This window comes from Pseudomonas sp. GZJR-8 (genome assembly GCF_002916705.1).
GTDB lineage: Bacteria > Pseudomonadota > Gammaproteobacteria > Pseudomonadales > Pseudomonadaceae > Aquipseudomonas > Aquipseudomonas synxantha_A.
On sequence record NZ_JXSI01000021.1, the window covers coordinates 338 to 53,221 of the forward strand.

Consider the following 52,884-nt stretch of genomic DNA (forward strand, 5'->3'; position numbering starts at 1 on the left):
GGCCATGCCCAGGTACGGCACGTCTTCCATGAAGTTGCCCTTGGCATCGACAAAGCGGTCATCCACGGCCATGACTTTCAGGCCATTGACCTTGGCCTTGGCGACAATGGCCGGGCCCAGGGACACGTCCGGTGGGCAGATCACAAAGCCCTTGGCACCGTTGGCGGCGAGGCTGTCGATGGCCGAGAGGGTTTTCTCGCCATCGGGCACGGCGATCTTGATCACGGTGAAGCCATGCTCCTTGCCGGCTTTTTCGGCGAAGGCCCATTCAGTCTGGAACCACGGCTCTTCGGCCTGCTTGACCAAAAAACCGATCTTCACTTCTTCAGCCGATACAAAGCCGCTGAACACCATCGCCAGCGCCACAGCGCCAAGAGTCTTCTTGAACATGAACCACCTCTTTCTTGTTATTGGAAAACGATTTAGTCGTGGTACATCACCGAACGCCCGCCATCGATCATCAGGCACGTGGCATTGATAAAGGGTGCCTCGTCGGTCGCCAGGAACAGCGCGGTCATCGCCACCTCAATGGGTTGGCCGATGCGCTTGGGCGGGTGCAAGTCAAACGCGCGCTGGCGTTCGGCGTGGGGGTCGGGGAAGCCGTTCCAGTAGTCGACGTTAAGCTGGGTTTCGATATAGCCCGGGGCGATAGCGTTTACGCGGATACCCTTGGGCGCGTATTCGATGCCCAGGGCGCGAGTGAGGCCGAGCAGGCCATGCTTGGCGACAGGATAAGGAAAGCAGCCAGGGATGATGTGGCTGGAATGGGTGGAGGCAATATTGATGATGTTGCCGATGCCCTGCTCGATCATGTGCGGCAGCACCGCACGGCAACCGTACCAGGCGCCATCAAGGTCGATGGCGAAACAGCGGCGCCAATCCTCGTCGGTCATTTCCAGCGGGTCGCGAAACACATTGACCCCGGCGCAGTTGACCAGTACGTCCACCCGGCCAAAACGCTCGATGGCGAGATTGACCAGCGCCTGCCATTGCTCTTTGGAGGTGATATCTACAGGTTGTGCGCAAATCTCGGCGCCACGTTCGCGCCAACAAGCGGCTACTTTCTCGACTTTTTCAGCCTGGATGTCCGCAATAACCAGTCGCGCCTGCTGGGCCTGGAAGCAAGCCACGATCGCCTCGCCAATACCTTGCGCAGCGCCGGTGATGATCACCACCTTGTTCTTCAGCCGCTCGCCGTAAGTCGGCTCGGGCACGGCAGGTAGGGACAACGGTTGTGCCTGCATCGCTTCACCTGTTTTATTTTTGGTAGTGAGTGCTGATGCAGGCGACTATAAACCCAGACCTTGAAATATCTCAATATATAAATTTGCATCCCATATTGTGAGCGAAAGCAAAAAAAACCGGCCATTGATAGCCGGTTTGGAATGTCGGTCAGCCTTGGGCAAAATCCCTCAGCGCCTCGCCTTCCATGCGATAGCGCACCCACTCCTCCTGAGGCTGGGCACCGATGGATTTATAGAAGGCAATCGCTGGTTCATTCCAGTCCAGCACGCTCCACTCGAAACGCCCACAGCCGTTATCGCAGGCGATCTTCGCCAGGTGGCGCAACAGCTTCTTGCCCGCTCCGCCGCCGCGTTGCTCCGGGTTGATATACAAGTCTTCCAGGTACAGGCAGTTGCTGCCCAGCCAGGTGGAGTAGCTGAAAAAGAACACGGCAAAACCAATCGGCAAACCGTCGCGCAGGCAGATCAGGCCATGGGCGGTAGCGCCCTCGCTGAACAGGCTGCGCTCGATATCCACCACGCTGGCGATCACTTCGTGCCGGGCTTTCTCATATTCGGCAAGCTCGGTGATGAAACTCAGGATCTGCGCAGCATCGCTGGGTACGGCGGGGCGAATCTCGATGGTCATGGGCGCGCCTTGGGCAATTTCAAAGCCCACATACTAAGGCGGTTTGATGACCGATTGCAGCGCAATTTCATGCCGACCGAAGTGTTTTTACTCCGCCCCAGAGTAATGCCAGCACCAGTAATCACAGAACAATCCCCATGAGCGCCCATGGTAAACAAGCGGCATAATTCCAACATTCAGGTCCTGCTCATGCCCGCCACGTCTGCAGTTGGCGCGAAGACATTCGCGCTGTTCTGCCTCGCCAGTTTCTTATTGTCGCTGTCCTACGGCTCGACCTTTTTGCTGTCGCTGCTGATTCATTCACGCGGCGGCAACGAGCACGACGCCGGCAGTATCATTGCCACGGCAATGCTCAGCACTTTTGTGGCGGTGGTCGTTTCCGGGCACCTGGCGGATGCGCTGGGCGCAGCGCGAGCGATTGCGGGCACGGGTGTAATGCTGGTGGTGGCCTGCCTCGGGTTTGCCCTGTCCCCCGGGTTTGGCCAGGGCCTGATGCTGTTCGGGTTGTCCCTGGGCTTGGGCTGGGGCGTGTTCTATACCCTGGGGCCGATCATCGTGACCCTACTGGTGCAACCCCAGCAGCGCGCCAAGTATTTTGCCCTGCTGTCCGGCAGCATGTTGAGCGGGATCGGTTCCAGCCCGTTGCTGGGGCGCGCCGCCACCGCGCTGGGCTTGCCCCTGACGACAGCGTTCTACATTGCCGGGTTGGCCAGCCTTGCCGGGGTTGTGATGTTCTGGCGCATGGGCGCGCAGTTCAAACAGCACGCAAACGTGCCAGCGTCGAAGATTACCTGGACAGCAAGCCGCCGCGTGCTGACGTCCAAGGCAGCGTTCGCCATCTTGATGGTCGGCCTGGGTGGCTGCGTGTTTGGTGGGTTGTCGTCATTCCAGACCAGCTATGCGCTGGCCCATCAGCTGGATTATTCACTGTTCTTCGCAGGTTTCCTGACTGCTGCGATTACCAGCCGGCTGTTGATCGCCGGCTTTGTGGTCAAGCGTGATGCCTATCAGGCTGCGTGCGTATTGTCCGGCGTCATGTTTGGCGCGGTTGCGCTATTCGCGTTCGGGGTGAGCGGTAACTTCAGCTATCTGGTGGCTGCCGCCACGCTGGGGGTCGGGTATGGCCTGACGTACTCGGTGATCAATGGGCTGGTGGCCAATGAAGCACCCTGCGGCACCATGTCCCAGGCGTTATTGCTGTTCAGCCTGGCGTACTTTATCGGCGTCTTCGGGTTTCCATGGCTCGCGGGCAAAATGATTGTCGAATTCGGCCTGTCGACGATGCTGTTGAGCGTACTGGTCATCGCCGCACTGAACTGGTCGATCACCGTGGCGCGCTTGATCGTGCGGCGAGTATCGATACATAAAGTGATACAGGTGAACTGATACCGTTCGTCGCCATCAAGGCACGAACAGCAAAGGGTGGCTGACCAATAAAGGGTAAGGACATTAATCATATGGAGACACCCTCATGAAAAACTCCAAATTTGCTGCCCTCGCCCTCACCGGCCTCCTGTCCGCTGCGTCCCTGAGCGCCTTTGCGGCGACTTCGTCGACCGGCCCCACCGACCCAACGCCCGACGCGACGACTGAATCGCAGAAATCCATGGGCACTGGCCTGGATACCAACGGCGGCGCGATCATCGACAACACCAACGGCGCCGACCCTCACACCCAGGGCCATGATACCCAGCGCCAGGCCCCGGCTGCGGTCGGCAACGGCAAAATGGGCCCTTCGGTCAATGAGCCGAAGATCAATAAAGGCGACGACTCGAATCTGCCAGGTGCACCGAAACAACCAGCGCCTTGATACATCCTTGGCAACACAAACACCCGATCATTTCCCAGTGAAGAGGTACACATGAACGTCGATAGAAACCTTGAAAAAGAAGTCCTCACCCGCCTGCTGCACGCTCACCCCCAGGGCTTGGGCAAGGAGGTACTGGACAACTACCGCGGTGAGAAAGAAGTCGCCAGTGTCTTGGCGTTTCTGCAAGACCGCGGGCTGATCAAGGATGGGCATGTGACCACCGACGACGCCGGTGAATACTCGTTGAACCTGCCGATCAAGCTCACCGCCTCGGGTGTGGATGAGGCCCGCAAGCTCGACGGTGCAGGCCCTCGGTAAGTCATTTCTGGTCTGGCCCTGCGACCGGGGCCAGAAGGAGTTTTAGCGATGCCTCGTGGAAGCAAAGCCAAATACACCGCCGAACAGAAACGCAAGGCCGCTCATATCGAAGACAGTTATGAGCACAAGGGATTGTCCAAGGAAGAAGCCGAAGCCCGGGCCTGGGCCACCGTCAACAAGCAGTCCGGCGGCGGTGAAAAGGCCGGCGGCTCGGGCCAGCATAAAGCGCCGGCGAAGAAATCCCAGGATCGGCAGGAGTCGGCCAAGCGTGCGGCAGCTAGCCGTGAGGGGCACCCGCGCAGCAGTGGGGCTTCGTTGGGTACGCAAACCAAGGAGGGCCTGATGAAGGAGGCGCGAGCCAAGAACATTCCGGGCCGCTCGACCATGCGTAAACATGAATTGATCCAGGCGTTGAAAAAAGCAGGCTAAACATAGATTCAAAATATGGGAGGGGGCTTGCCCCCTCCCACATTTTGACGTGTGTTTATTCCCTGAGTAGTGCATCGACCTCGGCAGTGGCAGGTGATGTGGCCGGCCCCCAACGCGTCACCGCCAACGCCGCCGCAGCATTCGCTCGACGCGCCGCCTCGACAGGTTTCAAGCCCTGCGCCAAGCCGGCAATAAACACCCCTGCGTGCGCATCCCCCGCACCGTTGCTGTCGACCGCTTGCACCTTGAAACCGGGTACATGTTCAATTTCAGCCGTGCGCCCTACCCAGCAACCATTGGGCCCATCACGTACGACCAGCAAGGTTTGCGCAGGCAGATGTCGACTCAACGCAGGCAACGCCGCGGCGATCTCAGGGGCACCGGTAAACGCCAGAGCTTCCGGGCCATTGCTGGTCCAGATATCGATACGTGGCAACAACGCACGCATCAAGACTGAATCCGGCGCCTTGACCAGCGGTCCCGGATCGAACACCACCACGATCTCTCGCGGCAGCGCCAGCAGCCAGTCGATCAACGGCTGCGCCTTGCCCTCAAGGAGCAGGCTGTAGCCACTGACGTACACGTAGTCATCGGCGAGCGGGACGATCCTGGCCAAATCTTCGGCACTCAATTCGCCTTCGGCGCCGATATGGGAAATGAACGTACGCTCAGTGGTGGCCTCGGTCAGGGACACACACAAACCAGTGTCCTTCTCGTTGCTCGCAGTCAATGCCATTTCAATCTTTTCAGCCTGCATCGCGGCGCGAGCCAAGTCACCAAACCGGCCATTGCCGTGGCGCCCAAGGTAGACCACCGACATCCCATTGCGCCGCGCCGCCGCCATGACGTTGAAGCCACCGCCCGCTTCGAAACTGGCAGATTTGGCCAGTACGTCACCGCCAGTTGCCGGCAGGGTGTCGAGGGCCATGACCAGGTCGACAATGACCTGGCCGGTATGCAGCAATCTAGGCATGGGTACCCTCTACCAAAGCCGGGCGACGATCAGACGCGCCGCCCAGTACCGCATAAAGGCCGCCTGCGACCAGGAAGGTAACGACCCAGCCCAGGCCGTTGTGGCCCAACCAGGAGTCGGACAGCGGCCCGGCGAACCAGATATTTTGCGCGGTGGTGCCGATGGTGGTGAAGCAGAACCCCAGCACGATAGCCACGGCCCAGGCGCCGAAGGCACGCCACTCCACACCGCCGCGATACCAGTAAGCGCTGCTCGGACTGACATCCAGCAAGTCCTTGGGGCTGTAGTAATGCCGGTGTATCAGGTCGACCACGAAGATCCCGACCCACGCCGTAATCGGCACCGCCAGCAACGAAATGAAGGTGATGAACGGGCCATAGAAGCTGTCGGCGATCAGCATGAAATAGATGGAACCGGCGAAGATCGCCACGATATCGACAATCACCGCGTGCACGCGCTTGACCTTCAGACCCAGGGTCAGGGTGGTAAGGCCGGCCGAATATACCGACAGATTGTTCGACAGCAACAGCCCGCCGAATGCGGTGATCAGGTAAGGCACCGCCATCCAGGTGGGCAGCATGTCGCGGATCGCGATGATGGGGTCGGTGGCCGACGCCAGGTCGTCGTTACCCACCGACAGCAGGCCACCAAGGGTAATCAGCAACACCAGCGGGATGCCCGCGCCAAAGGCGGCGCTGGCCACCAGGCGCACAGCCTTGACGCTGCGGTGCTGGTAGCGCGACATATCGGCACCGGCGTTGGCCCACCCAATGCCGGTGCCGGCGGCCATGGTGCCGACGCCGATGATCATCGCGCTCAACGGCGCAGGTGTGGCATTGAACACCGCGCTCCAGTCGATAGTGGCACACAGAAAGCCGCCCACCAGGATATTCAAACCGCCAAATACATAGGTGGCCCACTTCTGGATCACCAGCAGCGTGGCGTGGCCGAGGCCGGATACCGCCAGGGTCAGCAGTACAAAGATGGCGATGAAGATCAACGTGAGTACGGGGGCGCTTTTCGCCTCTACCGCCGAACCGAACAGGATCGAACACAAGGACAGCAACACAAAGGCGGCCGTGGTGGTGTTGACGGTTTCCCAACCCAGGCGCGACATCAGCGAGACCACCGTCGGGCCGATATTGCCGCGTACGCCAAAGATAGCGCGGGATAACGTCAGGCTGGGCGCGCGACCACGACGGCCGGCGATGGAGATGATGCCCACTACCGCGAAGGAACCCGCTGCGCCAAGGATTGCGACGATGATCGCCTGCCAGATGGCCAGGCCCCGAAACGCGACCAACGTCGCACCGAGCGGCAAGCCGAGGATGCTGATATTGGCGGCAAACCATACCCAGAACAGTTGCAGCGGATGGCCGTTGCACTCGCCTTCCGGGACCGGCTCGATGCCGCGTGTTTCCAACTGCCCGGCGCTTTGGCCACTAGAGGTGCTGCTCATGAAGGGGTGCTCCTGGTGCCTGTATTGTTGTGGTTGTGGCAACGAGTCGAATCTTTATGCAGTCTTCCTGACTCAACGCTTTTTAATGTGGGAGCTGGCTTGCCTGCGATTGGGGTGTGTCAACCAGCCCAGCAGCCACTGGAAAACCGCTGTCGCAGGCAAGCCAGCTCCCACATTTAGTTCCGTGTTTATCGCAAGGCCAATAACGCTTGGACCAGCGGCTGCAAGTCCAGGCCATTGACCTGCTTGACCTGCTCGATCAGCGCCTCTGGCCAGCACTGCATCCCCAGGCACGCGCCGAGCATGGCCCCCAGGATCGCGGCGATCGTGTCGGTGTCGCCCCCCAGGCTGGCGGCCAGGCACAGTGCTTCGAAGGCATTCATATCGCCGGACGCGACTTGCTGCGCCAGGGCGAACGACACCACCACCGACTCCTGCGAGGCAACAGACGTCCCGATCAATTCGTAGAGCAAATCGGCAAACAGGGCCTTGTCATCGCTGCCGACACTCAGGGTGCGGGCCCAGCTGATGCGGGTGGAAATGCGTCCACCGGCCACCCAGTGGCCATGGCTTTCAGCCTGCTGGGCAATCTGAATGCCGATGTTCAAGGCTTCGCCGAGGTCCACGCCATTGATACCGGCGGAGACCACCGCCGCCACGGCCGCGGCACTGGAGATACCCAGGCTGGTGTTATGGGTGACCTGGCAAGCCTGGATCACCGCCTGGATAAACGAGGCTGTCTCGCTGACATCGACGGCGATGCCCACCGGGGTGATGCGCATGGCCGCACCATTGGTGGTGCCGTAGCGTCCGGACTCTTGCGGCGTATGGCCAGCCAGGATCATATCGATCGCCCGTTTGGTCGACGGCCCGAGCAGGTCCTGGGAACCCTTGGCGCGCATTCCCGCTTCCCAGTCGATCAGGCGCCGGGCAAGCACGGCAGGTTCGATCTGGCCTTGGCCTTGCACCAGCAACTCAGCGACCAGGATGGCCTGCTCGGTGTCATCGGTAATGGAACCGGCGGGCATGTTCGGTGCAATGGGCTGGTCGGCGTCGGCGTCTTCCAGGGCGGTGATGGTTCCGAAGCGCGCTTTCACCTGTTCGCGGCTCAAGGATTGTGTGGGCATACCCAGGGCGTCGCCCAGGGCCAAGCCGTAGAAGGCACCGAGTGCGCGGTCTTCCCGGGTCATTTGGCGGCTCCAAACTGCAGATGCAGGCGAAAGTGCAGCGGGTCGAGCAAACTTTCGACATGCTCCATGAAGCGTTCGCGACGGTCGTAGGTGGTGCGCGAAGCCTTGAGAAATACCGTGCCGGTAGCGCGCCCGAGCAATTGAGCATCTTCATCGCTCAGGGGCTCGGCGCCGATCCACTGGTCGCCTTCGGCGCCCACATAACCGTAGGCCGCCAGGGTGATGGTCAGGGAATCATCGATCAGGCCAATGCGGGGCAGGCTTTCCAGGCCGCCCACTGCTGGCATCAACGAACGCTCCAGAGACACCGCAACGCCATCGGCCGTGTTCCGGCGGCGATCCAGGGCAATAAATTGATCGGTGCCGAAACGGCTGAACAGGTCCGGGCGCGTCACCGCTTCGAAACGCAGCACGTCGGTGCTCACCTGAGCCCCCGTGTCTGCCAGGGCCTGGGCCCAACCGCTGCGTTGGTCGAGGACCATGCCATCAAAGGTGACGATGGAGCCGACGCCACTCTGGGTGGCGATATAGTTACGGCGCTTTAGCTCGGCCAGCGCTTCGCGCAGCGTGCCACGGCTGACCGCAAACTCCTCGGCCAACTGGTGCTCACCTGGCAATAGCAAACCGTCGGCCATGACCCCACCTTCGATACGGCGGATGAGCTCGTCGACGACGCGTTTTTTCTTATCAAATCGAACATGTCTAATCATGTACAAATTGATAACCGAAAGCAGGCATTTACAGCAAGGAGATTATTTCAGGGTGAAGGCAAAATCAGCCTCAGGGTTCCAGGCCGATGGGGAAAAACTCCCCTGCACTCCATACGCCAAGCCAGTTCTGACCGTTTATCGGACGAGTCACCGCCAGCTCCACCAATTGGTAGAACACGTTGCGATGCACGAGGGCTTCAAGGTTGGTACGAACTCGCACGTAGGGTGCAGGTTCCTGGGTGACAGGGTCCGTCACCACCCGCAAGGGGTGTTCGAGGCCGGCCTCGACCTGCTCGTCGACGTTGGTGGTAAAGCGCAATACCTGGCTTTCGCCCAGCCCTTGCACGTCCAGGGTTACCGCCACAAATGGCGCATCATCGACGCTGATGCCGACTTTCTCTACCGGCGTCACCAGGAAATAATCATCGCCGTCTCGGCGCAGGATATTGGAAAACAGTTTGACCATCGGCTTTCGCCCGATAGGCGTGCCCTGGTAAAACCAGGTGCCATCGCGGGCAATGCGCATGTCGATGTTGCCGCAAAAATCCGGATTCCACAGATGCACCGGTGCCGGCCCCTTGCCCTTGGGCAGTTGGGCCAATAGGTCATTGGCCTTGGCGGAATCGGTCATGGGGCTTCTCCTCAGGTCTACTGATTGCTCATGCCCAGCAAGCCTCGGGCGTATTGCGCCAGGGGGCGGGCAATCAGATCTTGTGGCGATGTGTCGTGGAACGTCAGTAAACCGCCACGACTGCGAATACGTGCAGTATCAATCAAATACTGGGTGCTGGTCTCGATCAACATGACCTGGATCACACCGCTGTCCAGCCCCAGGCGGTCCAGAGCTTGCTGGTCGGTCCACTCATCGGCATTGCCGATACGGTCATCGGCTGCCGCAAAACGGCAATACAGCAGGTAGTGAGCCCCCGCCTCGCGGGCTTCGGCCATGGCCTGCTCGAGACCTTCGGGTTGGCGGGCACGACGGACCATGGGGAAATATTCGACGAAACCGTTGAACGCTTCCTCGGCGACCACGTTGGGTCGCGGGTACGCGCTGCCCGGCGGCACGAAGGCGCCCTGGGCGATAAATACAAAGGAATCCGGCTGTATGCGCACCGAGGCCGTACGCCGGGTGTCGCTATGGTCCAGCAGCCCGGCATCGCTCATCTGATAGCGAGTGCCTTCGGCCATATCGCTGACGGTCATACAACCACTCAGGGCCAACGCCGCCAGCAGTAAAACCAGACTACGCATCCTAATCCTCCAGAAGCCGGTGACGGAAAACCGGCGAATGGGCGTGAGATGCAGGTTCTGCGCCAGCTTGAAGGACAACACATTGAGGCATGCGCGACCTTAGCCGCCAATGATCTTCATGATCGTCGCGCCGCCCGAAAACGCCACTTCCTGCTTGTCGCCCAGCGCCTTCATCAACAAGCCCTGCAAGGCCGGCAATGCCTGGTGGCGCGGTTGATCAAGCAAGTCACCGACGTAGTGGCGATTGCTTGAGGACAAGCAACCATGCAGCCAGCCCGTGGAGGACAACCGCAACCGCGAACACGTACGACAGAACGGTACACTTTCGTTGGCGATCACGCCGAAGAAGCCTTTGCCCGGTACTTCGTAGCGTACGGCGGTAGCGTCAACGGGCGCGTTGGCTTGCAGGTATTCGTGGCGCTCACCGATCAGGCTGAGCAATTGCTGCAAGCTGACAAATTGCTGGAGGAACGCGTTGGAGTCTTTCGCCAGGTGCCCCATGCGCATCAATTCGATAAAGCGCAACTCGTAGCCACGCTCCAGGCAGTAATCAAGCAGAGGCATCACCTGATCCAGGTTCTGGCCACGCAATGGCACCATGTTGACCTTGATCTTGATGCCGGCCGCGCTGGCCTGGTCCATGCCATCGAGCACGGTGGCCAGGTCGCCGCCACGAGCGATGCTGCGAAAGGCGTCGGCATCCAGGGTATCGAGGGAGACATTGATACGCCGAATGCCGGCATCCACCAGCAACGGCAGTTTGCGCGCCAGCAATTGGCCGTTGGTCGTGAGGCTGATGTCGCTGAGGCCCATCTGCCCTACCGCGTCCATGAACGCTTCCAGCTTGGGGCTCACCAGCGGTTCGCCGCCAGTGATGCGCAGGCGTTCGATGCCCGCCGCTTCAATCAGGTAAGCCACGCCCCGGGCCATGGCCGCGGCCGAGAGTTCGTCCTGGGCAGCCACCAGCCGCTTGCCGTCAGGCACGCAGTAGGTACACGCGTAATTGCAGGCTGAGGTCAGGCTGATCCGCAAATTGCGAAAACGCCTGCCTTGACGATCAACGATCATGGATCACTCCGGCAGAAGATAATTCGGGCGCACTAAAAACTGACTCATAAATCAGCTTTTAGCAAGGTCCTTGCCTGAGTATATTCCTGGGTTAATACCCCTGGCAGTAAATCATTGCCCCATCACTGCAGCGAATAACTTACGTAGCCGGGGTCTCATCACCTTTTTCAGGGCCAGGCAGTTCAGTGCTGTGCTTGCGCTTGTTGCCCATGCGCACGCCGATGTCCATCAGGAACTGGAAGAAACCTTCCTGGTCCTCCAGCACATTGCTCCAGAACGGCGAGTGATACAGCGCCACGGCGCCATGCACCAGGGCCCAGGCGGCGCAGTAGTGGAAATACGGCGGCACGTCTTCAAGCTTGCCTTCACTGATGCGCCCCTTGATCAGCAGGGTCAGGCGTTCGAAGTTCGAGGCGCGGATCTTGTGCAGCTCCTCGACCATTTCCGGCACCTGGTGCCCCTTGACCACCTTCTCTTCCAGGCGGTCGAACAGGCGGTAGCGCTGCGGGTCACGCATACGGAACTCGAAGTAAGCGCGAGACAGCGCTTCCTTGTCCTTGTCGACATCGGCCGAGTGCAGCAGCTCGTTCAAGTCGCGCTCGTAGTCGAGCATCAGACGCAAGTAGATCTCGGCCTTGGATTTGAAGTGCTTGTAGATGGTGCCCTTGCCGATACCCACGGCATCCGCAATCATCTCTACCGTGACGCTGTCTTCGCCCTGTTCGAGGAATAACTTGAGTGCGGTGTCGAGAATTTCCTGCTCGCGGCGGCGAAACTCACGGACCTTACGGGGTTCTTTGTGCATGAGGAAGAAGTCTGCAAAGGTCGGAATAGGGAGGGTTGCGCAGGGCCACAGATACGTGGCGATACGATTTACCCGATGCGAGGGATTATCCCGACTGAACGGTCGTTGGGCAATGTCTATGTGAACCCGCAATGCACTTAACTTTCAATACGCCAACGTTTTTATCGATATCAGTCAGAAATAGACGCGCCGCCTGAAGCTGCCCACCTGCTCAATGAGAACTCAAGCTAAGCGGGCGTATTCCAAATCTGTTTAAAAAACGATCAGATCTGACTGGACTGAATCGGATACTGATCAATACTTCAACTGTCGCCGCGACATCTCCCCCAAGTGACGCGACGACCTGGGTACCGACGGACTGCGTGCCCTTGTTTTACTCCTAATGGTCTTAGCCCGGATTCACCCCCCAGAACCCGGGTTTTTTTTGCCTGCGATTCAGCCGTACTATCCGGCTACATGAGCCAACGGAAACAGGCGTTTGAAGTTTTCGGTGGTCTGCTCGGCGAAGCGCTCGTACGACTCGCCGCGCAGCATCGCCAAGTAATCGGCCACGTCACGCACATATTCAGGCAGGTTTGGCTTGCCGCGATGGGGAATAGGTGCCAGGTACGGCGAGTCGGTTTCCACCAGCAGGCGGTCGGCTGGCACTTGGCGAGCCACGTCGCGCAGCGCGTCGGCGTTGCGAAAGGTGACGATACCCGACAGGGAAATATAGAACCCCAGGTCCAGAGCAGCCTTGGCCATTTCCCAGTCTTCGGTAAAACAATGCAACACACCGGCCTGCGGCAGCGCGGCTTCGCGCAGCAAGGTCAAGGTATCGGCGCGGGCCCCCCGGGTGTGGACGATCACCGGCTTGCCGGTCTGCCGGGCGGCTTGCAAGTGCAGGCGGAAAGAGGCCTGCTGCAACTCGGCGGCTTCAGGCTCGTAGTGGTAGTCCAGGCCGGTTTCGCCAATGGCCACCACCCGTGGATGGTTGAGTTCGCCCAATAGCCAATCCAGAGCCGGGGCTTCGCCGGGCTTGAGGTCCAGCGGGTGGATGCCCACCGAGCAATCCACATCGGCGTAGCGATCAGCCAGGGCTTTGACGTCGCCGGCGTTTTCAGCGCTGACGCCGATGCACAGAAAGTGCCCTACCCCACGCTGGCGTGCAGCTTCAAGGGCGGCGTCGAGGGAACCGCCGTGCTGGGCAAGGTCAAGGCGATCAAGATGGCAATGGGAATCTACGAGCATAGGAAGTCAGGGCTTAATTCACGAAAAGGGTCTGGCCAACCATACACCTGTCGGCCCCGGAAATTAACGGCGCCCGAGCAGGCCAACCCACTGCACCAGCAGCGCCTCAAGCAACAGCACGCGGTTGAGGTTGGCCTTGCCGAGTACCTTCTGGCGCTGAGCAAGAATCCAGTCCTGGATGTTCAGCACTTTGTCCTGGGCACTTTTCTGCGCGAGGTATTGCACCACCTTGCGCATATCCGCCAGGCCAAGGCCGTTTTCATCCTGGGTCAGTTGGTAGCGCAGGATCAGGCTGGACCAGTCGCAGAACCAGTCGAACAACAGCAGCAGGGGAATATCCTTCCAGGCGCTTTCGGCCAGTTGCGTGGCGGACAGCTCCTGCTTGAGCAGCTTCTTCACACCCTCCACAACCAGTGCTCGTTGCTCACGCACGCCCTGGGCTTGCAGCTTCACGGCTGCCAGGGGTGAACCGGCCGCCAGGGTCAACAACTCGACCCGTTCCTGCTCGGTGCACTCCGGCAACGCCTGCGCCAGCCATTGCAGGCTCATGGCCTCGCTCGGCAACGGGCACGCCTGCTGTACGCAGCGACTGCGAATCGTCGGCAACAAACGGCTGGACTGATGGCTCACCAGCAACAGCACGGTGTCGCCGGACGGTTCTTCAAGGCTTTTGAGCAAGGCGTTGGCGGCGTTGATGTTCATCGCCTCGACTGGCTCGATCAGCACCACTTTGCGCCCGCCCATCTGCGCGGTCTGCACTACGAAGCTGACGAGGTCGCGTACCTGGTCGACCTTGATCGCCTTGTCGGCTTCCTCGGGCTCCAGCACATAGTTGTCCGGGTGACTGCCAGCCTTGAGCAGCAGGCAGGATTTGCACTCGCCACACGCCTGCAGATTGACCGGGCGCTGGCACAACAGGCTAGCCATCAAGCGCTCGGCGAGGTGACGTTTACCGATGCCCACGGGGCCATGCAGCAAATAGGCATGGGCGTGCTGGGCACGACCGGCCAGTTGCTGCCACAGGCTGTCCTGCCACGGGTAGGACTCAGCCACGAGTGCGCTCCAGCAGAGTCGGCAACAGCGCATCGATGGCCTGTTGCACCTGGTTCAACGGCTGCGCCGCATCGAGCAGGTGATAACGCGCCGGCTCAGCCTTGGCGCGCTGCAGGAAAGCGCTGCGCACCGCGTCGAAAAATACCGGGCCTTCCAGTTCGAAACGATCCAGGCGACCGCGAGCGCTGGCGCGGGCCATACCCACTTCCACGGGCAGATCGAACAGCAGGGTCAAATCCGGACGCACATCGCCCTGTACGAAGGTTTCAAGGGTGGCGATACGCTCTACTGACAAGCCTCGGCCACCGCCCTGGTAGGCGTAGGTGGAATCCGTGAACCGATCACAAATCACCACGGCGCCGCGTGCCAGCGCGGGGCGAATCACTTCGGCCAGGTGTTGGGCTCGGGCGGCAAATACCAGCAGCAGCTCGGTGTCCGGGTTCATTGGCTCATCACCCGGGGCCAACAGCACTTCGCGTATACGCTCGGCCAGCGGCGTACCGCCCGGCTCGCGGGTCAGCACCACTTCGACGCCCTGCGCACGCAGGCGCTCGGCCAGGTAGTCGCGGTTCGTGCTTTTACCGGCACCTTCCGGGCCTTCCAGGGTAATAAACAAGCCAGTCACAGGCAGTCCTTAGTCAGAGTCATTGCGGGCTTTGCGGCGCGGTACTGTCCGGCGCGGGCTCAATCGGTGCCTCGGCAGGTGCGGTTGCATCTTCCAGCGGTTTCACCACCGGCGCCGGGCTGGAGCGGTAATCGCCACGCCGCTTGAGCTGGAACTCGCGCACGGCGGCATTATGGGCATCCAGGTTATCCGAGAAAATATGGCTACCGTCGCCACGGGCGACAAAATACAGGCTGCTGCCCGGCACCGGGTTCAGCGCTGCATGGATCGCCTCGCGACCGACCATCGCAATAGGCGTGGGCGGCAGGCCGGCGATCATATAGGTGTTGTAGGGGTTGGCTTCCTTGAGGTGGGCGCGGGTCAACTTGCCGTTGTAGCGCTCACCCAGGCCGTAAATCACGGTGGGATCAGTCTGCAGCATCATGCCGATCTTCATGCGGCGCACGAACACACCGGCAATCTGCCCACGCTCTTGCGGCACGCCGGTCTCCTTTTCCACCAGGGACGCCATGATCAGTGCCTGATAAGGGTCGGTGTACGGCGCATCGTCGGCACGCTTGCTCCACTCCTGGGCGAGCACATCGTCCAGGCGGTTGTAGGCTTTTTTCAGGAATTCGACATCGGTCATGCCGCGTACAAAACGGTAGGTGTCAGGGAAGAAACGCCCTTCCGGAAACTCACCCGCATGGCCGAGCTTGTCCATCACTTCGCTGTCAGTCAGGCCAGGAAGGGTCTGAACGATTTTTTCATGCTTGGCCAGGGCGGTGCGCACCTGGCGGAAATTCCAGCCCTCCACCAGGGTCAGGCTGTATTGCACCACCTCGCCGCGCTGCCACAGGCCGATCAAGCCTTCGGCAGTGAGGCCGGGTGTCATGCGGTATTCGCCGCTGTGCAGTGGCTGGCCTTCAAGGTTGAAGCGCCAGTACAGGCGTAACCAGAATGCATCGTCGAGTACACCGTCGGCTTCCAGACGATTGAAAGTACCCGTCGGGGTAGCGCCAGCCGGCACGTCGAGCAACTGCTCCTGGGGCAGCTTCAGGGGCTGCTTGAGGGCAGAGTCGAGTTTCCAGGCCGAAAAGCCCACGAGCAACGCTGCCGAGACCAGGCTGATCTGCAGCAGTAACACCAGTTTTCGTATCAACTCAAATATCCAATAGCGCGCGAACAGTACCCTGCAGTTTACGGGTGAGCGGCCCAACCGGCCAGCTCATCGCAGCGCATCCACGCACCGGCCAAATGCCATATACGCTGTTGCAGACGAAGACTTCATCGGCCTGCTGCAACTGCTCAATATTGATGTCGGCCACGACCACCGGGACGCCCAGCGCTTGTGCCTGGGCCAGCAGTTCGGCGCGCATCACCCCGGCCACGCCGCAACGGGTCAGATCAGCGGTTAGTAACAAGCCGTTGCGCACCAGGAACAGGTTGCTGAACACGCCTTCGATCACCCGCCCGGACATATCCAGCATCAAGCCTTCGGCATGTTCGGTATCTTGCCATTCGGCACGGGCGATCACTTGCTCCAGGCGGTTGAGGTGCTTGAGACCGGCCAGCAGCGGCTGCTCAGCCAAGCGCGTGGTACAGGGGAACAGGCGGATGCCTTCGATTGCATGGGCGGGCGGGTAAATAGCGGGCGCACTGCCCTGCAAGATACGACGCACCGGGGCGCCAGGGTTGATGCCATAACCGCGCAGGCTGTCGCCACGGGTGAGGATCAACTTGAGGACACCGTCACCCAGCGCGGCGGCGAAGCCAAGCACTTCGTTGCGAATCAACCCGTGATCGGCCACCAGTGCCAAGCGCCTGCAACCCTCTTCCAGGCGTTGCAGGTGACGGTCGAGCAGCAACGGCTGCCCGGCCTTGACGGCGATGGTCTCGAATATCCCATCGCCATACGCCAGGCCACGATCTTTCAGGGGCACGCTGCCCGCCGGCTGACCGTCGACCCAGCTGTGCATCACTCGGCAAACCGGCGGAACACCAGGGAGCCGTTGGTGCCACCAAACCCGAACGAGTTGGAGATCACCACGTCGATCGGCATCGGTTGCGCTTCGTGGGGCACGAAGTTCAGGTCGCAGCCTTCGTCCGGCTCATCAAGGTTGATGGTCGGCGGAGCGACCTGATCCTTGATCGCCATTACACTGAAGATCGCCTCGACCGCGCCCGCCGCACCCAACAGGTGGCCGGTCATGGACTTGGTGGAGCTGACGGCCAGCTTGTAGGCATGTTCACCGAACACCGACTTGATGGCTTCGGCTTCCGCCAGGTCGCCGGTCGGCGTCGAAGTACCATGGGCGTTGATGTACTGCACCTGGTCAGGGTTGACCTTCGCATCGCGCAGTGCATTGGTGATGCAGCGCGCAGCACCGGCACCGTCGGACGGTGGCGACGTCATGTGATAGGCATCGCCGCTCATGCCAAAGCCGATCAACTCGGCGTAGATGGTGGCGCCACGCGCCTTGGCGTGCTCCAACTCTTCCAGCACCAGGGCACCGGCGCCGTCAGACAGCACGAAGCCATCACGGCCCTTGTCCCACGGACGGCTGGCTCGGGTGGGCTCGTCATTGCGGGTCGACAACGCACGGGATGCACCGAAGCCACCCATGCCCAGGCCGCAGGCGGCCATTTCAGCGCCACCGGCGATCATCACATCCGCTTCGTCATAAGCGATGTTGCGCGCCGCCATGCCGATGCAGTGGGTGCCCGTGGTGCACGCCGTTGCGATGGCGTAGTTAGGCCCTTGTGCACCCAGGTGGATGGACAGGAAGCCGGAAATCATATTGATGATCGAGCCGGGCACGAAGAACGGTGAAATTCGACGCGGGCCGGAATCGTGCAGCGTGCGGCTGGTTTCTTCGATATTGGTCAAACCGCCAATCCCCGAACCCATGGCCACGCCGATGCGGTCACGGTTGGCGTCGGTGACTTCCAGGCCGGCGTTGCGCACCGCCTGAAAACCGGCTGCCAAGCCGTATTGAATGAACAGGTCGAGCTTGCGGGATTCTTTGATCGAGAGATATTCCTCGACATTGAAGCCCTTTACCGAGCCGCCAAAACGGGTGGAATAGGCAGAAAGGTCCGTGTGTTCGATCAGACCAATACCACTGCGGCCAGCCAGAATGCCCTGCCAACTGCTCGGCACATCCGTACCCAGTGGCGACAACATACCCATACCGGTGACTACGACGCGTCTACGCGACACAGCACTCTCCTTTTTCTAATGACGACACTTCGATTCGCAGCTTACTTTTCATCACCGCCTAAAGAAAAAACCGCACGCCGTTACAGCAGTGCGGTTTTTCCCTGACAGCAAGCGACGACTACAAACTATTACGCCTGGTGGCTGGTAACGTAGTCGATGGCAGCTTGAACAGTAGTGATTTTTTCAGCTTCTTCGTCCGGGATTTCGGTCTCGAATTCCTCTTCCAGAGCCATCACCAGCTCAACGGTGTCAAGGGAATCGGCACCCAAGTCTTCTACGAAGGAAGCAGTGTTGACCACTTCTTCTTCCTTAACGCCCAGTTGCTCGGCAACGATTTTCTTGACGCGCTCTTCGATGGTGCTCATACCTTGTTTAACTCCTAATGGACAAATTCAGGCAGCTGGCCAGTGGGTAAGTGTATAGAAAGCCATTTCAGCTTTTCAACTGAAAGCTTCACCCTGTACCCGGTCGGCCACCTGCCTATAAATTAAGTTGCAGCTTTATAACGGATTTTAGACAGCTCGTATGACATTTTTTTGAAGCGATCCGTCACAATTTAACTCATGTACATCCCGCCGTTCACCGGGATTGTAGCCCCAGTCACGTATGCCGCACCGTCGGATGCCAGGAAAGTGACCACATTCGCGATCTCTTGAGCCTGGCCCAGACGGCCCAGCGGAATCTGCGTCAGCAACGCTTCACGCTGTGCTTCCGGCAGTTCGCGGGTCATATCGGTGTCGATGAACCCTGGGGCCACCGAGTTGACCGTAATCGACCGCGAACCGACTTCACGTGCCAGTGCACGGCTGAAACCTTCCAGACCGGCCTTGGCGGAAGCGTAGTTTACTTGGCCTGCGTTGCCCATGGCACCCACTACGGAGCCAATATTGATAATTCGGCCCCAACGCGCCTTGGTCATGCCGCGCAAAACACCCTTGGACAGGCGGAACAGACTGTTCAGGTTGGTATCGACCACGTCGTACCACTCGTCGTCTTTCATGCGCATCATCAGGTTGTCACGGGTGATACCGGCGTTGTTCACCAGAATCGCCGGCGCACCGAACTGTGCAGTGATCTCGGCCAATACGGCAGCCACGGACTCATCGCTGGTCACATTCAGCTCAAGGCCGGTACCCTGCACGCCGTTTTCCTTCAGGGTCGCGGCGATACGCTCGGCGCCCGAGGCGGAAGTGGCGGTGCCGATCACAACGGCGCCCTGACGGCCCAGCTCCAGGGCGATGGCCTGGCCAATGCCACGGCTAGCGCCGGTAACCAGTGCAACTTTACCTTGCAGACTCATGCAGGCTTCTCCTAAGTACGGGATTCAGGCCAGTGCCGCGCGAGCGGCAGCGAAGGCTTCAGGGGTATTGAGGTTGGCGGTCGACACACCGTCGGCGCAGCGCTTGTTCAGGCCGGCCAGGACTTTGCCCGGGCCGCACTCGACCAACTCGTTGGCGCCGTTGGCAGCCAGGGTCTGGACCGATTCAACCCAGCGTACCGGCTTGTACAGTTGCTCCAGCAGGTCGCGCTTGAGGGTGTCGAGGTCGGCAGCCACGGCCGCGCTGACGTTCTGCACCAGCGGGATCTGCGGCGCCTGCCAGTTGATGGCCGCGATAGACTCGGCAAAGCGCTCGGCAGCCGGGCGCATCAGTTCGCAGTGGGACGGCACGCTCACCGGCAACGGCAGTGCACGCTTGGCACCCCGGGCCTTGCAGCCTTCGATGGCGCGCTCAACAGCCGCCTTGGCGCCGGCGATCACCACCTGCCCCGGGGAGTTGAAGTTCACCGCGCTGACCACCTCACCTTGCGCCGCTTCGGCGCAGGCCTCGATTACCACCGCATCATCCAGGCCCAGGATCGCGGCCATGCCGCCCTGCCCGGCCGGAACGGCTTCTTGCATCAACTGGCCACGACGCTCGACCAGCTTGACCGCTTCACCAAGGGTCAGACTGCCCGCCGCCACCAGGGCGCTGTATTCGCCCAGGCTGTGCCCGGCAACAAATGCCGGACGCGCCCCACCTTCTGCCAGCCACAAGCGCCACAGGGCGATCGAAGCGGTCAGAATGGCCGGCTGGGTTTTATCGGTTTGATTGAGCTGCTCTTCCGGCCCCTGCTGGGTCAGCGCCCACAGGTCGTAACCCAGGGCATCGGAAGCCTCCTTGAAGGTATCCAGGACCAGCGGGTATTGCGCGCCCAGCTCGGCCAACATGCCGAGGGACTGCGAACCCTGCCCTGGAAAGACGAATGCGAGGGATGTAGACATGTAACAAGCCCCTAATGATCTGGTCGTCAAAAATGCGCACTCCAACGGTGGGAGCGCGCGAAACTGACAGATTGGATGGTCAATTGAACTGGCCGGTCACATTTAAGCACTCCCGGACCAATTCGCCTAAGGCAACAGATCCTCAAGACGGCCGTGCAGGCGTTGCGGCAGGTTTTCCTGTATCTCGATCAACGCCCGCGCAATCGCACTTTGAAACCCCTGCACGCCGGCCGAGCCGTGGCTTTTGACCACAATGCCCTGCAAGCCGAGAAAGCTCGCTCCGTTGTGCCGTGCCGGTGCCAGGTCGGCCTGCAAGCGGCGCATCAACGGCAGCGCCAGGGCACCGACCATGCGCGATACCAGGCTCTGCTTGAACAAGGCTTCGATACGCGTGGCAATCATGGTTGCCAAGCCCTCGCTCGACTTGAGCAGGATGTTGCCGACAAACCCGTCACACACCACCACGTCGGCTTCACCACGGTACAAGCCGTCACCTTCGACAAAACCTATGTAGTTCAAGCCCGGCGCGCCTTGCAACAACGTGGCGGCCAGCTTGACCTGCTGGTTGCCCTTGATGTCCTCGGTGCCGATATTCAGCAGGGCGACCCTTGGCCGGGCTACGCCCAGCGCTTCAGCGGCCACCGAGCCCATCACGGCGAACTGCAACAGGTGCTCGGCACTGCAATCGACATTGGCGCCCAGGTCCAGCAACTGGCAATAGCCCTTCTGCGTCGGGATCGCCGCCACCATCGCCGGGCGGTCGATACCCGGCAAGGTCTTGAGCACATGCCGCGACAAGGCCATCAACGCCCCTGTATTACCGGCACTGACACAGGCTTGCACCTTGCCATCACGCAGCAGCTCAAGAGCCACACGCATTGAAGAGTCGGGCTTGCCGCGCAAGGCTGCGGCCGGCTTTTCATCCATGCTGATGGTTTCGCTGGCGGGCGTAATGGTCAGGCGCGCACGATCCACCGCCGGATGGCTGGCAATCAGTTCTTCAAGAAGGGTAGGTTGACCGACGAGGGTCAGGTGCAGCGAGGGCGTAGCAGACAGGCTGGCAATGCAGGCCTGAACAATGCTGCGGGGACCGAAGTCCCCGCCCATTGCGTCAATCGCGATGACTTGGGCAGACAAGTGATTACTCGTCAGCGCCCTTGTCGATCACTTTACGGCCACGGTATACGCCTTCTGGCGATACGTGGTGACGCAGGTGAACTTCACCAGTGGTCTTTTCCACGGACAGGGTGCTAGCCTCGAGAGCGTCGTGCGAACGGCGCATGTCACGGGCAGAGCGGGATTTTTTGTTCTGCTGAACAGCCATAATTGATTAACTCCTAAACGTTTGGGTCACGCTTTAACTGCGCCAATACACTGAACGGGTTGGACCGCGTTACCTCGTCCTCGCTCGGCTCGGCCTCGTCATCGAGACCCTCCGGCTGCTGGCATTCTTCCGGATGATGAGCAGGCACAATGGGCAAGGCGAGCAAAAGCTCCTCCTCGATCAGTGCATGCAGATCCAATGGATCTTCGCCCAGTTCCAGCACGTCATAACCTTTCGGCAACGACTGGGTATTCGCACCCTCTTTCACCACAGCATAACTGCATTCGCTGTGGATCGGCAGGGTGACCAGCTCAAGACAACGCTGGCAAACCATTTTGACTTCGGTGTCGATAAAGCTGTGGATTACCACAGACTTACGTTCATCTCGTTCAAAAACGAATTTAGCCTGCACCGTACCGACAGTGTCGGAAAGCGGGTCGCAGAGTCTCTCCAAATCGGCCAGCAGCACTTCACCTTGAAGGGTGGTGCCACGATCAGCCAATTTGCGCGGGTCAACGTGAGGTGGAATCGGGTCATTCAACATAGGCGCAGCATTATAGGGATGCACCCAGCCATGTCAAAGGAAATTCAGCCCTGTGCGTCAGCCGGTCGCGTCGCTAGAATCGGTGACTGCCTTGAGGAGACGTATATGCTGCCTTTATTACTCGCGTCCAGCTCGGTTTATCGCCGGGAATTACTGAGCCGCCTGCACCTGCCTTTCACCTGCAGCTCGCCGGATATCGACGAAAGCCACCGCCCGGACGAATCCGCCATCGAACTGGTAAAGCGCCTGGCCGAAGAAAAAGCCCGCGCCCTCGCCGCCAGCCATCCTGGCCATTTAATCATTGGCTCTGACCAGGTCGCTGCACTGGAAGGCCGGATCATCGGCAAGCCTCACACCTTTGAAAACGCCCGCGAACAGTTGTTGGCGGCCAGTGGCAAGCGTGTGAGCTTTCTTACCGGGCTGGCACTACTCAACAGCAACACAGGGCATTGCCAGGTCGACTGCGTGCCTTTCACGGTAACCATGCGCGAGCTGGATGCAGAGCGTATTGAGCGCTACCTGCGGATCGAGCAGCCCTATGACTGCGCGGGCAGCTTCAAGGCCGAGGGGCTGGGCGTGAGCCTGTTCCAAAGCACCGAAGGGCCGGATGCGACCAGCCTTGTCGGGCTGCCGCTGATTCGGCTGGTGGATATGCTGCTCGCTGAGGGCGTGCAAATCCCTTAAATACACCACCGGCCAAATGTGGGAGGGAGAAAGCCCCCCCTCCCACCTTTTGATCTACAGCAGGCTCGGGGTATCAGCGTAGCGTCGGGCCTTGGAAGCCCATGTACAGCGCAAGCTTCTCAGCCACGCTGGCGCCGAGCTTTTTGGAGAAGCGATCAAACGGCGATTCCTCGACTGTAAAATCCACCAACTCCTTCTCGCCAACCACATCCCGCGCCACCGAGCTGGCACTACCCAATCCGTCAATCAAGCCCAGCGGCAATGCCTGCTCGCCCGACCACACCAACCCGGAGAACAACTCCGGATGATCCTTATCCTTCAACCGGTCACCACGGCCCTGCTTGACGCTGGCAATGAACTGGCGATGAGTGGTATCGAGCACGCTCTGCCAAAACGCGGTTTCATCCGCCTTTTGCGGCTGGAAAGGATCCAGGAACGCCTTGTGCTCACCCGAGGTGTAGGTGCGACGCTCCACCCCCAGCTTCTCCATGGTGCCGACAAAACCGTAACCGGCCGCCGTCACACCAATGGAGCCCACCAGGCTGGCCTTATCGGCATAGATCTGGTCAGCGGCACTGGCGATGTAATAAGCCCCCGAGGCGCCCAGGTCGGAAATTACCGCGTAGAGCTTGGTATCCGGATGGAGTGCGCGCAGCCGGCGAATCTCGTCATACACATAGCCCGACTGCACAGGGCTGCCGCCAGGACTGTTGATACGCAGGATCACGCCCTTGACCTTAGGGTCTTCGAAGGCGGCGCGCAGGCTGGTGACGATATTGTCGGCACTCGCGGGCTCTTTGTCGGCAATCACACCGCGCACCTCAATCAGGGCGGTGTAGTGACTACCGCGGGTAGCGCTTTTTTCCATATCCATCAGCGGACTGAACAGCGCCAGCATCCCAAGCAGGTAAACAAAGGTCAGCAGCTTGAAAAAAATCCCCCAGCGCCGCGAACGACGCTGTTCCTGGACACTGGCCAGGAGGGTCTTCTCCAGCAGCTTCCAGCTTTTATCATCACTGCTTTCGGCCTTTTCGGGCGCTTTCCACTCGTCACTCATGCCATCAACCCCAGCAAAGACTTATCGGGCCCGGCTGAGCCAGGCCTGCAATTCAGAAAAATGATCAATCGTGAGCCTCGGCTCGTATTGCTGCAACGCCTCGGCAGCCTGGGCGCCATAGCTGACCGCCACGCTGTCCATGCCAGCATTGCGCGCCATCATCAGGTCGAAAGACGCATCACCCACCATCAATGCCTGGCGCGGCGATACACCGCAATGATCCAGGATCTGCTCCAGCATCAGAGGATGGGGCTTGCTGGCGGTTTCATCAGCCGCACGGGTAATGTCGAAATAGTCTTCCCAGCCATGCGCCTTGAGCACCCGATCCAGCCCGCGACGGGCTTTTCCGGTGGCGACCGCCAGCTGAAAGCCCTCGGCACGCAAAGCCTCCAGCGACTGCACCACACCGTCGAACAGCGGCGAAGGCTCGGCCTCCAGCGCAATGTAGTGATCGGCATAGTGCTCGCGGAACGCTATCAGCTCGTCGTCGGCAATTTGCGGGTAAAGCGTGCGGATTGCTTCAGGCAAGCCCAGGCCAATGATGCCCTTGACCGCGATGTCGCTGCACAACTCAAAACCCGAGCGAGTCGAAGCCATATGCATCGACTCGACAATCCGACCAATGGAATCGCACAGCGTCCCATCCCAATCGAAGATCAGCAGTTTGTAGTCAAGGTGCGACACTCAAACGCTCCACGGTCTTGGCCCACATCTCGTCGACCGGCGCCTGCAATTTCAGCTCGCCACCATCGGGCAGCGGCACAGTGAGCATGTAGGCGTGCAGGAACAGACGTTTACCGCCCAGATCGCGGATCTCCTTGGAGAAACCCTCATCACCGTACTTGGTGTCACCGGCAATGCAGTGCCCCGCGTGCAGGGTGTGCACGCGTATCTGGTGAGTACGACCAGTGACCGGTTTGGCTTCGACCATGGTGGCGAAGTCGCCGAAGCGGCGCAGTACCTTGAACAGGGTCAGGGCTTCTTTGCCCTCCTCGTCCACCTCGACCATACGCTCACCGGAACGCAGGTTGCTCTTTTGCAGCGGTGCACGAACGCTCTTGATCGAGCTGGCCCAATTGCCACGCACCAGCGCCATGTAGCGCTTGTCCACACCGTCGCCACGCAGGGCGGTGTGCAGGTGGCGCAACATGCTGCGCTTCTTGGCGATCATCAACAGGCCGGAGGTGTCACGGTCCAGGCGATGGACCAGCTCCAGCTCCTTGGCATCCGGGCGCAACTGGCGAAAGGCTTCGATCACGCCGAAGTTCAGGCCACTGCCGCCGTGAACTGCGATGCCGCACGGCTTGTTGATCACGATCAGTTTGTTGTCTTCGAAGACAATCGAGGCTTCCAGGCGCTGCAACAGCCCCTGGGCCAAGGGCACAGGCTCGTCGCGCTCAGGCACGCGCACGGGCGGCACACGGACGATATCGCCCGCCTGCAACTTGTACTCAGGCTTGATCCGCCCCTTGTTCACGCGCACTTCGCCTTTACGCAAAATGCGGTAAATCAAGGTCTTGGGCACGCCTTTGAGCCGGGCCAGGAGAAAATTGTCGATGCGTTGGCCGGCATATTCCGGCGAGACCTCAAGCAGCTGGACGCTGGGGGTCGGGGGGGTGGTAGTCGTCATGGCCGCGATGATAACAATTTTTTATGGAATTGAAGCACTTAATCATTGCTGCTATAGTCGCGAACGCCGCCAAAAGCGGCCTGGGCAGAGGACATGCGGCAAATTGCCGGCCCTGACCATCGCAATTCATCAGGACGCGAGGCCGTCCTACGGGGCTTCGGCCACCTTGGAAGGCTCGGGATTGTAACAAGCGCAGGTGACATGAGGCCTGAAGCGAGTGCAAAAAGCAGAGTGAATACTCGCGTTTTGCGCCGATATTTACGGCCAGTTCACAAAGTGCAGTCAGTCTTGAGCCAGACCATGGCAGATGCTTCGGAAACAACGCCTGTTAAGAGCTGAGTGAGAGCGCAGTCGCCCACACCTAGTCTTGTTTAGCCATGAGCGTGGACTCCCCATTGGAGCCCACGGTAAATGCCAACCCGCTGCGGATTCTGCGCGCGGCAGCACCCGAATTATCAGGGATACGTGTAGGGTGGAGATGCACAACCGTCGGACTGTGTAGCACTAGGCTTGTTTCAGACGCTTCATCTCGTCCACAGTCGCCGGTTGATTCCTCCTCCTGACCTTAGCTTTTGTTGAAGTGGTGCCTTTGTCACCACCGCTAACGAGCAGGACGCGTCCGTCGCGATACCGGCCCAATTGGCAGGTTTTGCTGGACACTGGAGTGGCCAACCACTCTTGACGCACCTGACACCGACCGTGAGAAGTCGTGTGTGCCGAACGCCGTTTCCGGCAGCCCGGAAACCGACGGTACAACATGAAAAGAATGCTGATTAACGCGACTCAACCCGAAGAGTTGCGTGTTGCACTGGTAGATGGCCAACGCCTCTACGACCTGGACATCGAATCCGGTGCACGCGAGCAAAAGAAGGCCAACATCTATAAAGGCCGTATTACTCGCATCGAACCAAGCCTTGAGGCTGCCTTTGTCGATTTCGGCTCCGAGCGCCACGGCTTCCTGCCCCTCAAAGAAATCTCCCGCGAATACTTCAAGAAAGCCCCCGAAGGCCGCGTGAACATCAAGGACGTCCTGAGCGAAGGCCAGGAAGTCATCGTCCAGGTCGAGAAAGAAGAACGTGGCAACAAGGGCGCCGCCCTGACCACCTTCATCAGCCTCGCTGGCCGTTACCTGGTCCTGATGCCGAACAACCCGCGTGCCGGCGGTATTTCCCGTCGCATCGAAGGCGAAGAGCGCAACGAACTGCGCGAAGCGCTGAACGGCCTGATCGCACCGGCCGACATGGGCCTGATCGTTCGCACTGCAGGCCTGGGCCGCAGCAGCGAAGAAATGCAGTGGGACCTCGACTACCTGCTGCAACTGTGGACCGCTATCAAGGAAGCGTCCCTGGATCGTTCCGCGCCATTCCTGATCTACCAGGAAAGCAACGTGATCATCCGCGCCATCCGCGACTACCTGCGCCAGGACATCGGCGAAGTGCTGATCGACAGCGTTGAAGCCCAGGACGAAGCTCTGACCTTCATCCGCCAGGTGATGCCGCAGTACGCCAGCAAGATCAAGCTGTACGAAGACAGCGTGCCGCTGTTCAACCGTTTCCAGATCGAAAGCCAGATCGAGACCGCCTTCCAGCGCGTAGTCGAACTGCCTTCCGGCGGCTCCATCGTCATCGACCCGACCGAAGCCCTGGTGTCCATCGACATCAACTCGGCGCGCGCCACCAAAGGCAGCGACATCGAAGAAACCGCCCTGCAGACCAACCTGGAAGCGGCTGAAGAAATCGCCCGCCAGCTGCGCCTGCGTGACATCGGTGGCCTGATCGTGATCGACTTCATCGACATGACCCCTGCCAAGAACCAGCGCGCCGTGGAAGAGAAAGTCCGCGAATGCCTGGAAGCTGACCGCGCTCGCGTGCAAGTCGGCCGCATCTCGCGCTTCGGCCTGCTGGAAATGTCCCGTCAGCGCCTGCGTCCATCCCTGGGCGAGAGCAGCGGCATCGTCTGCCCGCGTTGCAACGGCACCGGCATCATCCGTGACGTTGAATCGCTGTCCCTGGCGATCCTGCGCCTGATCGAAGAAGAAGCCCTGAAAGACCGCACCGCCGAAGTACGCGCACAAGTGCCGATTCCGGTTGCCGCCTTCCTGCTCAACGAAAAACGCAACTCGATCACCAAGATCGAACTGCGCACCCGTGCCCGTATCGTCATCCTGCCGAACGATCACCTCGAAACGCCGCACTTCGAAGTCCAGCGCCTGCGTGATGACAGCCCGGAAGCCCACAGCGGCCAGTCCAGCTATGAAATCGCCGCGGCTGCTGCCGAAGTCGAAGAAGTCCAGCCAGCCGCTGCGACCCGCACCCTGGTTCGCCAGGAAGCGGCCGTCAAGACTGCGCCGGCCCGCGCCAACGCACCGGTACCGACCGAAGCCGCCGCCCCGGTTGCCGCGCCAGCCGCCCTGCCTGAGCCAAGCCTGTTCAAGGGCCTGGTGAAGTCGCTGGTCAGCCTGTTCGCCACCAAGGAAGAGCCTGCCGCCCCGGTTGTGGTTGAAAAGCCTGCCACCGAGCGCCCGGCGCGCAACGAAGAGCGTCGCAACGGCCGCCAGCAGAGCCGCAACCGCAACGGCCGCCGTGACGAAGAACGCAAGCCACGCGAAGAACGTGCACCGCGTGAAGAACGCGCCCCCCGTGAAGAGCGCGCTCCTCGCGAAGCCCGTGAAGAAGCCCCGGCCGTAGCCCGTGAAGAACGTGCACCGCGTGAAGAGCGCGCACCACGTACCCCGCGTGCTCCGCGCGAAGATCGCAAGCCGCGTGGCGAGCGTGAAGAGCGTGTGCGTGAACTGCGCGAGCCGCTGGATGCGGCACCTGCCGTCGCTGCTGCCACTGCCGCAACCACCGAAGAACGCCCGGCGCGCCAGCCGCGTGAAGAGCGTGCCCCACGTGAAGAGCGCCAGCCGCGCCCGCCGCGTGAAGAGCGTCAACCACGCGCCGAGCAAGCCGCTGCCGCCAGCGAAGAAGAAGTACTGACCGGCGAAGAGCAACTGCAGGAAGACGGCCAGGACAACGCCGAAGGCGATCGTCCACGCCGCCGCTCCCGTGGCCAGCGTCGTCGCAGCAACCGTCGTGAGCGTCAGCGTGACGCCAACGGCAACGTGATCGAAGGCTCGGAAGAAGCCGGCGAAAACGCAGAAGCGGCCAGCAACGAACCAACGGGCGCCGAACTGGCTGCCGGCTTGGCCGTTACCGCTGCCGTCGCCAGCTCGGTCATCAGCGCACCTGCTGAAGCCCAGGCTCACGAGCAAGCCGAGCGTGCTACCGCCGCTGTCGAAGAAACTGCTGCCGTAGAAACACCCGTTGTCCAGACCCCAGTGGTTGAAGCGCCGGTTGTGGAAGCGCCAGTTGTTGAAGCCACGACCCCTATCGAAGCCCCAGTGGTTGCGCAAGTGGAAGTTGCTCCGGTTCGCGACGCACAGCCAGAAACCGAAGTGGTTGCTGTTGAGCCCGCACCGGTTATCGAGCCTGCGCCAGTGGTTGAAGTGGCTGTAGAAACACCGGTTGCCGAAGAAGCCGCCCCGGTTGTACGTGAAGTTCGCGAAGAACAGACCGCCTTCCAGTGGACCGCTGAGCCAGCTGCCCCGGTTGAAGCGCCAACGCCTGCCCCTGCGGTAGAAGAAGCGCCGACGCCGGTTGCTGAAGTCGTCGCCGAGCCAGCCCCAGTGGTTGAGCCGACGCCGGTTGTGGAGCCCGCACCCGTGGTTGAAGTTGAAGCCCCAGTGGTTGCCGAAGTGGCTGCCCCAGTGGTTGAAGCTGCACCTGCCAGCGCCCTTACCGAAAATGGCCGTGCGCCGAACGACCCGCGTGAAGTGCGTCGTCGTCGCAAGGAAGCCGAAGCAGCTGCCGCAGCGGCTGCCCAGGCGGTAGAGCACAAGGCCGTGGAAGAAGAGCCTAAACCCCTCGTCTGATTCCATCCGCCACTAAAAAGCCCCGCCTGAGCAATCAGGCGGGGCTTTTTTATGGCTACTTGGAATGCCAGCTCCCACACTTAACCTGCAGTAAAACTCAACCGTTGCGGCACATCGACATCCCAAAGCACACCAGGATCATCTACCTGCACCTCTCGCACCTGTGTTTGTGCAAACAACGGCTTGGCCCCACGATCCCCACTCAGAGCCATCAGCGCCGGCCCAAACGTGTGATCGAAAGCCACCGGGTGCCCATACTGCCCGGCAGATACCGGCACAGTGATGCCCTCCACGCTGGCAATAACCCGCTCGATACTCGATGACTGGATAAACGGCATATCCCCCAACACCACCAGCCACCCATCCGCTGCACCGCTGGCCTTGACCGCGGCCGCAATGCTGTCGCCCATCCCGCTCGAGTCCAGCAGTACAACCTGACAGCCATAAGCCTCTGCCAGGCGGATAACCTCCCCGCGCCCCGGCGACGTCACCAGCCAGCGCGTTACAACACGCTCAGGCAAGTTGCGCAGCACCTGCTCGATGACCGGCCGGATAACGCCATCCAGCCCCACGCAAGCAGCCAGTAACTTGTCTTGATCCGCCCCGGCTTCGGCGCGAAAGCGACTGCCCTGCCCCGCTGCCAGCACAATCGCTGTAACGGTCACTGCGCCGCTACCGCCAGGGGCTTTTTCTGCATCGGTGCCACGCCGTTCTTGATCGCGACAATTTCCGCCATCAACGACAGGGCAATCTCCGCCGGTGTATGGCTGCCGATATGCAAACCAATCGGCCCGTGCAAGCGCGCAATCGCATCCTCCGACAAGCCCAGCGCCGCCAGGTTCTCCCGGCGCTTCTGGGTATTGACCCGCGAACCCAGGGCGCCGATGTAGAACGCAGCGGAGTTCAGCGCCGTCAGCAACGCCATATCATCCAAACGCGGATCATGGGTCAGGCAAACGATGGCCGTGCGCTCATCGGTGTGGATGTTCAACACCGCCTCGTCGGGCATACCAGGCACAAAACGGCCATGTTGCTCTTCCCAGCCGTAGACGAACTCTTCGCGGGGGTCGCAGATCAGCACTTCGAAATCCAGCAAGCGCGCCATTTCGGCGACGTAGCGCGACAGTTGCCCGGCGCCGATCAGCAGCAGCCGCCAGCGCGGGCCGTAAATGGCGCGCAGGCGTTCGCCGTCGAAGCTCACCACATCAGTCTTGCTCGCAGCGCTCAGGGTTACCGCCCCCGTGGCCAGGTCCAATTCACGCGCGACGACCTGGTGGTCTTCACAGCGCGCCAACAATTGCTCGACCCAAGCCCAATCATCCACCCGCTCTTCGGTCAGGCGCAGCGTGCCGCCACACGGCAAGCCAAAACGTGCCGCTTCGTCGCGGGTGACGCCGTAGGTCACCAGTTGCACTGGTGGTCCGTCATCCGCCAGCCGCCCGTCCTGCAGGCGTGCGATCAAGTCATCTTCGATGCAGCCTCCGGACACAGAACCAATGACCACACCGTCGCCACGCAAGGCCAGCATCGCCCCCGGAGGGCGCGGCGCGCTGCCCCAGGTCTGTACCACGCTGTACAGCACCACGCACTGCCCGGCGCGGCGCCATTCCAGGACGCTACGCAGGACATTCAAATCCACACTGTCCATCAAACCTTCCTGCCAGCGTTGAAAAATCGTTGTTTACTGTAAAGCAAAATAATCAAAAAGTGGCCGCGCACAAACGCAAACGCCCCGAACCAGTCGGGGCGTTTGCCAATTGCCTAAGCGTCAGATCACGCCATCAGCGGCTTACTTGACCACCGGAGCAGGGCCTTCGGCCACACCCAGGTCATCGAGCTCGCGAGTTTCGGAGATACCGGTACCACCGGATGCCAGCTCGCTTTGCAGCTTGTCGGTGTCCAGCTCCTTGACCCACTTGGCCACAACGATGGTGGCTACGGCGTTACCCACCAGGTTGGTCAGGGCACGGGCTTCGGACATGAAGCGGTCGATACCCAGGATCAGCGCCAGGCCGGCAACCGGCAGGTGGCCGACAGCCGACAGGGTGGCAGCCAGGACGATAAAGCCCGAGCCAGTCACACCTGCAGCGCCTTTGGAGGACAGCAGCAGCACCAGCAGCAGGGTGATCTGGTGGGTGATGTCCATGTGGGTGTCGGTCGCCTGAGCGATGAACACGGCAGCCATGGTCAGGTAGATCGACGTACCGTCGAGGTTGAAGGAGTAACCGGTTGGGATCACCAGGCCGACGACGGACTTCTTCGCACCCAGGCGCTCCATCTTGATCAGCATACGCGGCAGTGCGGATTCGGAAGACGAAGTACCCAGTACGATCAGCAGCTCTTCACGGATGTAGCGAATCAGTTTCAACACGCTGAAACCGTGAGCGCGGCAGATTGCGCCCAGCACCAGCACGACGAACAGGATGCAGGTGATGTAGAAGCAGATCATCAGCTGGCCCAGCTGCACCAGCGAACCCACACCGTAGGCACCGATGGTGAACGCCATGGCGCCCAGGGCACCGATTGGCGCGAGCTTCATGATCATGTTGATGATGTTGAACATCACGTGGGCGAAGCGATCGATGAAGTCCAGCACCGGCTTGCCGTAGGCACCCAGGCGGTGCAGGGCGAAACCGAAGATCACCGAGAACATCAGCACCTGCAGGATGTCGCCGTTGGCAAAGGCGCCGACGATGGTGTTCGGGATGACGTTGAGGATAAAGCCGACAATGCTCTGGTCTTTACCGGCGGTGACGTAGGCCGCCACTTTGGAAGCGTCCAGGGTGGCGACGTCGATGTGCATGCCGGCGCCCGGCTGCACAACGTTGACCACGACCAGGCCGATCAGCAAGGCGATGGTGGACACGATTTCGAAGTACAGCAGTGCGTAGCCACCGGTTTTGCCGACCGATTTCATGCTTTGCATGCCAGCGATACCGCTGACAACGGTGCAGAAGATGATGGGGGCGATGACCATTTTGATCAGCTTGATAAAGCCGTCACCCAGTGGCTTGAGGGCCACGCCGGTCTGCGGGTAGAAGTGGCCGAGCAAAATACCGATAACGATTGCAACGATCACCTGGAAATACAGGGATTTGTAGATTGGCTGACGAGTCGTCATTGCAAAGTTCCTCAATCGTCCCGTGTGGCAAATATCCGCCATTGCCCACGACACTTGAATTGCGAACCCTCCTGCACTGGAGGGATTTGTTGTTTGCGAAGCCTGTAGGAGAGAGCCTGCGCTGCAATCCCTATCGCAAACAGCGTGCCACTTTGCTTAAACACCCTGAAGGCCCTTCAACATCGGGGCTTGGCGTTTATTGACGCGCTTGAGCCGTGGAACAAGGTGGCGGATTTCCGCCCGCCCACCCCGTCTCGTCCTACAATTTGGCGGATATCCGCCTTGCCGTCGCGCCGGGGTCTGACTACCATCCGCCACTCCATGGATGAGGCCCTTTCATGCGTGAACGTACCATCGCCAGTCACTACGCCCGAGCCGCCCTCGGCGGTGCGCGTCGTGTGGGTTACGACTACTCAGGGCTGTTGCAGCAGGTGGGCATCAGCCCCGAACTGCTGACCGAGCCCCGCGCCCGTATCGCTCCGGAGCAATTTACGCGGTTGCTGCAAATGCTCTGGCTGGGGCTGGATGACGAATACCTGGGGTTCGCCGAAGGCCCGAGCAAGCGTGGCACCTTCGCCATGATGTGCCACGCCCTGATCCACTGCCGCACGCTGGAAAAGGCTCTGGAACGCGGCTTATTGTTTTATAGCCTATTCCCACAGGGCCCGCGCTGGCAGCTGACGAAAGAAGGCGATATGGCGCGGCTGAGCCTGGATGACTCGCAGCTATGGGACCCGGATCACTTCCTCAGTGAATGCCTGCTGGTGATCTGGCATCGCCTGGGCAGTTGGCTGATCGGCCAGCGAATCCGGCTGCAACAGGCCACCTTCAGTTACCCGATGCCGGACCATGCTGGCGAGTACGACCTGCTGTTCCCCTGCCCCTTGGTGTTCGGTGCGCCGACCAGCAGCCTGGTGTTTCCCAGCCGCTACCTGAGCCTGCCGTTGTTGCAGGATGAACGCACTCTCAAGCATTTTTTGCAGCGCTCCCCTGCCGACTTGCTGTCGCGCCCGGATGAAGGCGACAGCCTGAGCAGCCAGTTGCGCCGCTTGCTCAGCCGCGACCGCACGCCCTGGCCGGACCTGGAAGCCGTCGCCCAGCATTTGCACATCAGCCCGCAAACCCTGCGCCGGCATCTGCGCGAAGAAGGCAGCAGCTTTCAGGCTCTGAAGGATGAGTTACGGCGAGACATCGCCATCTACCACCTGGGGCGGGCGGATTTGTCTTTGCAGGAAATTGCCGAACAGTTGGGGTTTTCCGAACCGTCGGCGTTTCATCGGGCGTTCAAGAAATGGACGGGGTTGACGCCGGGGGCCTACAGGGCGCAGGAGAGTTAAGGGTATAGCGCCTGGGAGGGCCTCTTCGCAGGCAAGCCACAGTTGATCGGGTTTACAAAATCTGATGTGTGAATACATTCAGAGGCCAGTGCAGATCACAAGGCCGGAAAATGAATCCTGAACGCGGCCCCCCCTAACGCTGAATCCCCCAACGTCAAACGCGCGTGATAGCTTTCGATGATGTCCTTGACCACCGCCAACCCGATGCCCTGCCCCGGGTGCTGGCGGTCCAGACGTTCGCCCCTTTGCAGGATCCGGGCGCGCTGGTCCGGTGGCACGCCTGGGCCATCATCTTCGATACACAGCTCAAGGCCGTCCAGGTTTTCCACCAAGCTGATTCGCACTTGCTTGAGGCACAGGCGATAGGCGTTTTCCAGCAGGTTGCCGAGCATTTCGAGCAGCGCGCCTTTCTCGATGGGCACGTCGCACTCAGGTGGCAGATCAAAGGTGACGGTGACACGCTTGTCGCGGTAAACCTTCTCCAATGTATCGCACAGGCTTTGCAGCACGGGCTCCAGACGTACCTGGTGACGCACCAGTCCGCTTTTACGCAGACTCGCACGCTGCAATTGGTAGCCGATCTGCTGGCTCATGCGCTCAATCTGCGATTGCAATACCCACGCCTGGCTGCGCTCTTCGGGACGCTGGGCCATGTCTTCGCTCACCCCCTGCAAGACCGCCAGCGGGGTTTTCAAACTGTGGGCCAAGTCATCAAGGGAGTCACGGTAGCGCGTACGCTGTTCGCGCTCACTGTGCAGCAAACGGTTGAGCGAGCCGGTCAGGCGCAACAGTTCGCGGGGGTGTTCTTCACTGAGGCTTTCGCGGGTACCGCCTTCGATCTGGTCAAGTTCCTGGCTCAGGCGCCGCAAGGCTTGCAGGCCCCAGGTCAGGCCCAGCCACAGCAGCGTCAACAGCACCAGCAGGGCCGCGCCGAATCCAAGGTAAAGGTTCTCGCGCAAGCCTTCGAGGGTCAGTTGGTACTCACGCACCGGTTGCAGGGCGACGATACTGAAGGCGGCGCTCTTGCCCCCCAGCAACCGGACCTCGACGTCATACACGAAGAATTCCTGGCCATTGGCCTCGCGGATGCGCGCAAACTCATTACCGCGCCCGTCGTAACGCGGTTTGTAGTTGATGTTTTCTTCCTGGGTCGCCCGCGAACGCCACACCAGATGGCCTTCGCGGTCGTAGATATAGCCGAGCAGGCGGCTGTCGGTAAGGTTGAAACGTTCGTCAGGCAACTGCGCCGGCATCAGCAGGCGGTTATTTTCCACCCGCGCCGCAGAAATCAGGGTGGTCACATCCGACGCCAGACGCTGCTCGATGGAATCCTGCAGGGCCAGGCTGAAGGCGCCTTGCATGGCCGGCAACAGGCCGAGCATAAACAGCACGGCCAGGGTGGCGGCCGCCAGCATCAGGCGCACACGTAGCGAGCGAATCAACGGCAGCGCTCATTGAACAGGTAACCCAAGCCGCGCACGGTATCGATCGGCTTGAACCCGGCGGGGCCTTCCAGCTTGCGGCGCAGGCGACCGACCAGCACTTCGATCACGTTCGGATCGCGCTCGTCATCATCAGGGTAGAGCTGCTCCATCAAGCGATCCTTGGCCACCACCTGTTGATGATGACGCATCAAGTACTCAAGGATCCGATATTCGTAGGCGGTCAACGCCAGCGGCTGTTCATCCAGGGAGGCCTGCTTGCGGTTGAGGTCCAGCAGCAACGGCCCGGCGATGATAGTGGACTGGGTAAAGCCGCTGGAGCGGCGCAGCAAGGCATTCATGCGCGCCTCCAGCTCTTCGAACTGGAAGGGTTTGACCACGTAGTCGTCGGCACCGGCCGCCAGGCCTTCGACCTTGTCCTGCCAGTTGCCGCGAGCGGTCAGGATCAGGATCGGGAACGTCTTGGCCTGGGTACGCAATTGGCGGATCAGGTCCAGGCCGCCCATACCGGGCAGGCCAAGATCGATGATCGCCAGGTCATGGTTGAACTGGCCGGTCTGGTACAGGGCTTCCTCGGCATTGGCCACAGCTTCGACCACATGCCCACTGTCGGTCAGGCGGGTAAACAGGTGATGACGCAGCAGCGCCTCATCTTCCACCACCAGCAATTTCATAAGGCTCTCCAAGGCAATTCAACTGTCCGACAGAGGGATATCATAGCGGCCCTGCACGTCTTGCGGGCGCAGTTTAATGCCATTGTACTGGCCCGTCAGGTGCGTGTAGCCGCTGCGATAGTCGGGTTGCGCAGCGGTAACGCCCAGGGCCTGACCCCACGGCGCGGCCTGGGTGCCGACGTCTTCGAAGCTGACACGATGGATCAGGTTGCCGGATTTCCTGGTTTTTTCGCCGCCAAAGGCCGCAAAGGCGCCATCGCTGGCCTGCACGCCCGCGGTGGCACCGAGCATGGTTAACGCCAACATCAGCTTCTTGATCGCAGTCATGGTCATTACCTCATATGCGTTTGGCCTGTGAGGTCCAGACTACGCAGGCGCCCCTGAACTCCCCCTGAACAGGCTCTTGACCACACCTGAACCGCGCCGGACTATCCACTGGCGCGCCAACTCGGCAAAATACCGCGCATGACGCCCCTACCCTCTTGCTGCACCCCGCTCGATGCCCGTTGGCCGCTACCTGTCGCCTTACCTGGCACGGTGTTTTTGAGCACCCGATTCGATCCGGCCTTATTGGACGCGGGCGATTTCCAACGCAGCGCTGTGCCGCCGCCGGCGAGCATTCAGCGCTCGGTTGCCAAGCGTCAGGCGGAGTTTCTCGCAGGGCGCCTGTGCGCCCGCGAAGCACTGCAACGCCTGGATAACCTCAACTGCATTCCAGCCATCGGTGAAGACCGCGCGCCGGTCTGGCCAGGGCATATCAGTGGTTCCATCACCCACAGCACCGGGCACGCCGCAGCGATTGTCGGGCATAAGGCGCAATGGCGCGGGCTGGGCATGGACCTGGAGAATGTGCTGACTCTGGAGCGGGCGGAGCGCTTGGCCGGGGAAATTCTGACAGCCAACGAGCTGCAGCGTATGGCGACCATACCGCGTGAGCTGCATGGGTTGCTGGTGACGCTGACGTTTTCGATCAAGGAGAGTCTGTTCAAGGCGCTCTACCCCATCGTGCAAAAGCGCTTTTACTTTGAACATGCCGAGCTGTTGGAGTGGTCACAGGCGGGCAATGTGCGGCTGCGGTTGCTCACGGATCTTTCTGAAGAATGGGGTGATGGCAAAGAGTTGGAGGGGCAGTTTGGGGTGGAAGGGGAGCAGTTGTTGAGCCTGGTGGCCATCGGCGCTAGATAGACTTGGTCCCGATAGCGGTGTCAGGGTTTGTCTTGATCCCTTGGCCAACTCAGGCTGAAGCACGCCCCGCCCAGGTTGTTGCTCTTGCTGATCAACGCCCGCCCGCCGTGCCAATAGATGATCCGCCGCACAATCGACAGGCCAAGGCCATGCCCCCCCGAGGCGCGGGTACGGCTGTCGTCCAGGCGCAGGAACGGCGTGAAAATTCGCTCCCAGGCACTCTCCGGCACGCCGGGGCCATCGTCTTCCACATCGATACGGCAGCGCAGCTGGCCGACCTGATAACTGATCAGCACCTGGCCCTTGGCGTGGCGCATGGCGTTACTGACAAGGTTTTGCAGGGCGCGGTGCAGGTAACGCGGCTCAGCGTCGACCCAGGCGTCCTCCCAGTGGGCCGATGACAGGCAGACACCGCGAGTCACGGTGACCTGCGGGCGCAGTGGCGACAATTCGCCAATCACTTGGTCAAGCAGCGCATCGAGGTCCACTCGCTGGAAATTCAACTCCGGCGCGCCCTGCTCCAGGCGCGCATAGGTGAGCATTTCATCCACCAGGCCATCGAGGTCCTGGATATCGCCGTCCATGCCTTCCAGGTATTTACGCCGCGCCTCGGGAGTGGCGGCGTCACCAATCATCTCCAGGCCAAAACGCAGGCGCGCTACCGGCGTGCGCAGCTCATGGGACACCGCACGCACCAGTTCGCGCTGAATCGCCAGCAATTGCTGCAAGTGCTCGGCCATGCCATTGAACGCGGCAGCCAGGCGCCCTACCGAATCGGCGCCCCGGGCCGGCACGCGCACCTCCAGGTTGCCCTTGGCGATCCGCGTCGCTGCCGCCTCCAGGCCTTTGAGCCGACGCTCCAACTGGCGCACCAGCAGATAAACGATCAAGCCGATCAGGGTCAGGCCGATCAAGGTGATCAGAATCAGCCACTGTGCCGGATAGGGGTTCATTTGATAGAGCGGGCCGATTTCCAGCACCCACGGCGTGCCGACCATGCCGGCAAATACGCGGATCGAATCGCCACCCTTGCCCAGAGCCATCACCGTATCGCCTTCCGCCACGCGACGGCGCTGGTCGTCGTCCATATCGGCCTGGTCGAGGGCCATCAAGTGCATCTCAAAACCAAAGCCCTTGGCCTGCTTGATGTCGGCCAGGCGTTGTGGCTGCTCAGCCACCGGAAAACGCACCAGTTCGTCGGCCAGCAGGTAGATAGTTGCACGGGCCAATTGCTCGCTGATCTGCTGCACTTCACCGGTGAGCACCAGCTGTTCCTGCTCGCTGACCAGTCGCAGCACCCGCGCCGCATGAGGGCCGGTCTGTTCCACCAGCACCTGGCCGCGTTGCAAGCGGTTGCGCTGGCCCAGGTCCAGTTGCGCCTCTGTAAACGTACGCAGCTCCAGCGGAATGCCCAGCAAACGCTCCCATACCGCCAAGGCACGCAGCCGTTCGATGGCGTTCATGGCTTGCAGGTTATCGCCCATCAAGGCAAAGGTGCCGTGGGCCAGGCTTTCGCGGTATTGGCCGCTGCGCACGTCGTTGAGCAGATGCAACGCCAGGGCGCCGAGCAACGCCACCAGGATCAGCGCCGCGCACATGCCGCCGTAGATGCGCAGGAAGATCGAATTCACAGCGGCATGTCGGCAGCGGCTTCGGGGACGAACAGGTAGCCTTTGCTGCGGATGGTCTTGATCAGGCGCGGGTGGATCGGGTCGTCGCCGATTTTCGGCCGAATGCGCGAGATGCGCACATCAATGGAGCGGTCCTGGCCGTCGTAGCCAATGCCGCGCAGGGCAATGAAGATTTCTTCCCGGGACAGGATGCGCCCGGCATTTGCGACCAATAGCCACAGCAGGTCGAATTCGGCGCTGGTCAGTTCGATCCCGCCATCGTGCAGCCAGGCTTCGCGCAGCGCGTTGTCCACCACCAGCGGGCCGAACTGCAGGCGGCGCTGGCTTCCCCCCCCCGCCGGTAACGCCGGCTCGCTGCGCCGCAATAGCGCCTGGATACGCGCCAGCAACAGGCGCGGGCGCACGGGCTTGCACACATAGTCGTCAGCGCCCATGTCCAGGCCCTGCACCTGGTCCATGTCGTCGGTACGCGCGGTAAGCATCAGGATCACGCCCTCATAGCGCTCGCGAACTTTGCGACAGATGCTCAGGCCATCTTCGCCGGGCAGCATCAGGTCGAGGATCACCAGGTCCGGCTGCTCGGCGATGATGCGCGCCGCAGCCTGGGCGCCATCGCTTTCCACCGACACGCGCAGGCCGTTGCTTTCCAGGTACTCACGGGTCAACTCGGCGAGTCGCTCGTCGTCCTCGATGATCAGTATCTGCCAGGCATCTTGCTCCACGCGCCACCTCATTATTATTAGAAATTCTTTGGCTCACGCGGCCTCCACCGCCCATACCCTGTTTGTCATGTTTTAAGGGCATAACAAAGCCCGATTGTAGCCATGCCCCAACCCTTAAATACAAGCCAGGAATTCCATTCGGTGATGGCGTTTTTTTGTGATAGGGTTCGCGCCCTCAAAATTCCAACCAACGGTTTGCACCTCGGAATATTCGGTGACAAACGGTGTGATCCAGTAGTAATGCGGCCTACACGGGTGTTCCACGATTCATACACATTTTACTCACAGCGTTATCCACAGGTAGTGCGTTGCTAACCCCCCAAAAACGCATTATCTTGTACCTCGGCGCTAAAAAAACCCTACATGTAGGGTTTTAAGCGAAAAAACCAAACACAAGTCAGACCAGAAACTCAAGCGCTTTCTTGCTCACGTTTGGTTGAACCAAAGCATTTTTTCAAAGCCCAAACCGCGCACGCGGATGGCAGCCGTTTTCAAGCCCGCTTGGCTGAAGACGGTACGGGTGTTGCAGGGCTTGAACCAGGCCACTGTCACCCAGCAGGAATACGGCGAAGGGCTCCCGGCCCCAAGCCAAAGACTTCGGCATGGAAGCGGCGCGATGAGCTCCCTTCCTCCTGTCCCGAAGTTGTTATGCCAGGCCCTGGCCTGCTGTAAGTGCTTCAGGACGGAACGGTGGGCACCTTGATGGTGCCCAAATAAATATAGAATGTGGAGACAACCCCCCATGCAAACCGACACAACTCGCGAGAACCCGCAAGGCTCCGTGCCGCAGGCCGCTGATTCGAATCTGGATCTGTCCGCCACCGCACCTGGCCAACTGCGCGTGATCAAGCGTAACGGCACTGTCGTTCCTTATACCGATGACAAAATCACCGTCGCCATCACCAAAGCGTTTCTTGCAGTTGAAGGCGGCACCGCTGCTGCCTCGTCGCGCATCCACGACACCGTTGCCCGCCTGACCGAACAGGTCACCGCGACCTTCAAGCGTCGCATGCCTTCGGGCGGCACCATCCACATCGAAGAAATCCAGGACCAGGTTGAACTGGCCCTGATGCGTGCCGGCGAGCAAAAAGTGGCCCGCGACTACGTGATCTACCGCGATTCGCGCGCCAAGGAACGTGCCGTACGCTCCCCGGCCGAAGAAGCTGCCGTACAAGCGCACCCGTCGATCCGCATCACCCTGGCTGACGGCAGCTTTGCCCCGTTGGATCTGGGCCGCCTGAACACCATCATCACCGAGGCCTGCGAAGGTCTGGAAGAAGTCGACGGTGACCTGATCCAGCGCGAAACCCTGAAGAACCTGTACGACGGCGTGGCCCTGACCGACGTCAACACCGCGCTGGTGATGACCGCCCGTACCCTGGTTGAACGCGAGCCGAACTACTCGTTCGTGACCGCGCGCCTGTTGATGGACACCCTGCGTGCCGAAGGCCTGGGCTTCCTGAAAGTCGCCGACAGCGCCACTCACCACGAGATGGCTGACCTGTACGCCAAAGCCCTGCCGGCCTATATCGCCAAGGGTATCGAGTTCGAATTGCTGAACCCGATCCTGGCCACCTTCGACCTGGAAAAACTCGGCAAGGCGATCAACCACGAGCGCGATCAGCAGTTCACCTACCTGGGCCTGCAAACCCTGTACGACCGTTACTTCATCCACAAGGACGGTATCCGCTTCGAACTGCCGCAAGTGTTCTTCATGCGCGTGGCCATGGGCCTGGCGATTGAAGAGAAGAACAAAGAAGACCGTGCGATCGAGTTCTACAACCTGCTGTCGTCCTTCGACTACATGTCGTCGACCCCGACCCTGTTCAACGCCGGCACCCTGCGTCCTCAGCTGTCGAGCTGCTACCTGACCACCGTGCCGGATGACCTGTCGGGCATCTACCACGCGATCCACGACAACGCCATGCTGTCCAAATTCGCCGGCGGCCTGGGTAACGACTGGACCCCGGTGCGCGCACTGGGTTCTTACATCAAGGGCACCAACGGCAAGTCCCAGGGCGTTGTACCGTTCCTGAAAGTGGTGAACGACACCGCCGTCGCCGTTAACCAGGGTGGCAAGCGCAAAGGCGCTGTGTGTGCCTACCTGGAAACCTGGCACATGGACATTGAAGAGTTCATCGAGCTGCGCAAGAACACCGGTGATGACCGTCGTCGTACCCACGACATGAACACCGCCAACTGGATCCCTGACCTGTTCATGAAGCGCGTCTTCGATGACGGCAAGTGGACCCTGTTCTCGCCATCCGAAGTGCCGGACCTGCACGACCTGACCGGCAAGGCCTTCGAAGAGCGCTACGAGTACTACGAAGCCCTCACCGAGTACCCAGGCAAGGTCAAGCTGTTCAAGACCATCCAGGCCAAAGACCTGTGGCGCAAAATGCTGTCCATGCTGTTTGAAACCGGCCACCCTTGGTTGACCTTCAAGGACCCATGCAACCTGCGCAGCCCGCAGCAGCACGTGGGCGTGGTCCACAGTTCGAACCTGTGCACCGAGATCACCTTGAACACCAACAAGGACGAGATCGCCGTTTGCAACCTGGGCTCGATCAACCTGCCGAACCACATCGTCAACGGCAAGCTGGACACCGCCAAGCTGGAGCGCACCGTCAACACCGCAGTACGCATGCTCGATAACGTAATCGACATCAACTACTACTCGGTGCCACAGGCGCAGAACTCCAACTTCAAGCACCGTCCAGTGGGCCTGGGCATCATGGGCTTCCAGGACGCGCTGTACCTGCAGCACATTCCTTACGGTTCCGATGCTGCGGTCGAGTTCGCCGACAAATCCATGGAAGCGGTGAGCTACTATGCGATCCAGGCGTCCTGCGACCTGGCCGACGAGCGCGGCGCCTACGAGACGTTCCAGGGTTCGCTGTGGTCCAAGGGCATCCTGCCGCTGGACTCGCAACAGATCCTGATCGAAGCCCGTGGCCAGAAGTACATCGACGTTGATCTGAACGAAACCCTGGACTGGGCGCCGGTTCGTGCCCGCGTGCAAAAAGGTATTCGTAACTCCAACATCATGGCCATCGCACCGACCGCCACCATCGCCAACATCACTGGCGTGTCGCAGTCGATCGAACCGACCTACCAGAACCTGTATGTGAAATCGAACCTGTCGGGCGAATTCACCGTGATCAACCCATACCTGGTTCGCGACCTGAAAGCCCGCGGCCTGTGGGACTCGGTCATGATCAACGACCTGAAGTACTACGACGGTTCCGTGCAGCAGATCGAACGCATCCCGCAAGAACTCAAAGAGCTCTACGCGACCGCCTTCGAAGTGGATACCAAGTGGATCGTTGACGCCGCCAGCCGCCGTCAGAAGTGGATCGACCAGGCTCAGTCGCTGAACCTCTACATCGCCGGCGCTTCGGGCAAGAAGCTGGATGTGACCTACCGCATGGCCTGGTACCGTGGCCTGAAAACCACTTACTACCTCCGTGCCCTGGCCGCGACCAGCACCGAGAAGTCGACCATCAACACCGGTAAGTTGAACGCTGTTTCCAGCGGCAACCATGGTGATGATTCGGTTCTCGCAGCTCCTGCCGGTCCGGCACCTGTGCCAAAGGCCTGCGCGATTGACGAGCCGGATTGCGAAGCTTGCCAATAAGCTGAACCTGCCGAGGGTTTAACCACTTAAGGCAGAAAAGCCCCCGATACACCTAGGGTGTATCGGGGGCTTTTTCTTGGGCGGGCATAAAGCCCTTGTTGCGGTACTGCGGTTCGGTCAATAACTGGATTGGCAGCGTGAAGCAGATGCAAATGTGGGAGGGGGCTTGCTCCCGATAGGGTGGTGTCAGTCAATGGATACTTGGCTGATACACCGCTATCGGGGGCAAGCCCCCTCCCACATTTTGAAGCACTAACCTATCAGGTCATCTGGATGATGGTCTGCATGATGGTGCTTTGGGTGGAGATGGTCTTGGCGTTCGCCTGGTAGTTGCTCTGGGCCTTGATCAGGTCAACCAGCTCGTTGGTCAGGTTGACGTTGGAGTTCTCCAGGGAGGTGGCCTTGATCGACCCCAGAGTGCCAGATTCCGGTGCGTCGAAGCCCGGCTGACCCGACGCGAAGGTCTCTTTCCAGGTCGTACCGCCGGCGGGCTGCAGGCCCTGCTCATTGTTGAAGCTGGCCAGAGAAATCTGGCCGATGGCCTTGCTCTGCTGGTTACTGAAGGTGGCGAAGAGCACACCGCTGCCATCGATCTTCAAGCCGGTGATCTGGCCGGTGGCGTAACCATCTGTGACCGGCGGGTTACGGTAGCTGGCCGAGTTGTACTGGGTGACGGTGCCCATGTTGATGGCGATGCCGTCCTTGTTCGCCGTCGCATCGTTAGCCTTCCATACGCCATCGGTCACCGTGCCAGGTACCCAATCCTTGATGGTCAAGGTGTTACCGGCAACACCGCCGGTCACGATGCTCTTGAGGTTACCAGCACCATCGAAGCTCAACGTCGACGGCACAGGCGCCTTCACGTCAGCACCGGTTCCGGTAGGCGCCGAACCATCAGGATTGCGGCCATCGATCAAGGTGTAGGCCTGCCACTGGTTGGCATCGGTTTTCACCAGGTACTGCACCATCGGGTGCGCGTTGCCCTGGGAGTCGTACAAGGTGGTGCTGTATTGCGTGGTGAAGGTTTCGGATTTGGTTGGATCAAACGGGTTCTTGGACTGATCGATCACCGGCGACGAGGAGTTCAGGTTGCTGGAAGAGTCCACCTTGGTAGACGCCTTCGGGGGCAGGTTGGCCAGGTTCAGCTGCAGGTCGACCAGGCCACCCTTGGTGATCTTGCCATTCTCGTCCGCGGCATAGCCTTGCAGGCGCGAGGTGCCGGTATTGTTGGTGATATAGCCGTCTTTGTCCGCGCGGAAGGCACCGCTACGGGTGTATTCCAGCGAGCCGTCGCTGCCCTTCTGCACGAAGAAGCCACCGCCCTGGATCGCCATGTCGAGGATGCCACCGCTACCATTGACATCGCCTTGGGTGAACTGCTGGGACACTGCCGCCAGGTTCACACCGTTGCCGATACTGTTCTGGCCGGTGCCCAACTTGGAAGCCGCGTAGATATCGGCGAATTCCGCACGGGATGACTTGAAGCCAGTGGTCGCGACGTTGGCGATGTTGTTGCCGGTCACGTCCAGTTGTTTGTTGGCCGCATAGAGGCCGCTAAGGCCGATATTAAAAGACATGTTTCTCTCCCTCTGCCGTATTTAGCCGGCTCTATGTACCGATAGTCTGAATTTGCGACAGCTTGACGCTGCCCATGCCGCCTGCAAGGTTGAGCAGCATTTCGCCGCCGGTCTTGCTCAAGGTCACGCTGGTGACCGTGGCCGGTAGCGAGGTGGCCAGGGCCACCGCGTCACCTTTGTCGTTCTTGGTGGAGGCATTGAAGGTGTAGGTGCCGGCTGGGGCGACCTCGCCCTTGTCATTCTTGCCGTCCCAAATAAAGCTCTGGCTGCCGGCACTCTGCGCGCCCATATCCACGGTGCGCACGACGTTGCCGTCCTTGTCGGTGATTTTGACGGAAACGTTACCCGCCGCCGATGGCACCTCTACCGAACCGTTCATGCTCTTGCTGGTATCAACCATGGCTTTGTCGGTCTGGATAATGATCGACCGCCCCACCAGCGATGAAGCCTGCAGCGCTTGCGAAGAGCTGAAGTTGCTGGAGATGTTATTCACCGAGTCGTTCAGGGTGTTGATGCCTTCCAGGCTGCTGAACTGGGCAAGTTGGGCCACGAACGCGCCGTTGTCCTGGGGCGACAGCGGGTTCTGGTTTTTCAGCTGGGTTACCAGCAACTGCAGGAATGCGTCCTTGCCCAGCGACTGGTTGCCAGTGGCCGCTTTGGAAACATTCGAGACATTGTTCGAAGCGTCCTTGACCTTGGAATTGAACAGGTCCTGGACTGCCGTGTTGTTTGACGTATCAACGATGGCCATTATTTGGCGCCCCTTATTACTGACCCAGGGTCAGGACCTTCTGCATCATGGCTTTGGCGGTGTTCATCATTTCCGCATTGGTCTGGAACGAACGACTGGCGGAGATCATGTCAGCCATTTCCTCGACCACGTTGACGTTGGGGTAGTAGACGTAACCCTTTTCGTTCGCGGCCGGATGGTTGGGCTCGTAACGGGCCTCCAGGTTGCTCTGGTCTTCGACCACACCCAGCACCTGCACGCCGGAGCCGGCTGCGTCCTGGTTCTGGAACAACGAATCGCTGCCACCGGCCTGGCCACCCTGGAACATGGTGGCAAACACCGGGTGACGGGCACGGTAAGTCTGGTCAATGCTCGAAGAGACGGTCTCGGCGTTGGCGATGTTACTGGCGACGGTGTTCAAACGCGTGGTCTGCGCGCTCATGCCACTGCCGGCAATATTGAAAACACTGGACAGGGACATGGCTTATTCTCCACGCAGGGCTGACATCAGCCCTTTGAATTTGCTGTTGAGCAGGGTAAAGCTGGCCTGGAAGTTCACCGAGTTCTCGGCGTAGTTCGATTGCTCCAACTGCGCGTCGACGGTGTTCTGGTCGATCGACGGCTGCATCGGCGTGCGATACAGCAACGACTCGTCACCCTTGCTCAGGCCTTGCGCTTCGATATGACGGCTGTTGGTCATGTTCAAGGCGAAGGTGCCGTTCTTGGTCTTGTCTTGCTGTGCGGCGAGCACGGCAGAGAAGTCCAGGTCCCGAGCCTTGTAGTTCGGGGTATCGGCGTTGGCAATGTTATTGGCCAGGACTTCGGCACGCTGGGCGCGAAAGCCCAGGGCTTGTTCATGGATACCGAGCGCTTTATCGAAGCTGATGCTCATGGCGGAAACCTTTAGGCTGACCTGCTGTTCGTTAGCAGGGTTATAGCAAGGTGCGTGCCAGTCTTGCGGAGGCCCGTATATCAAGGGTTTCGAGGGTAGGTGCCGGCGACTATGCCAGAAAAGCGGCAACGGGTTTCCGCGTGGCGCCAGTAAAGCGGCAATGGGGAGTTGCCGCTTTCTTCAACGTTGCCGCAGAAACAAATGTGGGAGGGGGCTTGCTCCCGATAGCGGTGTATCAGTGATAAAGACATCAACTGAACCACCGCTATCGGGAGCAAGCCCCCTCCCACACTTTAACTGCGTGCGACTTACTTGGCCTGGTAGATGATCCCCGGGCTGCACTGCACCATCTGGTAATGGTCCGGCAGGCCATTCAACGCTTCGGAAGCACCGAGGAACAGGTAACCGCCGCGCTTGAGCGTGCCGTGGATACGCAACAGGATGTCTTTCTTCACTTCGGCCGAGAAATAGATCAGCACGTTGCGGCAGAACACCATGTCGAACTTGCCCAGGCTGGCGTAGCTGTCGAGCAGGTTGAACGAGCGGAACTCCACGCGATTCTTGATCGGTGCCTTGATCGCCCAGCGCCCGGCGCCTTTGGGGTCGAAGTAACGCTGCAGGCGCTCCTGGGATAAACCGCGGCCCAGGGCCAGGCTGTCGTACTCACCGGTCTTGCAGTTGGTGAGCATGGTGCCGGACAAGTCGGTAGCAACAATTTGCGCGCCGGCTTTCAACTGGCCCATGTTGGTTCGCTCGAACTCGTCGATGGACATCGAGATCGAGTACGGCTCCTGCCCCGAGGAACAAGCCGCCGACCAGATACGCAGGCGCTGGCCAGGACTGGCCTTGATGGCTTCCGGCAACACTTTGTTCTTGAGCACTTCAAAGGGGTAGGTATCTCGAAACCACAGGGTTTCGTTGGTGGTCATGGCATCGACCACCATTTCCTTGAGCCCGCTGCGCGGCTGCCCCTGGATCCGCTGGACCAACTCACCCAGGGACTTGATGCCCTGCTGTTCCATCAGTTTGTTGAGACGGCTGGATACCAGGTACTGCTTGTTTTCACCGAGCAATATGCCACAGGCTTTTTCCAGGAAGACCCGGAACTGTTCGAAATCCAAATTACCCGTAGACAATGATACCGCCTCTTAAATCGTGTGATCGCCGGGGGAAATCCCCTAGCCGTGATCTGCTGCCTTGATCCGGTCGACTACCCGGGATGCCAGGTCATCAGGACGGAATTTGGCCAGAAAGTCATCAGCACCAACCTTCTTGACCATTGCCTGATTGAATACCCCCGACAACGAAGTATGCAGGATGATATGCAGTTTTTGCATGCGTGGATCGTTGCGTATCTCGGCCGTGAGCGTGTAGCCGTCCATTTCCGGCATCTCGATGTCGGAGATCATCATCAGGAATTCTTCTTCGGGCTTCTTGCCTTCGTCCACCAGCTTGCGCAGGTAATCCAAGGCCTGACGACCATCATTGAGGGCCACCACGTCTACACCAACGGTCTGCAGGCAGCGTGTGACCTGCTTGCGCGCCACTGAGGAGTCGTCCACGGTCAATACGCGCAGAGACACCGCCTTGTGTGCAGTCTCGGCATCCACCACACCCACAGAGATGGTTTCCGAGGTGGGCGCCACTTCTGCGAGGATTTTCTCCACGTCGATGATTTCGACCAACTGGTTATCGACCCGTGTCACCGCCGTCAGGTAGTGATCGCGCCCCGTGCCCTTGGGCGGCGGGTGGATCTCTTCCCAGTTCATATTGACGATACGCTCCACCGAGCGCACCAGGAAACCCTGGGTCTTGGTGTTGTACTCGGTGATGATCACAAAGGGGTTCTGGCGGTCTTGCAAACCCGCCGAGCCCGTGGCCATCGCCAGGTCAAGAATGGGAATAGTTGCACCACGGATGTTGGCTACGCCACACACCACTGGGCTGGACTTGGGCATGATCGTCAGCTTGGGGCATTGCAGCACTTCCCGCACTTTGAATACGTTGATGCCGTACAACTGCTTGCCATCCAGGCGAAAAAGCAACAACTCCAGGCGATTCTGCCCTACCAGCTGTGTGCGCTGGTTTACTGAATCCATTACACCTGCCATGCCCTGACTCCTAAATCCTGGGGGTACGACGCGCACCCAACACTAAACGGCACGAGCTTTGCTATTTATTAAACATGGATATTAAAACGACAGTTTCCCGACGCCCTAGCCACCGCCGGCTGTTCAGCACCGTGATGGCGCTGCTTGCCTTGAGCATTGGCGCTACCGCACGCGCCGACAATGTCACCCTGCCTGATCTCCTTATCGGCGTCACCCAGGGTTTTCTTGAATTCACTGTAGAAGATTATCTGGCGACCACGCAGACCCCGGGACGTTATGAAATTCAGGTCAGCCAGTTGGACCCGCGCTTGCGCATGCCGATGTGCGACAAGGAATTGACAGCCACGCTGGAAAGCCCTGCCCAGCCCATCGGACGCGTAACGGTAAAAGTTCGCTGTGAAGGCGCCTCGCCCTGGACGGTATTCGTGCCGGCTCAGGTCAAGCTGTTCCGCGATGTGGTAGTAGTCGCGCGGCCGTTGAAACGCACCGGCATCATCGGCTACGAGGATGTGGCCCTGCGCGAGCGCGATATCAGCCTGATCAACCAGGGCTACCTGACCTCAGTGGATCAGGCTATCGGGCAGAGACTCACCCGACCAATGGTCACCGATCAAGTCATCACACTGGTTCATCTGGAACAGGCCGAAGTGATTCGCAAGGGTGACCAGGTGGTGATTTCTGCCAGCAGTGGCGGGCTGAACGTAAGGATGCCAGGGGAGGCACTGTCCAACGGCGGCATGAGCGAACAGATTCGCGTCAAGAACCTCAACTCCAATCGCGTGATCAAGGCGCGGGTCACGGCGCCAGGTCAGGTCGAAGTTGCTTTATAGATCACTGGAATCACAGCCCGGCTTTTCCTACACTGTGTATTGGATGTCGAGCGGTACAGGTTTATTGTCAATCGAGCCTAAAGTTTGCCCGGGTATGGCCGAAAACATGGCAAGCGTCCAAATACCCAGAGGTTTTTTTCACCATGGTCATTGATTTCAGTCGTTTGAATAGCACCCAGGCTTTGCCGGGCAATACGCGCACCAACGGTGCCAAGGACAGCGTAGAAGCCAAGTCCCAGCCCCTGCCCGCCAAGGCAGAGCAGGCCAGCGCCAGCCAGAGCGGGGAATCGGTACACCTGAGCAATGAGGCTCAACAGTTGCAGAAGGTCACTGACTCGCTGCGTGATCAGCCGGTTGTCAATAAAGCTCGCGTGGCTGAGTTGAAACAGGCCATCGCCGACGGCAGCTATAAAGTCGACAGCAGCCGTGTAGCCAGTAAGCTGCTTAACTTCGAAGCCGAGCGCTAGGCAAAAGCCTGCGCAGGGCTTTTGGACGCTTAAAACCCAAGGCCAGCCATGCACCACGACGAACATCTGCTTCAACTGATCATTGATGATCTGGCGCCCACGCACCAGTTGCTTGAGCTGCTCAAGGAAGAATCCCTGGCCCTGTACGGCCGGGACATGCCCTTGCTCGAAGAAATCCTGGCGCGCAAGCAGTCGCTGATTGTGTTGCTCGAACAACACGGCAAGAAGCGCAGCCAGATACTCATCAGCCTGGGCCTGCCTGCCGATCACGAAGGCCTGGCACAACTGGCCAGCCATTCCTCGGTCGGTGATCAATTACTGGCGCAAAGCAAAGAACTCAATCAATTGCTTGCCCAGTGCCAGGAAGCCAACCTGCTCAACGGCCAATCAATCCAGCTTCAGCAAGCCACGACCGCCAATCAGTTGCGCATACTGCACGGTGGTGAGCCTCCGGCCCTGTACAACGCCCAAGGCTCCACCTCTCGCCTGGTCAAGCCAAGTACCCGCAGCCAAGCCTGACACCGGTTTACAGCGCGACCTATCCAAGGAGCGCTACATACTGGCAAAATGCCGGTTCTTGCGTGTAGTCGTACTTTGTCTGGAGATGGAAGAACCGTGTTCAACGCCCCTAATGCGGAAGATGCACCGCAGCCACCGAAGGTGCTCACTACGCCTCTGGAAGTCGCCAGCACATTACGGATGCTGCAAGAAAGCCATGATCCGCTGATCATCACTTTCCACGAACGCAGCCAGCGCTTTCAAAGCTATTTGGTGGATATTGATCGGGACAGCAAAACGCTGGCCCTGGATGAAATGATCCCCCGAGACGGTGAGCGCTACCTCGAGAACGGCGAACCCTTTCGTATCGAAGGCTTCCATGAAGGTGTACGGGTTGCCTGGGAAAGCAATGGCACGCTGAACATCAGCGAAAAAGACGGCCACCGTATCTATAGCGGCAGCATGCCTGATGAAGTGGTTTACCATCAGCGGCGCAATGCATTTCGCGCCGCGCTGAAACTTGCGCAATTGGTGAATATCGAACTGGGCGGCGAGAAGCTCAAGGCACCGATCAGCGGCAAACTTCTGGACATTTCCGCCACCGGCTGCAAATTGCGCTTTGAGGGCGATATCTCCGAGCGCCTGCAGTTGGGCCAGGTCTATGACCGCTTTATCGCCGCCCTGCCCTTTGGCAGCATGACCACCTCCGTCGAACTGCGCTACCTGCACTTCGAAGACAAGATCAACACGACCTTTGCTGGCGTGCGCTTTCACAACATGAGTGGTTTGGTGCAGCGCCAGGTGGAGCGTTTTGTCTACCAGCTGCAGCGTGAGGCTCGGCGCTTCGACAAGGACGATGATCTTTAAGGTTTGGACGCTGAAATAAAAAACGGGCAGTTCCTGATAGGAACTGCCCGTTTTCATTCAGGGGCGTGCCCTGCTCAAGTCATGGGGATGTTCATCCGGGTCCACCGGCTCCTGCGGCTCTTCATTGGCTGGCTCATCAGTTACCGGGTCTGGCTCGGGTTCCGGGTCAGGGACAGTGACCTGCATCTGCTCCTGTACCACTTGCTCATCCACCCGTGGGTCTAGCGCTGCTACCAGCGGTGAACTGGACATGCTGTCAGGCATCGCCACGTGATGCAGCGGGGCGTCGTCGACCTGGTGCAGGTTGGTCACTGCTTTGGGGCGGATGCGCCATACCAGGATCAACGCACACAAACTGAAAAACGCGTAGAGCATTTGGCTGCCGAACAACTTCATCACTACGCCCGCCAGCAGTGGGCCGATACTGGCGCCTATGCCGTAGGTCACCAACAACATGGCCGTCAGCGAAACCCGACGATCACCTTCTACATGATCGTTGGAAAAAGCCACTGCCAATGGGTAAAGGCAGAATTGCACCAGCGAACAGAAGAAGCCTGCCACAAACAGCACTTCCAGCGGTACTTGAGTCATGATCGCCAGCGGCAACGCTGTTACGGCCAGGCACAACGCAAAGCAGCGAATCAACAGCGCGCGGTCATAGCGGTCCGATAGCCATCCCAGCGGCCACTGAACGACCAAGCCGGCAAAAATGCAGCTCCCCATGAACAAGCCGACTTGCTCAGTCGTCAGCCCCTGCTGAGACGCGTAGAGCGGCGCCAAACCGTAGAACGACCCAACGATCAAGCCCGCGCCCAGCACCGTACTAAGAGACTGTGGCACACGCTTTATAAAAAAACGGGGCTCCATCGGGGCCGGGTGCAGGGGCGCGGGGTGAATGCGTCGGGTCATGGCCACAGGCACCAGGCACAACGCAAAACACAGCGCGACCAACATCAGCAGTTCAAGCCCAAGGTGGGGATGCAGGACCAGGATCAACTGCCCCAGTACCAACCCGAGGTAGGACGCGATCATGTAGCCGCTGAACACTACGCCACGCTGCTTGGCATCCGCCTGTTCATTGAGCCAGCTTTCGATAACCATGTACTGGCACATCATCCCCAGGCCGACGATTATCCGCAGCACGATCCAGGCAGGTAGCCAATCAATCAAGCCATGACCCAGCACTGCCGCGCCGACGATTCCGGCGCAAGTCGCGTAGGCACGAATATGTCCAACGCGGGCAATCAGGCGATGCCCGATCTTGCCGCCCAGTACCAAGCCAAAATAGTTGGCGGCCATCAGCGCACCGACCCACAAACTGTCGACATTGTCTGCCGCCAGGCGCAAGGCCAGGTAAGTACTGAGCAGGCCGGAGCCAATCAGCATCATCAAAGAGGCGAAATAAAGGGCTCGAAAAGATTTCCAGATCTGGCGCATCGGCGTTCCGAGCGGCTCCTTGCGGTAAGGGATTGGGCTATCGGCATGATAGTCCGGGTGGTCGGGTCCGGACAGGCGGTGCGGCCTGTTTCCGGGGATTATTTTGCATAAGAGCTCAGACGTTGCACCTGTGTCTGTAGGTACACAACGATAGAGATAAATACATGACGCCCCTGCTGTGAACCCTGAAGCGCTGCAAGGTTCGACTGATCTTTGAGGCTTTGCAAAAAGCTGTGGGTATTGAATAGCTCGGTACTTTTCGACCGCCCAAAACAAAACCCCTGTTTGCGTTAGCAAACAGGGGTTTCGGAAT

54 protein-coding genes are annotated in these 52,884 nt (G+C 60.0%); 13 read left to right on the forward strand and 41 right to left on the reverse strand.

Annotation, left to right across the window (positions count from 1 at the left end; translation table 11 throughout):
* From TK42_RS27250 to TK42_RS26310, 3 genes are all read right to left on the reverse strand, one after another.
* Nucleotides 1-390 (reverse strand): substrate-binding domain-containing protein (locus TK42_RS27250; RefSeq protein ID WP_256584806.1); only part of this gene is annotated, 390 nt, incomplete at its 3' end.
* A 32-nt stretch (nucleotides 391-422) separates the two neighbouring features.
* A complete protein-coding gene (locus tag TK42_RS26305) occupies nucleotides 423-1,244 on the reverse strand; it encodes an SDR family oxidoreductase (RefSeq protein ID WP_032879874.1) in 822 nt (273 codons plus the stop codon).
* A 148-nt stretch (nucleotides 1,245-1,392) separates the two neighbouring features.
* Entirely contained in the window at nucleotides 1,393-1,872 is a 480-nt protein-coding gene (locus TK42_RS26310) for a GNAT family N-acetyltransferase (protein WP_005790497.1), read from the reverse strand.
* Between the two features lie 189 nt (nucleotides 1,873-2,061).
* On the opposite strand from TK42_RS26310, the gene TK42_RS26315 reads away from it, so the two are divergent.
* The 4 genes from TK42_RS26315 (at nucleotide 2,062) to TK42_RS26330 (ending at nucleotide 4,429) form a co-directional block, all read left to right on the forward strand.
* Nucleotides 2,062-3,258, forward strand: coding sequence for an MFS transporter (locus tag TK42_RS26315; RefSeq protein WP_103735509.1), 1,197 nt, complete (start codon nucleotides 2,062-2,064; stop codon nucleotides 3,256-3,258).
* An 85-nt stretch (nucleotides 3,259-3,343) separates the two neighbouring features.
* Nucleotides 3,344-3,682 (forward strand): hypothetical protein, encoded by a 339-nt coding sequence (locus TK42_RS26320; protein WP_005790501.1) that lies wholly within the window; start codon nucleotides 3,344-3,346, stop codon nucleotides 3,680-3,682.
* A gap of 51 nt (nucleotides 3,683-3,733) precedes the next feature.
* Nucleotides 3,734-4,000, forward strand: coding sequence for a hypothetical protein (locus tag TK42_RS26325; protein WP_005790502.1), 267 nt, complete (start codon nucleotides 3,734-3,736; stop codon nucleotides 3,998-4,000).
* A gap of 48 nt (nucleotides 4,001-4,048) precedes the next feature.
* Complete coding sequence (locus tag TK42_RS26330; protein WP_032879873.1) at nucleotides 4,049-4,429, forward strand: hypothetical protein; 381 nt, start codon at nucleotides 4,049-4,051, stop codon at nucleotides 4,427-4,429.
* Nucleotides 4,430-4,484: 55 nt separating this feature from the next.
* Here TK42_RS26330 and TK42_RS26335 read toward each other — a convergent pair whose 3' ends face one another.
* The 20 genes from TK42_RS26335 to TK42_RS26430 all read right to left on the reverse strand — a co-directional run bounded on the left by TK42_RS26335 (nucleotide 4,485) and on the right by TK42_RS26430 (nucleotide 22,129).
* Nucleotides 4,485-5,402, reverse strand: coding sequence for a PfkB family carbohydrate kinase (locus TK42_RS26335; protein ID WP_103735499.1), 918 nt, complete (start codon nucleotides 5,400-5,402; stop codon nucleotides 4,485-4,487).
* The gene (locus tag TK42_RS26340) at nucleotides 5,395-6,861 is read right to left on the reverse strand and encodes a cytosine permease (RefSeq protein WP_032879870.1); all 1,467 of its coding nucleotides are present in this window, start codon (nucleotides 6,859-6,861) and stop codon (nucleotides 5,395-5,397) included. The genes TK42_RS26335 and TK42_RS26340 overlap by 8 nt, the downstream gene beginning before the upstream one ends.
* A gap of 188 nt (nucleotides 6,862-7,049) precedes the next feature.
* Nucleotides 7,050-8,051 carry an ADP-ribosylglycohydrolase family protein gene (locus TK42_RS26345; RefSeq protein WP_103735500.1) on the reverse strand — a complete coding sequence of 334 codons (1,002 nt, stop codon included), beginning with the start codon at nucleotides 8,049-8,051 and terminating at the stop codon, nucleotides 7,050-7,052.
* On the reverse strand, nucleotides 8,048-8,761 hold the full coding sequence (locus TK42_RS26350) for a GntR family transcriptional regulator (RefSeq protein WP_005790512.1): 714 nt from the start codon (nucleotides 8,759-8,761) through the stop codon (nucleotides 8,048-8,050). Before TK42_RS26350 ends, TK42_RS26345 begins: the two co-directional genes overlap by 4 nt.
* A gap of 70 nt (nucleotides 8,762-8,831) precedes the next feature.
* Nucleotides 8,832-9,392 carry a DUF1285 domain-containing protein gene (locus TK42_RS26355; protein WP_103735501.1) on the reverse strand — a complete coding sequence of 187 codons (561 nt, stop codon included), beginning with the start codon at nucleotides 9,390-9,392 and terminating at the stop codon, nucleotides 8,832-8,834.
* Nucleotides 9,393-9,409: 17 nt separating this feature from the next.
* Complete coding sequence (locus TK42_RS26360; protein WP_005790515.1) at nucleotides 9,410-10,015, reverse strand: DUF4823 domain-containing protein; 606 nt, start codon at nucleotides 10,013-10,015, stop codon at nucleotides 9,410-9,412.
* A gap of 99 nt (nucleotides 10,016-10,114) precedes the next feature.
* Nucleotides 10,115-11,083 (reverse strand): GTP 3',8-cyclase MoaA, encoded by a 969-nt coding sequence (locus tag TK42_RS26365; RefSeq protein ID WP_005790516.1) that lies wholly within the window; start codon nucleotides 11,081-11,083, stop codon nucleotides 10,115-10,117.
* Nucleotides 11,084-11,222: 139 nt separating this feature from the next.
* Nucleotides 11,223-11,888: a TetR/AcrR family transcriptional regulator gene (locus tag TK42_RS26370; RefSeq protein ID WP_032879867.1), complete on the reverse strand. Its 666-nt coding sequence runs from the start codon at nucleotides 11,886-11,888 to the stop codon at nucleotides 11,223-11,225.
* 444 nt (nucleotides 11,889-12,332) lie between these two features.
* Nucleotides 12,333-13,118, reverse strand: a complete 786-nt coding sequence (locus TK42_RS26375; protein ID WP_103735502.1) for a TatD family hydrolase — start codon at nucleotides 13,116-13,118, stop codon at nucleotides 12,333-12,335.
* A 63-nt stretch (nucleotides 13,119-13,181) separates the two neighbouring features.
* Nucleotides 13,182-14,171 carry a DNA polymerase III subunit delta' gene (locus TK42_RS26380; protein WP_032879865.1) on the reverse strand — a complete coding sequence of 330 codons (990 nt, stop codon included), beginning with the start codon at nucleotides 14,169-14,171 and terminating at the stop codon, nucleotides 13,182-13,184.
* A complete protein-coding gene (gene tmk / locus TK42_RS26385) occupies nucleotides 14,164-14,796 on the reverse strand; it encodes a dTMP kinase (protein ID WP_032879864.1) in 633 nt (210 codons plus the stop codon). The genes TK42_RS26380 and tmk overlap by 8 nt, the downstream gene beginning before the upstream one ends.
* Before the next feature lie 19 nt (nucleotides 14,797-14,815).
* A complete protein-coding gene (gene mltG / locus TK42_RS26390) occupies nucleotides 14,816-15,937 on the reverse strand; it encodes an endolytic transglycosylase MltG (RefSeq protein WP_032879863.1) in 1,122 nt (373 codons plus the stop codon).
* Nucleotide 15,938: 1 nt separating this feature from the next.
* Complete coding sequence (gene pabC, locus TK42_RS26395; RefSeq protein ID WP_103735503.1) at nucleotides 15,939-16,754, reverse strand: aminodeoxychorismate lyase; 816 nt, start codon at nucleotides 16,752-16,754, stop codon at nucleotides 15,939-15,941.
* Nucleotides 16,754-17,998: a beta-ketoacyl-ACP synthase II gene (gene fabF / locus TK42_RS26400; protein WP_005790527.1), complete on the reverse strand. Its 1,245-nt coding sequence runs from the start codon at nucleotides 17,996-17,998 to the stop codon at nucleotides 16,754-16,756. Before fabF ends, pabC begins: the two co-directional genes overlap by 1 nt.
* A gap of 128 nt (nucleotides 17,999-18,126) precedes the next feature.
* Complete coding sequence (gene acpP / locus TK42_RS26405; RefSeq protein ID WP_003175607.1) at nucleotides 18,127-18,363, reverse strand: acyl carrier protein; 237 nt, start codon at nucleotides 18,361-18,363, stop codon at nucleotides 18,127-18,129.
* 191 nt (nucleotides 18,364-18,554) lie between these two features.
* Nucleotides 18,555-19,298 carry a 3-oxoacyl-ACP reductase FabG gene (fabG, locus tag TK42_RS26410; RefSeq protein WP_005790544.1) on the reverse strand — a complete coding sequence of 248 codons (744 nt, stop codon included), beginning with the start codon at nucleotides 19,296-19,298 and terminating at the stop codon, nucleotides 18,555-18,557.
* Nucleotides 19,299-19,322: 24 nt separating this feature from the next.
* Nucleotides 19,323-20,261, reverse strand: a complete 939-nt coding sequence (gene fabD, locus TK42_RS26415; RefSeq protein WP_032879861.1) for an ACP S-malonyltransferase — start codon at nucleotides 20,259-20,261, stop codon at nucleotides 19,323-19,325.
* A 126-nt stretch (nucleotides 20,262-20,387) separates the two neighbouring features.
* The gene (gene plsX, locus TK42_RS26420) at nucleotides 20,388-21,398 is read right to left on the reverse strand and encodes a phosphate acyltransferase PlsX (protein WP_032879860.1); all 1,011 of its coding nucleotides are present in this window, start codon (nucleotides 21,396-21,398) and stop codon (nucleotides 20,388-20,390) included.
* A gap of 4 nt (nucleotides 21,399-21,402) precedes the next feature.
* The gene (gene rpmF / locus TK42_RS26425) at nucleotides 21,403-21,585 is read right to left on the reverse strand and encodes a 50S ribosomal protein L32 (RefSeq protein ID WP_003179396.1); all 183 of its coding nucleotides are present in this window, start codon (nucleotides 21,583-21,585) and stop codon (nucleotides 21,403-21,405) included.
* Between the two features lie 13 nt (nucleotides 21,586-21,598).
* Nucleotides 21,599-22,129, reverse strand: a complete 531-nt coding sequence (locus TK42_RS26430; RefSeq protein WP_005790551.1) for a YceD family protein — start codon at nucleotides 22,127-22,129, stop codon at nucleotides 21,599-21,601.
* Nucleotides 22,130-22,234: 105 nt separating this feature from the next.
* Here TK42_RS26430 and TK42_RS26435 point away from each other — a divergent pair, with 105 nt between their 5' ends.
* Entirely contained in the window at nucleotides 22,235-22,813 is a 579-nt protein-coding gene (locus TK42_RS26435) for a nucleoside triphosphate pyrophosphatase (protein ID WP_032879859.1), read from the forward strand.
* A gap of 73 nt (nucleotides 22,814-22,886) precedes the next feature.
* Here TK42_RS26435 and TK42_RS26440 read toward each other — a convergent pair whose 3' ends face one another.
* From TK42_RS26440 to rluC, 3 genes are read right to left on the reverse strand one after another with little or no spacing between them, the layout of a single operon-like run.
* Nucleotides 22,887-23,870 (reverse strand): S49 family peptidase, encoded by a 984-nt coding sequence (locus TK42_RS26440; protein ID WP_078822095.1) that lies wholly within the window; start codon nucleotides 23,868-23,870, stop codon nucleotides 22,887-22,889.
* Nucleotides 23,871-23,891: 21 nt separating this feature from the next.
* The gene (locus tag TK42_RS26445) at nucleotides 23,892-24,554 is read right to left on the reverse strand and encodes an HAD-IA family hydrolase (RefSeq protein ID WP_078822096.1); all 663 of its coding nucleotides are present in this window, start codon (nucleotides 24,552-24,554) and stop codon (nucleotides 23,892-23,894) included.
* Entirely contained in the window at nucleotides 24,541-25,500 is a 960-nt protein-coding gene (gene rluC, locus TK42_RS26450) for a 23S rRNA pseudouridine(955/2504/2580) synthase RluC (protein WP_005790558.1), read from the reverse strand. Before rluC ends, TK42_RS26445 begins: the two co-directional genes overlap by 14 nt.
* Nucleotides 25,501-26,266: 766 nt before the next feature.
* Between rluC and rne the strand changes: the two genes are divergently transcribed.
* Nucleotides 26,267-29,413: a ribonuclease E gene (gene rne / locus TK42_RS26460; RefSeq protein ID WP_218276558.1), complete on the forward strand. Its 3,147-nt coding sequence runs from the start codon at nucleotides 26,267-26,269 to the stop codon at nucleotides 29,411-29,413.
* Between the two features lie 80 nt (nucleotides 29,414-29,493).
* Here the strand turns inward: rne and TK42_RS26465 are convergent, their stop codons facing one another.
* From TK42_RS26465 to TK42_RS26475, 3 genes are all read right to left on the reverse strand, one after another.
* A complete protein-coding gene (locus TK42_RS26465; RefSeq protein WP_032879853.1) occupies nucleotides 29,494-30,078 on the reverse strand; it encodes an NTP transferase domain-containing protein in 585 nt (194 codons plus the stop codon).
* Nucleotides 30,075-31,061 (reverse strand): XdhC family protein, encoded by a 987-nt coding sequence (locus tag TK42_RS26470; RefSeq protein WP_103735505.1) that lies wholly within the window; start codon nucleotides 31,059-31,061, stop codon nucleotides 30,075-30,077. The genes TK42_RS26465 and TK42_RS26470 overlap by 4 nt, the downstream gene beginning before the upstream one ends.
* A 141-nt stretch (nucleotides 31,062-31,202) precedes the next feature.
* Nucleotides 31,203-32,534, reverse strand: a complete 1,332-nt coding sequence (locus TK42_RS26475; protein WP_003189258.1) for a dicarboxylate/amino acid:cation symporter — start codon at nucleotides 32,532-32,534, stop codon at nucleotides 31,203-31,205.
* A 338-nt stretch (nucleotides 32,535-32,872) separates the two neighbouring features.
* Here TK42_RS26475 and TK42_RS26480 point away from each other — a divergent pair, with 338 nt between their 5' ends.
* The gene (locus TK42_RS26480; protein WP_005790566.1) at nucleotides 32,873-33,871 is read left to right on the forward strand and encodes an AraC family transcriptional regulator; all 999 of its coding nucleotides are present in this window, start codon (nucleotides 32,873-32,875) and stop codon (nucleotides 33,869-33,871) included.
* A 95-nt stretch (nucleotides 33,872-33,966) separates the two neighbouring features.
* On the opposite strand, the gene TK42_RS26485 is transcribed toward TK42_RS26480, so the two are convergent.
* From TK42_RS26485 to TK42_RS26495, 3 genes are read right to left on the reverse strand one after another with little or no spacing between them, the layout of a single operon-like run.
* Nucleotides 33,967-35,313, reverse strand: a complete 1,347-nt coding sequence (locus TK42_RS26485) for an ATP-binding protein (protein ID WP_005790567.1) — start codon at nucleotides 35,311-35,313, stop codon at nucleotides 33,967-33,969.
* Complete coding sequence (locus TK42_RS26490) at nucleotides 35,310-35,987, reverse strand: response regulator (protein WP_005790569.1); 678 nt, start codon at nucleotides 35,985-35,987, stop codon at nucleotides 35,310-35,312. Before TK42_RS26490 ends, TK42_RS26485 begins: the two co-directional genes overlap by 4 nt.
* A gap of 18 nt (nucleotides 35,988-36,005) precedes the next feature.
* Nucleotides 36,006-36,314: a hypothetical protein gene (locus TK42_RS26495; protein ID WP_005790571.1), complete on the reverse strand. Its 309-nt coding sequence runs from the start codon at nucleotides 36,312-36,314 to the stop codon at nucleotides 36,006-36,008.
* A 138-nt stretch (nucleotides 36,315-36,452) separates the two neighbouring features.
* On the opposite strand from TK42_RS26495, the gene TK42_RS26500 reads away from it, so the two are divergent.
* A complete protein-coding gene (locus tag TK42_RS26500) occupies nucleotides 36,453-37,172 on the forward strand; it encodes a 4'-phosphopantetheinyl transferase (protein ID WP_103735506.1) in 720 nt (239 codons plus the stop codon).
* Nucleotides 37,173-37,192: 20 nt separating this feature from the next.
* Here TK42_RS26500 and TK42_RS26505 read toward each other — a convergent pair whose 3' ends face one another.
* Together TK42_RS26505 and TK42_RS26510 are read right to left on the reverse strand one after the other, a co-directional pair.
* Nucleotides 37,193-38,803, reverse strand: a complete 1,611-nt coding sequence (locus TK42_RS26505) for an ATP-binding protein (protein WP_032879845.1) — start codon at nucleotides 38,801-38,803, stop codon at nucleotides 37,193-37,195.
* Nucleotides 38,800-39,525 (reverse strand): response regulator, encoded by a 726-nt coding sequence (locus TK42_RS26510; RefSeq protein ID WP_103735507.1) that lies wholly within the window; start codon nucleotides 39,523-39,525, stop codon nucleotides 38,800-38,802. The genes TK42_RS26505 and TK42_RS26510 overlap by 4 nt, the downstream gene beginning before the upstream one ends.
* A 742-nt stretch (nucleotides 39,526-40,267) precedes the next feature.
* Between TK42_RS26510 and TK42_RS26515 the strand changes: the two genes are divergently transcribed.
* Nucleotides 40,268-43,162: a ribonucleoside-diphosphate reductase subunit alpha gene (locus tag TK42_RS26515; RefSeq protein ID WP_032879843.1), complete on the forward strand. Its 2,895-nt coding sequence runs from the start codon at nucleotides 40,268-40,270 to the stop codon at nucleotides 43,160-43,162.
* A 260-nt stretch (nucleotides 43,163-43,422) separates the two neighbouring features.
* On the opposite strand, the gene flgE is transcribed toward TK42_RS26515, so the two are convergent.
* From flgE to TK42_RS26545, 6 genes are all read right to left on the reverse strand, one after another.
* The gene (flgE, locus tag TK42_RS26520) at nucleotides 43,423-44,739 is read right to left on the reverse strand and encodes a flagellar hook protein FlgE (protein ID WP_032879842.1); all 1,317 of its coding nucleotides are present in this window, start codon (nucleotides 44,737-44,739) and stop codon (nucleotides 43,423-43,425) included.
* 31 nt (nucleotides 44,740-44,770) lie between these two features.
* Nucleotides 44,771-45,490 carry a flagellar hook assembly protein FlgD gene (gene flgD, locus TK42_RS26525; RefSeq protein ID WP_032879841.1) on the reverse strand — a complete coding sequence of 240 codons (720 nt, stop codon included), beginning with the start codon at nucleotides 45,488-45,490 and terminating at the stop codon, nucleotides 44,771-44,773.
* 16 nt (nucleotides 45,491-45,506) lie between these two features.
* Nucleotides 45,507-45,950, reverse strand: a complete 444-nt coding sequence (gene flgC / locus TK42_RS26530) for a flagellar basal body rod protein FlgC (protein WP_005790586.1) — start codon at nucleotides 45,948-45,950, stop codon at nucleotides 45,507-45,509.
* 3 nt (nucleotides 45,951-45,953) lie between these two features.
* Nucleotides 45,954-46,361: a flagellar basal body rod protein FlgB gene (gene flgB, locus TK42_RS26535; protein WP_003193573.1), complete on the reverse strand. Its 408-nt coding sequence runs from the start codon at nucleotides 46,359-46,361 to the stop codon at nucleotides 45,954-45,956.
* A 308-nt stretch (nucleotides 46,362-46,669) separates the two neighbouring features.
* The gene (gene cheR, locus TK42_RS26540; protein ID WP_005790588.1) at nucleotides 46,670-47,497 is read right to left on the reverse strand and encodes a protein-glutamate O-methyltransferase CheR; all 828 of its coding nucleotides are present in this window, start codon (nucleotides 47,495-47,497) and stop codon (nucleotides 46,670-46,672) included.
* Between the two features lie 42 nt (nucleotides 47,498-47,539).
* Entirely contained in the window at nucleotides 47,540-48,472 is a 933-nt protein-coding gene (locus TK42_RS26545) for a chemotaxis protein CheV (protein WP_005790590.1), read from the reverse strand.
* Nucleotides 48,473-48,546: 74 nt separating this feature from the next.
* Between TK42_RS26545 and flgA the strand changes: the two genes are divergently transcribed.
* From flgA to TK42_RS26565, 4 genes are all read left to right on the forward strand, one after another.
* A complete protein-coding gene (gene flgA, locus TK42_RS26550; protein WP_032879840.1) occupies nucleotides 48,547-49,302 on the forward strand; it encodes a flagellar basal body P-ring formation chaperone FlgA in 756 nt (251 codons plus the stop codon).
* Between the two features lie 143 nt (nucleotides 49,303-49,445).
* The gene (gene flgM, locus TK42_RS26555) at nucleotides 49,446-49,769 is read left to right on the forward strand and encodes a flagellar biosynthesis anti-sigma factor FlgM (RefSeq protein ID WP_032879838.1); all 324 of its coding nucleotides are present in this window, start codon (nucleotides 49,446-49,448) and stop codon (nucleotides 49,767-49,769) included.
* Between the two features lie 48 nt (nucleotides 49,770-49,817).
* Nucleotides 49,818-50,288, forward strand: a complete 471-nt coding sequence (locus tag TK42_RS26560) for a flagella synthesis protein FlgN (RefSeq protein ID WP_005790595.1) — start codon at nucleotides 49,818-49,820, stop codon at nucleotides 50,286-50,288.
* 96 nt (nucleotides 50,289-50,384) lie between these two features.
* Nucleotides 50,385-51,134, forward strand: coding sequence for a flagellar brake protein (locus tag TK42_RS26565; RefSeq protein WP_005790597.1), 750 nt, complete (start codon nucleotides 50,385-50,387; stop codon nucleotides 51,132-51,134).
* Nucleotides 51,135-51,191: 57 nt separating this feature from the next.
* Here the strand turns inward: TK42_RS26565 and TK42_RS26570 are convergent, their stop codons facing one another.
* On the reverse strand, nucleotides 51,192-52,571 hold the full coding sequence (locus TK42_RS26570; protein WP_103735508.1) for an MFS transporter: 1,380 nt from the start codon (nucleotides 52,569-52,571) through the stop codon (nucleotides 51,192-51,194).
* Nucleotides 52,572-52,884 lie beyond the last annotated feature (313 nt).

Bases quoted from the DNA above. Each gene is read 5' to 3' on its own strand.
- TK42_RS26570 (WP_103735508.1), bottom strand. From the start codon at position 52,571: ATGCGCCAGATCTGGAAATCTTTTCGAGCCCTTTATTTCGCCTCTTTG.
- flgE (WP_032879842.1), bottom strand. From the start codon at position 44,739: ATGTCTTTTAATATCGGCCTTAGCGGCCTCTATGCGGCCAACAAACAA.
- TK42_RS26305 (WP_032879874.1), bottom strand. From the start codon at position 1,244: ATGCAGGCACAACCGTTGTCCCTACCTGCCGTGCCCGAGCCGACTTAC.
- fabG (WP_005790544.1), bottom strand. From the start codon at position 19,298: ATGAGTCTGCAAGGTAAAGTTGCACTGGTTACCGGCGCTAGCCGTGGC.
- TK42_RS26440 (WP_078822095.1), bottom strand. From the start codon at position 23,870: ATGAGTGACGAGTGGAAAGCGCCCGAAAAGGCCGAAAGCAGTGATGAT.
- TK42_RS26500 (WP_103735506.1), top strand. From the start codon at position 36,453: ATGACGCCCCTACCCTCTTGCTGCACCCCGCTCGATGCCCGTTGGCCG.
- TK42_RS26345 (WP_103735500.1), bottom strand. From the start codon at position 8,051: ATGACCCGGGAAGACCGCGCACTCGGTGCCTTCTACGGCTTGGCCCTG.
- TK42_RS26320 (WP_005790501.1), top strand. From the start codon at position 3,344: ATGAAAAACTCCAAATTTGCTGCCCTCGCCCTCACCGGCCTCCTGTCC.
- TK42_RS26355 (WP_103735501.1), bottom strand. From the start codon at position 9,392: ATGACCGATTCCGCCAAGGCCAATGACCTATTGGCCCAACTGCCCAAG.
- rluC (WP_005790558.1), bottom strand. From the start codon at position 25,500: ATGACGACTACCACCCCCCCGACCCCCAGCGTCCAGCTGCTTGAGGTC.
- acpP (WP_003175607.1), bottom strand. From the start codon at position 18,363: ATGAGCACCATCGAAGAGCGCGTCAAGAAAATCGTTGCCGAGCAACTG.
- TK42_RS26435 (WP_032879859.1), top strand. From the start codon at position 22,235: ATGCTGCCTTTATTACTCGCGTCCAGCTCGGTTTATCGCCGGGAATTA.
- flgC (WP_005790586.1), bottom strand. From the start codon at position 45,950: ATGTCCCTGTCCAGTGTTTTCAATATTGCCGGCAGTGGCATGAGCGCG.
- TK42_RS26370 (WP_032879867.1), bottom strand. From the start codon at position 11,888: ATGCACAAAGAACCCCGTAAGGTCCGTGAGTTTCGCCGCCGCGAGCAG.
- TK42_RS26315 (WP_103735509.1), top strand. From the start codon at position 2,062: ATGCCCGCCACGTCTGCAGTTGGCGCGAAGACATTCGCGCTGTTCTGC.
- TK42_RS26490 (WP_005790569.1), bottom strand. From the start codon at position 35,987: ATGAAATTGCTGGTGGTGGAAGATGAGGCGCTGCTGCGTCATCACCTG.
- TK42_RS26340 (WP_032879870.1), bottom strand. From the start codon at position 6,861: ATGAGCAGCACCTCTAGTGGCCAAAGCGCCGGGCAGTTGGAAACACGC.
- TK42_RS26475 (WP_003189258.1), bottom strand. From the start codon at position 32,534: ATGACGACTCGTCAGCCAATCTACAAATCCCTGTATTTCCAGGTGATC.
- TK42_RS26560 (WP_005790595.1), top strand. From the start codon at position 49,818: ATGCACCACGACGAACATCTGCTTCAACTGATCATTGATGATCTGGCG.
- TK42_RS26330 (WP_032879873.1), top strand. From the start codon at position 4,049: ATGCCTCGTGGAAGCAAAGCCAAATACACCGCCGAACAGAAACGCAAG.
- TK42_RS26365 (WP_005790516.1), bottom strand. From the start codon at position 11,083: ATGATCGTTGATCGTCAAGGCAGGCGTTTTCGCAATTTGCGGATCAGC.
- TK42_RS26515 (WP_032879843.1), top strand. From the start codon at position 40,268: ATGCAAACCGACACAACTCGCGAGAACCCGCAAGGCTCCGTGCCGCAG.
- rne (WP_218276558.1), top strand. From the start codon at position 26,267: ATGCTGATTAACGCGACTCAACCCGAAGAGTTGCGTGTTGCACTGGTA.
- TK42_RS26470 (WP_103735505.1), bottom strand. From the start codon at position 31,061: ATGGACAGTGTGGATTTGAATGTCCTGCGTAGCGTCCTGGAATGGCGC.
- TK42_RS26495 (WP_005790571.1), bottom strand. From the start codon at position 36,314: ATGACTGCGATCAAGAAGCTGATGTTGGCGTTAACCATGCTCGGTGCC.
- flgA (WP_032879840.1), top strand. From the start codon at position 48,547: ATGGATATTAAAACGACAGTTTCCCGACGCCCTAGCCACCGCCGGCTG.
- TK42_RS26545 (WP_005790590.1), bottom strand. From the start codon at position 48,472: ATGGCAGGTGTAATGGATTCAGTAAACCAGCGCACACAGCTGGTAGGG.
- flgD (WP_032879841.1), bottom strand. From the start codon at position 45,490: ATGGCCATCGTTGATACGTCAAACAACACGGCAGTCCAGGACCTGTTC.
- TK42_RS26310 (WP_005790497.1), bottom strand. From the start codon at position 1,872: ATGACCATCGAGATTCGCCCCGCCGTACCCAGCGATGCTGCGCAGATC.
- TK42_RS26350 (WP_005790512.1), bottom strand. From the start codon at position 8,761: ATGATTAGACATGTTCGATTTGATAAGAAAAAACGCGTCGTCGACGAG.
- fabD (WP_032879861.1), bottom strand. From the start codon at position 20,261: ATGTCTACATCCCTCGCATTCGTCTTTCCAGGGCAGGGTTCGCAGTCC.
- pabC (WP_103735503.1), bottom strand. From the start codon at position 16,754: ATGCACAGCTGGGTCGACGGTCAGCCGGCGGGCAGCGTGCCCCTGAAA.
- TK42_RS26375 (WP_103735502.1), bottom strand. From the start codon at position 13,118: ATGCTCGTAGATTCCCATTGCCATCTTGATCGCCTTGACCTTGCCCAG.
- TK42_RS26325 (WP_005790502.1), top strand. From the start codon at position 3,734: ATGAACGTCGATAGAAACCTTGAAAAAGAAGTCCTCACCCGCCTGCTG.
- flgM (WP_032879838.1), top strand. From the start codon at position 49,446: ATGGTCATTGATTTCAGTCGTTTGAATAGCACCCAGGCTTTGCCGGGC.
- TK42_RS26335 (WP_103735499.1), bottom strand. From the start codon at position 5,402: ATGCCTAGATTGCTGCATACCGGCCAGGTCATTGTCGACCTGGTCATG.
- TK42_RS26430 (WP_005790551.1), bottom strand. From the start codon at position 22,129: ATGTTGAATGACCCGATTCCACCTCACGTTGACCCGCGCAAATTGGCT.
- flgB (WP_003193573.1), bottom strand. From the start codon at position 46,361: ATGAGCATCAGCTTCGATAAAGCGCTCGGTATCCATGAACAAGCCCTG.
- TK42_RS26360 (WP_005790515.1), bottom strand. From the start codon at position 10,015: ATGCGTAGTCTGGTTTTACTGCTGGCGGCGTTGGCCCTGAGTGGTTGT.
- rpmF (WP_003179396.1), bottom strand. From the start codon at position 21,585: ATGGCTGTTCAGCAGAACAAAAAATCCCGCTCTGCCCGTGACATGCGC.
- TK42_RS26480 (WP_005790566.1), top strand. From the start codon at position 32,873: ATGCGTGAACGTACCATCGCCAGTCACTACGCCCGAGCCGCCCTCGGC.